This is a genomic window from Pseudomonas sp. Pseusp9, from assembly GCF_059491265.1.
In genome coordinates this window covers 1603925-1661595 of the sequence record NZ_CP168500.1, presented here as the reverse complement: position 1 = coordinate 1661595, position 57671 = coordinate 1603925, and the positions used below count along the sequence as shown (strand labels likewise).

Annotated in this window: 57 protein-coding genes (2 of these 57 running past the window's edge); 2 read left to right on the top strand and 55 right to left on the bottom strand. The window is 60.1% G+C overall.

Annotated elements, in window-relative coordinates; all coding sequences use genetic code 11:
* The 9 genes from ccmI to ccmA all read right to left on the bottom strand — a co-directional run.
* Positions 1-99: the 5' end (the start) of a c-type cytochrome biogenesis protein CcmI gene (ccmI, locus tag ACEN8E_RS07515; RefSeq protein WP_495592060.1), read on the bottom strand. It extends 1104 nt beyond the left edge of the window; only the first 99 of its 1203 coding nucleotides appear in the window; it begins with the start codon at positions 97-99; the stop codon falls past the left edge of the window.
* A complete protein-coding gene (locus ACEN8E_RS07510) occupies positions 92-565 on the bottom strand; it encodes a cytochrome c-type biogenesis protein (protein WP_495592059.1) in 474 nt (157 codons plus the stop codon). The genes ccmI and ACEN8E_RS07510 overlap by 8 nt, the downstream gene beginning before the upstream one ends.
* Complete coding sequence (locus tag ACEN8E_RS07505) at positions 562-1098, bottom strand: DsbE family thiol:disulfide interchange protein (protein WP_495592058.1); 537 nt, start codon at positions 1096-1098, stop codon at positions 562-564. Before ACEN8E_RS07505 ends, ACEN8E_RS07510 begins: the two co-directional genes overlap by 4 nt.
* Positions 1095-3083 (bottom strand): heme lyase CcmF/NrfE family subunit, encoded by a 1989-nt coding sequence (locus ACEN8E_RS07500; RefSeq protein ID WP_495592057.1) that lies wholly within the window; start codon positions 3081-3083, stop codon positions 1095-1097. The genes ACEN8E_RS07505 and ACEN8E_RS07500 overlap by 4 nt, the downstream gene beginning before the upstream one ends.
* Before the next feature lie 3 nt (positions 3084-3086).
* On the bottom strand, positions 3087-3542 hold the full coding sequence (gene ccmE / locus ACEN8E_RS07495; RefSeq protein ID WP_495592056.1) for a cytochrome c maturation protein CcmE: 456 nt from the start codon (positions 3540-3542) through the stop codon (positions 3087-3089).
* The gene (gene ccmD / locus ACEN8E_RS07490) at positions 3539-3715 is read right to left on the bottom strand and encodes a heme exporter protein CcmD (protein ID WP_007980758.1); all 177 of its coding nucleotides are present in this window, start codon (positions 3713-3715) and stop codon (positions 3539-3541) included. Before ccmD ends, ccmE begins: the two co-directional genes overlap by 4 nt.
* Positions 3712-4467, bottom strand: a complete 756-nt coding sequence (locus ACEN8E_RS07485; RefSeq protein WP_495592055.1) for a heme ABC transporter permease — start codon at positions 4465-4467, stop codon at positions 3712-3714. Before ACEN8E_RS07485 ends, ccmD begins: the two co-directional genes overlap by 4 nt.
* A gap of 73 nt (positions 4468-4540) precedes the next feature.
* Positions 4541-5209 (bottom strand): heme exporter protein CcmB, encoded by a 669-nt coding sequence (gene ccmB, locus ACEN8E_RS07480; RefSeq protein ID WP_459729559.1) that lies wholly within the window; start codon positions 5207-5209, stop codon positions 4541-4543.
* Positions 5206-5841, bottom strand: coding sequence for a cytochrome c biogenesis heme-transporting ATPase CcmA (ccmA, locus tag ACEN8E_RS07475; protein WP_495592054.1), 636 nt, complete (start codon positions 5839-5841; stop codon positions 5206-5208). The genes ccmB and ccmA overlap by 4 nt, the downstream gene beginning before the upstream one ends.
* A gap of 199 nt (positions 5842-6040) precedes the next feature.
* Here ccmA and fliK point away from each other — a divergent pair, with 199 nt between their 5' ends.
* Positions 6041-7615, top strand: a complete 1575-nt coding sequence (fliK, locus tag ACEN8E_RS07470; RefSeq protein WP_495592053.1) for a flagellar hook-length control protein FliK — start codon at positions 6041-6043, stop codon at positions 7613-7615.
* Positions 7612-7935, top strand: a complete 324-nt coding sequence (locus ACEN8E_RS07465; protein ID WP_495592052.1) for an EscU/YscU/HrcU family type III secretion system export apparatus switch protein — start codon at positions 7612-7614, stop codon at positions 7933-7935. Before fliK ends, ACEN8E_RS07465 begins: the two co-directional genes overlap by 4 nt.
* 421 nt (positions 7936-8356) lie before the next feature.
* Here ACEN8E_RS07465 and ACEN8E_RS07460 read toward each other — a convergent pair whose 3' ends face one another.
* The 46 genes from ACEN8E_RS07460 to ACEN8E_RS07235 form a co-directional block, all read right to left on the bottom strand.
* Complete coding sequence (locus ACEN8E_RS07460) at positions 8357-8752, bottom strand: DUF2802 domain-containing protein (protein WP_495592051.1); 396 nt, start codon at positions 8750-8752, stop codon at positions 8357-8359.
* Positions 8753-9238, bottom strand: a complete 486-nt coding sequence (locus tag ACEN8E_RS07455; RefSeq protein WP_007980742.1) for a chemotaxis protein CheW — start codon at positions 9236-9238, stop codon at positions 8753-8755. It lies immediately after the preceding gene.
* A gap of 73 nt (positions 9239-9311) precedes the next feature.
* Positions 9312-10271: a CheW domain-containing protein gene (locus tag ACEN8E_RS07450; protein WP_495592050.1), complete on the bottom strand. Its 960-nt coding sequence runs from the start codon at positions 10269-10271 to the stop codon at positions 9312-9314.
* Between the two features lie 30 nt (positions 10272-10301).
* Positions 10302-11090 (bottom strand): ParA family protein, encoded by a 789-nt coding sequence (locus ACEN8E_RS07445; RefSeq protein ID WP_008020302.1) that lies wholly within the window; start codon positions 11088-11090, stop codon positions 10302-10304.
* 43 nt (positions 11091-11133) lie between these two features.
* Entirely contained in the window at positions 11134-12024 is an 891-nt protein-coding gene (motD, locus tag ACEN8E_RS07440; RefSeq protein ID WP_495592049.1) for a flagellar motor protein MotD, read from the bottom strand.
* 15 nt (positions 12025-12039) lie between these two features.
* Positions 12040-12780: a flagellar motor protein gene (locus tag ACEN8E_RS07435; RefSeq protein WP_495592048.1), complete on the bottom strand. Its 741-nt coding sequence runs from the start codon at positions 12778-12780 to the stop codon at positions 12040-12042.
* Positions 12780-13910 carry a protein-glutamate methylesterase/protein-glutamine glutaminase gene (locus ACEN8E_RS07430; RefSeq protein WP_495592047.1) on the bottom strand — a complete coding sequence of 377 codons (1131 nt, stop codon included), beginning with the start codon at positions 13908-13910 and terminating at the stop codon, positions 12780-12782. The genes ACEN8E_RS07435 and ACEN8E_RS07430 overlap by 1 nt, the downstream gene beginning before the upstream one ends.
* A 48-nt stretch (positions 13911-13958) precedes the next feature.
* Positions 13959-16220: a chemotaxis protein CheA gene (locus ACEN8E_RS07425; protein WP_495592046.1), complete on the bottom strand. Its 2262-nt coding sequence runs from the start codon at positions 16218-16220 to the stop codon at positions 13959-13961.
* A 51-nt stretch (positions 16221-16271) separates the two neighbouring features.
* Positions 16272-17060 (bottom strand): protein phosphatase CheZ, encoded by a 789-nt coding sequence (locus ACEN8E_RS07420; RefSeq protein ID WP_495592045.1) that lies wholly within the window; start codon positions 17058-17060, stop codon positions 16272-16274.
* 21 nt (positions 17061-17081) lie between these two features.
* Entirely contained in the window at positions 17082-17453 is a 372-nt protein-coding gene (locus ACEN8E_RS07415; RefSeq protein ID WP_003183998.1) for a chemotaxis response regulator CheY, read from the bottom strand.
* Positions 17454-17620: 167 nt separating this feature from the next.
* Entirely contained in the window at positions 17621-18361 is a 741-nt protein-coding gene (gene fliA / locus ACEN8E_RS07410) for an RNA polymerase sigma factor FliA (RefSeq protein ID WP_046046372.1), read from the bottom strand.
* The gene (gene fleN / locus ACEN8E_RS07405) at positions 18358-19188 is read right to left on the bottom strand and encodes a flagellar synthesis regulator FleN (RefSeq protein ID WP_008001746.1); all 831 of its coding nucleotides are present in this window, start codon (positions 19186-19188) and stop codon (positions 18358-18360) included. The genes fliA and fleN overlap by 4 nt, the downstream gene beginning before the upstream one ends.
* A 116-nt stretch (positions 19189-19304) precedes the next feature.
* A complete protein-coding gene (gene flhF / locus ACEN8E_RS07400) occupies positions 19305-20639 on the bottom strand; it encodes a flagellar biosynthesis GTPase FlhF (RefSeq protein ID WP_495592044.1) in 1335 nt (444 codons plus the stop codon).
* Positions 20640-20650: 11 nt separating this feature from the next.
* A complete protein-coding gene (flhA, locus tag ACEN8E_RS07395) occupies positions 20651-22780 on the bottom strand; it encodes a flagellar biosynthesis protein FlhA (protein ID WP_495592043.1) in 2130 nt (709 codons plus the stop codon).
* A gap of 237 nt (positions 22781-23017) precedes the next feature.
* A complete protein-coding gene (gene flhB / locus ACEN8E_RS07390; RefSeq protein WP_495592042.1) occupies positions 23018-24157 on the bottom strand; it encodes a flagellar biosynthesis protein FlhB in 1140 nt (379 codons plus the stop codon).
* A gap of 3 nt (positions 24158-24160) precedes the next feature.
* Positions 24161-24946, bottom strand: a complete 786-nt coding sequence (fliR, locus tag ACEN8E_RS07385; protein WP_495592041.1) for a flagellar biosynthetic protein FliR — start codon at positions 24944-24946, stop codon at positions 24161-24163.
* 3 nt (positions 24947-24949) lie between these two features.
* Positions 24950-25219: a flagellar biosynthesis protein FliQ gene (gene fliQ / locus ACEN8E_RS07380; RefSeq protein WP_103402486.1), complete on the bottom strand. Its 270-nt coding sequence runs from the start codon at positions 25217-25219 to the stop codon at positions 24950-24952.
* Entirely contained in the window at positions 25216-25974 is a 759-nt protein-coding gene (gene fliP / locus ACEN8E_RS07375) for a flagellar type III secretion system pore protein FliP (protein WP_495592040.1), read from the bottom strand. The genes fliQ and fliP overlap by 4 nt, the downstream gene beginning before the upstream one ends.
* Positions 25974-26387 (bottom strand): flagellar biosynthetic protein FliO, encoded by a 414-nt coding sequence (gene fliO / locus ACEN8E_RS07370; RefSeq protein ID WP_495593286.1) that lies wholly within the window; start codon positions 26385-26387, stop codon positions 25974-25976. Before fliO ends, fliP begins: the two co-directional genes overlap by 1 nt.
* 30 nt (positions 26388-26417) lie before the next feature.
* Complete coding sequence (fliN, locus tag ACEN8E_RS07365) at positions 26418-26864, bottom strand: flagellar motor switch protein FliN (protein ID WP_495592039.1); 447 nt, start codon at positions 26862-26864, stop codon at positions 26418-26420.
* A 66-nt stretch (positions 26865-26930) separates the two neighbouring features.
* A complete protein-coding gene (fliM, locus tag ACEN8E_RS07360) occupies positions 26931-27899 on the bottom strand; it encodes a flagellar motor switch protein FliM (protein WP_495592038.1) in 969 nt (322 codons plus the stop codon).
* A gap of 9 nt (positions 27900-27908) precedes the next feature.
* The gene (gene fliL / locus ACEN8E_RS07355; protein WP_495592037.1) at positions 27909-28412 is read right to left on the bottom strand and encodes a flagellar basal body-associated protein FliL; all 504 of its coding nucleotides are present in this window, start codon (positions 28410-28412) and stop codon (positions 27909-27911) included.
* A 233-nt stretch (positions 28413-28645) separates the two neighbouring features.
* Positions 28646-29962, bottom strand: coding sequence for a flagellar hook-length control protein FliK (locus ACEN8E_RS07350; RefSeq protein WP_495592036.1), 1317 nt, complete (start codon positions 29960-29962; stop codon positions 28646-28648).
* A gap of 100 nt (positions 29963-30062) precedes the next feature.
* Positions 30063-30413, bottom strand: coding sequence for an Hpt domain-containing protein (locus ACEN8E_RS07345; RefSeq protein WP_495592035.1), 351 nt, complete (start codon positions 30411-30413; stop codon positions 30063-30065).
* A gap of 30 nt (positions 30414-30443) precedes the next feature.
* On the bottom strand, positions 30444-32150 hold the full coding sequence (locus ACEN8E_RS07340) for an ATP-binding SpoIIE family protein phosphatase (protein WP_495592034.1): 1707 nt from the start codon (positions 32148-32150) through the stop codon (positions 30444-30446).
* Between the two features lie 5 nt (positions 32151-32155).
* Positions 32156-32455, bottom strand: coding sequence for an STAS domain-containing protein (locus tag ACEN8E_RS07335; RefSeq protein ID WP_495592033.1), 300 nt, complete (start codon positions 32453-32455; stop codon positions 32156-32158).
* Positions 32456-32636: 181 nt separating this feature from the next.
* Positions 32637-33086 (bottom strand): flagellar export protein FliJ, encoded by a 450-nt coding sequence (gene fliJ, locus ACEN8E_RS07330; RefSeq protein WP_495592032.1) that lies wholly within the window; start codon positions 33084-33086, stop codon positions 32637-32639.
* A 6-nt stretch (positions 33087-33092) separates the two neighbouring features.
* Positions 33093-34451: a flagellar protein export ATPase FliI gene (gene fliI / locus ACEN8E_RS07325; protein WP_495592031.1), complete on the bottom strand. Its 1359-nt coding sequence runs from the start codon at positions 34449-34451 to the stop codon at positions 33093-33095.
* Positions 34441-35226, bottom strand: a complete 786-nt coding sequence (gene fliH / locus ACEN8E_RS07320; protein ID WP_495592030.1) for a flagellar assembly protein FliH — start codon at positions 35224-35226, stop codon at positions 34441-34443. Before fliH ends, fliI begins: the two co-directional genes overlap by 11 nt.
* A gap of 4 nt (positions 35227-35230) precedes the next feature.
* Positions 35231-36250 (bottom strand): flagellar motor switch protein FliG, encoded by a 1020-nt coding sequence (gene fliG / locus ACEN8E_RS07315; protein ID WP_180202851.1) that lies wholly within the window; start codon positions 36248-36250, stop codon positions 35231-35233.
* Complete coding sequence (fliF, locus tag ACEN8E_RS07310) at positions 36243-38030, bottom strand: flagellar basal-body MS-ring/collar protein FliF (protein WP_495592029.1); 1788 nt, start codon at positions 38028-38030, stop codon at positions 36243-36245. Before fliF ends, fliG begins: the two co-directional genes overlap by 8 nt.
* 16 nt (positions 38031-38046) lie before the next feature.
* Positions 38047-38373 (bottom strand): flagellar hook-basal body complex protein FliE, encoded by a 327-nt coding sequence (fliE, locus tag ACEN8E_RS07305; RefSeq protein ID WP_008021337.1) that lies wholly within the window; start codon positions 38371-38373, stop codon positions 38047-38049.
* A gap of 234 nt (positions 38374-38607) precedes the next feature.
* Positions 38608-39993, bottom strand: coding sequence for a sigma-54-dependent transcriptional regulator (locus ACEN8E_RS07300; protein WP_495592028.1), 1386 nt, complete (start codon positions 39991-39993; stop codon positions 38608-38610).
* 5 nt (positions 39994-39998) lie between these two features.
* Positions 39999-41192, bottom strand: coding sequence for a sensor histidine kinase (locus ACEN8E_RS07295; RefSeq protein WP_495593285.1), 1194 nt, complete (start codon positions 41190-41192; stop codon positions 39999-40001).
* Between the two features lie 128 nt (positions 41193-41320).
* Positions 41321-42796: a sigma-54 dependent transcriptional regulator gene (locus ACEN8E_RS07290; RefSeq protein ID WP_495592027.1), complete on the bottom strand. Its 1476-nt coding sequence runs from the start codon at positions 42794-42796 to the stop codon at positions 41321-41323.
* 172 nt (positions 42797-42968) lie between these two features.
* A complete protein-coding gene (gene fliT, locus ACEN8E_RS07285) occupies positions 42969-43265 on the bottom strand; it encodes a flagellar protein FliT (RefSeq protein WP_495592026.1) in 297 nt (98 codons plus the stop codon).
* Between the two features lie 24 nt (positions 43266-43289).
* Entirely contained in the window at positions 43290-43679 is a 390-nt protein-coding gene (gene fliS, locus ACEN8E_RS07280) for a flagellar export chaperone FliS (protein WP_495592025.1), read from the bottom strand.
* A 153-nt stretch (positions 43680-43832) separates the two neighbouring features.
* Positions 43833-45221, bottom strand: a complete 1389-nt coding sequence (gene fliD / locus ACEN8E_RS07275; RefSeq protein WP_495592024.1) for a flagellar filament capping protein FliD — start codon at positions 45219-45221, stop codon at positions 43833-43835.
* A gap of 81 nt (positions 45222-45302) precedes the next feature.
* A complete protein-coding gene (locus ACEN8E_RS07270; RefSeq protein WP_495592023.1) occupies positions 45303-45650 on the bottom strand; it encodes a flagellar protein FlaG in 348 nt (115 codons plus the stop codon).
* Between the two features lie 74 nt (positions 45651-45724).
* On the bottom strand, positions 45725-47149 hold the full coding sequence (locus ACEN8E_RS07265) for a flagellin N-terminal helical domain-containing protein (RefSeq protein ID WP_495592022.1): 1425 nt from the start codon (positions 47147-47149) through the stop codon (positions 45725-45727).
* Between the two features lie 250 nt (positions 47150-47399).
* Complete coding sequence (locus ACEN8E_RS07260) at positions 47400-48329, bottom strand: ketoacyl-ACP synthase III (RefSeq protein ID WP_495592021.1); 930 nt, start codon at positions 48327-48329, stop codon at positions 47400-47402.
* Positions 48330-48572: 243 nt separating this feature from the next.
* Complete coding sequence (locus ACEN8E_RS07255; RefSeq protein ID WP_495592020.1) at positions 48573-52907, bottom strand: glycosyltransferase; 4335 nt, start codon at positions 52905-52907, stop codon at positions 48573-48575.
* Between the two features lie 2 nt (positions 52908-52909).
* Positions 52910-53701 carry a methyltransferase domain-containing protein gene (locus ACEN8E_RS07250; protein ID WP_495592019.1) on the bottom strand — a complete coding sequence of 264 codons (792 nt, stop codon included), beginning with the start codon at positions 53699-53701 and terminating at the stop codon, positions 52910-52912.
* On the bottom strand, positions 53698-54843 hold the full coding sequence (locus ACEN8E_RS07245; RefSeq protein ID WP_495592018.1) for a hypothetical protein: 1146 nt from the start codon (positions 54841-54843) through the stop codon (positions 53698-53700). Before ACEN8E_RS07245 ends, ACEN8E_RS07250 begins: the two co-directional genes overlap by 4 nt.
* Positions 54840-55964, bottom strand: a complete 1125-nt coding sequence (locus tag ACEN8E_RS07240; RefSeq protein ID WP_495592017.1) for a DegT/DnrJ/EryC1/StrS family aminotransferase — start codon at positions 55962-55964, stop codon at positions 54840-54842. The genes ACEN8E_RS07245 and ACEN8E_RS07240 overlap by 4 nt, the downstream gene beginning before the upstream one ends.
* Positions 55965-56144: 180 nt before the next feature.
* Positions 56145-57671, bottom strand: partial view of a flagellar hook-associated protein 3 gene (locus ACEN8E_RS07235; RefSeq protein ID WP_495592016.1) — the 3' portion only. Its footprint extends 57 nt past the window's final position; only the last 1527 of its 1584 coding nucleotides appear in the window; the start codon falls outside the window, past its right edge; it ends in the stop codon at positions 56145-56147.

The following is a 57671-nucleotide window of genomic DNA, read 5'->3' as shown; positions in this document are numbered from 1 at the left end:
CTCTTCACGCTGGGCGCGACGGCTGCGCAGCACCGGGATCAACAGAAAACTCAGGGCAACCAGAAGCAGCAGACCTGCAGCGAGCCAGAAATCAATCATTCTTGGTGTTATCCAACAGGTGGTCGAGGCGCGAGCGCTCCTCGGCAGAAAGCGAGTCCGGAGTGTCGGCACGTTGCACGCGACGACGGCGCACGATCACCGCGATGATCACGACACCGCCGAGCAACAAGCCGGCGGGGCCGAACCAGAGCAAGGCGGTCTTGGCATTGAGGGCCGGTTTGTAGCGGACGAAATCACCGTAGCGGTCGACCATGAAGTCGATGATCTGCTGGTTGTCCTTGCCCTCGCCGAGCATGCGAAAAATTTCTTTGCGCAGGTCGGCGGCAATTGGTGCGTTGGAATCGGCGATGTCCTGATTCTGGCACTTGGGGCAACGCAGCTCTTTGGTCAGCTCGCGAAAACGCTCACGATCACCTTCCTTGGCAAACTCGTAGGTGTCGATGGCCGCGTGGGCCACGCCCGCCATACTCAAGCCCAGAACAGCCGCAGCGATCCAGCGCCTCATGGCTTCACCTCGTCGACCAGCGCCTGATACTTGGCCGCCAGTTTTTCGCGCCAGACCTGCTCGTCGATCACACCGACGAACTTGTCACGGATAACCCCTTTGGCGTCGATGAAGAAGGTTTCCGGCGCGCCGTAGACACCGAGGTTCAGACCCAGCGAGCCTTGGTCGTCACGGATATCCAGCGCATACGGGTTATGAAAATCCGTCAACCACTTCAAGGCATCGGCGTTGGTGTCCTTGTAGTTGATGCCATAGATCACCACGCCCTGTTGAGCCAGTTTGTTCAACACCGGGTGCTCGACCCGGCAGGAAATGCACCAGGTGCCCCAGACATTGACCAACGCCGGTTTACCCAGAATGTCAGCCTTGGTGAGGGTCTTGTCGCCCTGCACCGCCGGCAGGGAAAACTCCGGGAACGGCTTGTCGATCATCGCCGAGGGCAGCTCGGCCGGGTCGAGGTACAACCCGCGGTAAAGAAACACGGCAACCACCAGAAAAATCGCCAGTGGCAACAACATCAACCAACGCTTCATGCAGTGGCTCCCGACATGCCCAGTGCTTCGCGCACGCGGCTTTTTACCTTGACCCGATAACGCCGATCCAGCGCCGCCAGCAACCCGCCTGCACCTGTCAGCAAACCACCGAACCAGATCCAGCGCACGAACGGTTTGACGTGCACGCGCACCGCCCAGGCACCGTTATCCAGCGGTTCACCGAGGGCGACGTAGAGGTCGCGGGTGAACCCGGCGTCGATCCCGGCTTCGGTCATCACCGAGTTCTGCACGGTGTACAGGCGTTTTTCCGGATGCAGCACGCTGACTTCCTTGCCGTCGCGGATCACCCGGATGGTGCCCTTGTCGGAAGTGAAGTTCGGACCTTCGAAGTGTTTGGCACCTTCGAAGATGAAGTGATACCCCGCCAGGTCCATGGACTCGCCAGGCGCCAGGCGCAGGTCACGCTCGGCACTGTTCTGGCTCGACAGCACGACTCCCAGCGCACACACGGCGATGCCCAGGTGCGCGATCTGCATGCCCCAGTAGCTGCGGGTCAGGGTAGGCAGGCCCTTGATCAGGCCCTTGTGTCGGGTCTTGTCGAAGATGTCACGCACACCGGCCAGCAGCACCCAGGCGGCAAGCATGAAGGTGGCGAGCACTGCCCAGTTGAAATCGCCGTATGCGACGCCAGCCACCACGGCCATGGCGGCACTGCCCAGCAAGACCGGCGTCAGCATGCTCGCCAGCCATTTCACCGGGGTGTCTTTCCAGCGCACGATCACACCGACCGCCATCACCACCATCAGCAATGCCATCAGCGGAATGAACAGCGCGTTGAAATACGGCGGGCCGACCGACAGCTTGGCGCCGGTCATGGCGTCCAGAATCAGCGGGTACAAGGTGCCGAGCAGAATCATCGACGCCGCCACCACCAGCACCAGGTTGTTGCCCAGCAACAGCGTCTCCCGGGACCAGAGGTTGAAGCCCACCTGGCTCTTGACCACCGGCGCGCGCAGGGCGAACAGCGTCAACGAACCACCGACCACGAACAGCAGGAAAATCAGGATGAACACCCCGCGCTCCGGATCGGACGCAAAGGCGTGCACCGACGTCAGCACGCCGGAACGCACAAGGAAAGTCCCCAACAGGCTCAGCGAGAACGCAGCGATGGCCAGCAACACGGTCCAGCTCTTGAACACGCCACGTTTTTCCGTAACCGCCAACGAGTGAATCAGTGCGGTGCCCACCAGCCATGGCATGAACGAGGCGTTTTCCACCGGGTCCCAGAACCACCAGCCGCCCCAGCCGAGCTCGTAGTACGCCCACCACGAACCCAAGGTAATGCCGATGCCGAGGAACGCCCAGGCGACGATGGTCCACGGACGCGACCAGCGCGCCCACGCGGCATCCAGGCGACCGCCCATCAGCGCGGCGATGGCGAAGGCGAAGGCCACCGAGAAGCCGACGTAGCCCATGTACAGCATCGGCGGGTGCACGATCAGGCCGATGTCTTGCAGCAACGGATTGAGGTCGGCACCGTCGCCAGGCACTTGCGGCAAGATGCGCTTGAACGGGTTGGAGGTCATGATCAGGAACAGCAGGAAACCGGTGCTGATCATGCCCATCACCGCCAGCACGCGGGCCAGCATGACCTGTGGCAACTGCCGGGAAAACACCGACACCGCGAAGGTCCAGCCGCCGAGAATCAAGGCCCACAGCAGCAAGGAACCTTCGTGGGCGCCCCACACGGCGCTGAACTTGTAGTACCACGGCAACGCGCTGTTGGAGTTGTTGGCCACATAGGCCACGGAGAAGTCATCGACCATGAAGGCGTAGGTCAGGCAACCGAAGGCAAACACCAGAAAGGTGAACTGCCCCCACGCGGCCGGCTGGGCCAGGCTCATCCACAGACGATCACCGCGCCAGGCACCGAGCAGCGGTACCACGGCCTGGGCCAGGGCGAAGCACAGGGCCAGGATCATCGCCAGATGACCCAGTTCGGGAATAAAGATGCCGGATGTCATGGATCAACCCTCCTTCGCGGGCGTTGGAGCCGATTGACCGCTGTCTTTCAACGCCTTGGTCACTTCCGGCGGCATGTACTTCTCGTCGTGCTTGGCCAGCACTTCATCGGCCACCACCACGCCATCGGCATTGAGCTTGCCCAGGGCGACGATGCCCTGCCCTTCGCGGAACAGGTCCGGAAGGATGCCGCGATAGGTGATGGTCACGGATTTGTTGAAGTCGGTGACAATGAACTTGACATCCAGAGAATCGCTGGAGCGCTCCAGCGAGCCTTTCTCGACCATGCCGCCGGCACGAATGCGCGTGTCCAGCGGGGCTTCGCCGTTGGCGATCTGGGTCGGTGTGTAAAACAGATTGATGTTCTGCTGCAGGGCGCTCAGGGCCAGGCCGACGGCAGCGCCGACCCCGACCAGGATCGCGAGAATGATGATAAGACGCTTTTTGCGCAGCGGATTCACTTGCCGTTCTCCCGGCGCAAACGACGCGCCTCTTGTTGCAGATACCGCTTGCGGGCCAGGATCGGCGCCGCCACGTTGAGGGCCAGTACCGCCAGGCAGATGCCATAGGCTGACCAGACATACAGGCCATGATGACCCATGGCGATGAAGTCGCCGAATGAAGCAAAACTCATCGAGCGACCTCCAGACTGTTTTCCACTTCGGCCTTGACCCAACTGGCCCGGGCTTCGCGCTTGAGCACTTCGAGACGCATGCGCAGCAACAACACCGCACCAAAGAAACAATAGAAGCCCAACGCCGTCAGCAGCAATGGCAGCCACATTTCGGCAGGCATCGCCGGCTTTTCGGTAAGGGTGAAGGTCGCGCCCTGGTGCAGGGTGTTCCACCACTCCACCGAGTACTTGATGATCGGGATGTTGATCACGCCGACGATCGCCAGTACCGCGCAGGCCTTGGCCGCGCTGTCACGATTACTGATCGCGTTGCCCAGCGCAATGAGACCGAAGTACAGGAACAGCAGGATCAGCATAGACGTGAGTCGAGCATCCCAGACCCACCACGAACCCCAGGTCGGCTTGCCCCAGATCGCGCCGGTGACCAGCGCCACGGCGGTCATCCACGCGCCGATGGGCGCCGCGCATTGCAGGGCGACATCGGCCAGTTTCATTTTCCACACCAGCCCGACGATGCCGCACACCGCCAGCATCACGTAGATGGACTGCGCCAGCATGGCGGCAGGAACGTGGATATAAATGATGCGGAAACTGTTGCCCTGCTGATAGTCCGGCGGCGCAAAGGCCAGGCCCCAGACCACGCCAACGCTGATCAGCAGCAACGCCGCGACGCTCAGCCAGGGCAGTATTTTGCCGCTGATGCCATAAAACCATTTGGGCGAGCCGAGCTTGTGAAACCACGTCCAGTTCATACTGTTTCCATCACGGTTGCTCTTTACTGTGAAGAGCCAGGGTCTTTACTGGTCATTTTTTAACCAGACCTCATTATTCGCCGACGCTGATCTTCAGGCCAGCAGCTATTGCAAAAGGTGTCAGGGTTATCGCCAGGGCGGTCAGGCTACCAAGCCACAACAGATAACCGGTCGCCGGCATGCCCTGCAAGGCCGCCTGCAAGGCGCCACTGCCAAGGATCAATACCGGGATGTACAACGGCAGAATCAGCAGTGCCAGCAACAGGCCACCACGTTTCAAACCTACCGTCAGTGCCGCACCCACCGCACCGAGCAGGCTCAGTACCGGTGTACCGAGCAGCAACGAAAGCAGCAACACCGGCAGACAGGCGGCAGGCAAACCGAGCATCAACGCCAGCAAGGGCGCGAGCAAAACTAGTGCCAGGCCGGAAAAAACCCAGTGTGCCAGCACTTTGGCCAAAACCAGAAGAGCCAGGGGGTGCGGCGAAAGGACCCACTGTTCAAGGGATCCGTCTTCGAAATCACTGCGGAAAAGCCCGTCCAGCGAGAGCAGGACCGATAAAAGTGCCGCGACCCAGACCAACCCCGGAGACAAGGTTTGCAACAATTGAGACTCGGGGCCGACCGCCAACGGGAACAGGGAAACGACGATGGCGAAAAACACCAGCGGATTGGCCAACTCGGCGGGACGGCGGAACAGCAGGCGGGCCTCACGGGCGACCAACAGGCCAAAAACACTCATACGGCCCAATTCCCCAGATCGATGTCGCGATAAGCGGCCGGCATCCGGCTCAGCGTGTGGTGGGTGGTCAACACCACCATACCGCCACGTTCGCAGTGGCCGGCCAGGTGTTCTTCGAGTTGCGCCACGCCTTGCTTGTCGAGGGCGGTGAACGGTTCATCGAGAATCCACAGCGGCGGGCTGTCCAGATACAAGCGCGCCAGTGCGACACGGCGCCGCTGACCAGCGGACAGGGTGTGGCAGGGAACATCTTCGAAACCGCGCAATCCGACTGCCGCCAGAGCTTGCCAGATCGCTTCATGGGTGGCTGGTTGATGCAGGGCGCAGAGCCAGCTCAGGTTTTCTTCCGGTGTCAGCAAATCCTTGATTCCCGCTGCATGACCGATCCACAGCAGGTTGCGCGCCAGCTCGGTGCGCTGCTCATCAAGGGGCTTGCCGTTGAGCAGCACTTGACCGGCGGTCGGGTGCATCAGCCCCGAGAGCAGGCGCAGCAGGCTGGTCTTGCCACTGCCATTGGGGCCGCTGATTTGCATCATTTCGCCACTGGCCAGTCTCAAATCGAGATTTTCGAAGAGCAGCCGAAGGTCTCGCTCACAGGTAAGGGCAACGGTTTGCAGGACTGGACTGGTCAAGGGTTCACGGGCCTTATACGGTTCAAGTCGGCACTGGCGCGGCCGTTAAAGAGATGCAGCATAGATGCAATGACGTCTTGTTCTAGAGAGCTGCGTCAAACATTTGCAAAATTTTCGCCATTTTTGGATACAACGGCGCGGCATTATACATGCCAGACCTTACTCTAAAGAGTGCATTTTCCTCAGGTTGTGACCGCGTATGACAGGCGAAATGAACATCCTCCCGCTACCGCAAACCGTCCCGGTGGCTTCGCGTGTGCAAGTGATCAGCGGTGAATTGCTCAAATTGCTGACACCGGTGGAGGGGCTGATCAGCGTCGGTCAAACCGCCCAGGCCGAAGTCTTGTCGCTCAAGCAGGCGGATCAGACTTTCCAGATGCTGCTCAAGGTCACCCTCGACAGCGGCCGCCAGACCACGGTCCAGACCACCGGCAATCAACCGCTGGCCGAGGGCACCACGCTGGTCGTCAGCCAACCCTCGGCCGGTAATCTGGCGGTGACGGTGCAACAGGCCATTGCCTCCGGCGTCGCCACCCTCACCCGCCTCGACACCGCGCAACTGCCCGTTGGCACCCTGCTGCAGGGCAAGGTATTGACCTCGCAAGTACTGCCGCAGGTTCCCGGTCAGCCTTTGGTGTTTCGCTCGATGGTGAGCCTGCTCAATACCGCACTGAGCGGCAGCACCCTGAGCATCGACAGTCCGCAGCCATTGCGCATCGGCACCTTGTTGAGCACGCAGGTGCAGGACGCCCAGACCGTTAAATTCGTGCCACTGAGCAATCGCCAGGAACAACTCGCGGTGACCCGGCAACTGGTCGACCAGCAAAGCCGCCAGGGCTCGCTGGACGGCTTGCTCAAGCTCCTGCAGAACCTTCCGGCCTCGGACCAGACCTCCGTTGAATTGCGCAGCGCCGCTGCCCGGCTGCTCGCCGGCCTGCCGGATGTCCAGCAATTGAGCACCCCCAAGGGCCTGGCCCAGGCCTTGGCCAGCAGCGGCGTGTTTCTCGAAAGCAAACTGCTGACCGGGCAAAACCCGACGCTCATACCGGACATGAAAGGCGACCTGCTCAAACTGGTCGCGCAATTGAGTCAGGGGTTGCCGGCCAACACCAGTCTCGGCGCGATCATCGCCGCCAATACCCTGGCACAGGCCATGCCGAATTTTGTCCGCAATGCCCTGGGCATGCTCGGTCAGGTCAGCGCCAAACCGTCGCCTACCGGTTTCCCGCTGCCCGAACGCCTGTTGCAAAGTACGGAAGGCGAAGACGATCTTGAACACTTGCTGCGTTTGGCCGCCGCTGCGGTTTCACGCCTGCAAAGCCATCAGCTGTCGAGTCTGGAACAAACCGGCGTCACCGCCGACGGACGCCTGATGAGCACCTGGCAACTGGAAATCCCGATGCGCAACATGCAGGACATTGTGCCATTGCAGGTCAAGTTCCAGCGCGAAGACGCGCCCGAAAGAGAACAGCCAAAAGAACGTCGCGAAGAACGCGAACCCAAACAACAGCTGTGGCGTGTGGAGTTGGCCTTTGCCATGGAGCCTTTGGGGCCGCTGCAAATTCAGGCACAACTGATCAAGGGCAGCCTCTCCAGCCAGCTCTGGGCAGAGCGGCCTTATACCGCCAGCCTGATCGAAAGCAACCTGAGCGGGTTGCGTGACCGCCTGCTGTCCGCCGGCCTGAACGTCGGCGACCTCGATTGCCACCTCGGCACACCACCCCAAGGCCCGCAAACCCGTCTCGAACAACGCTGGGTGGATGACACCGCATGAAAAACGCCCCACGTCAGGCCATCGCCCTCAAATACGACGGCACCCACGCCCCGACCCTCACCGCCAAGGGCGATGAAGAGCTGGCCGAAGAAATCCTGCGGATCGCCCGCGACTGCAAAGTACCGATCTACGAAAACGCCGAACTGGTGAGACTGCTGGCGCGCATGGAGTTGGGGGACAGCATTCCGCAGGCGCTCTATCTGACGATCGCCGAGATCATTGCGTTTGCGTGGAATCTGAAGGGGAAGTTTCCGGCGGGGCAGGATCCGGATGGGCTGATGGTGGAGAAGGACATCACCGAACGCGGGGATGATTACTGAGGATTCAAGGACGCCATCTCATATTCCATGTCCGGCATAAAACCATTGTAGGAGCGAGCTTGCTCGCGATGGAGGCCTGAGCGCCGCGTTTCTCCAAAAAGCCCGCATCATCGTTAACGACCATCGCGAGCGAGCTCGCTCCTACAGGTGAGCACATGCTCCGTGTCCGACTTGGAACCACTGTAGGAGCGAGCTTGCTCGCGATGGAGGCATGAGCGCGGCGTTTCTCCAGGAAGCCCGCGTCATCGTTAACGACCATCGCGAGCAGGCTCGCTCCTACAGGTGAACTCATGCTCCATATCCGACATGGAACCACTGTAGGAGCGAGCTTGCTCGCGATGGACTCAAGAGCGCCGCGTTTCTCCAGCAGGCCCGCGTCATCGTTGACGTCCATCGCGAGCTGGCTCGCTCCTACAGGCTTCTAGCCGTTCTTGTGCAACTTGCTCATCAACTCCGCCTCAGCCTGGGTCAAGCCGCAGGACTGGGTCAGTTCGTTGACGCTGGCGCCCATCCCGACCAGTCGTGCTGCCTGGGCAAACGACAGGCTGGAAGGATCACGCTGTTCCAGCCGGGCGAGTTTGTCCGGCAGTGGTGCGACTATCGCGCGTAGCTCATACAGGTCTTCACCCATGCGCACATTGCCGCTCTGGTAGTCCTCGACGCGCTTGCCCAGGTCCTTGATGCGCTGATCGCGCAGCGCATCACCTTGGGTCTGTTGCGCGGCGATCTGCTTTTGACTGCGAATGTACGCCAGGAACATTGCCAGCGTGCCTGCCCAGAACAGGAACAGGACAATGACCGCAACCTCGAGAATCAATCAGATACTCTCCAGTTCCGACCATTCTTCTTCACTCATCATCTTGTCGAGCTCGACCAGAATGAGCAGTTCGTTGTTCTTGTTGCACACGCCTTGAATGAATTTGGCGGACTCTTCGTTACCCACGTTCGGCGCGGTTTCGATTTCCGACTGACGCAGGTAAACCACTTCGGCCACGCTGTCGACCATGATCCCGACCACTTGCTTGTCGGCTTCGATGATGACGATGCGGGTGTTGTCGCTGATCTCGGCATTCATCAGGCCGAAGCGCTGACGGGTGTCGATCACGGTGACGACGTTGCCGCGCAGGTTGATGATGCCCAGCACGTAGCTCGGGGCACCCGGGACCGGGGCGATTTCGGTGTAACGCAGGACTTCCTGTACGCGCATCACGTTGATGCCGTAGGTTTCGTTGTCCAGCTTGAAGGTGACCCATTGCAGGATCGGATCTTCGGAACCTTTTGCCGCCGTCGCCTTATCATTCATACCCTGACCCCTCAAGAAACCGCCTTGGCGGTGTGTGTTCCGTGCAACGCCATCGAGTGGCGTCGCCTTTTGTTTATTTGATGTTTGTCGGTTTGTGGTTCGGCTTGCTGCCGGACATGTGCTTTGCCCCGCCACTGGCGATCAACTCGGCCAGGGAGGCAACGTCGAGCAAGGCGCACATGTGTTCGATCACCGTGCCGGCGAGCCATGGCCGCTGGCCTCGATGACTTCTCCATTTGATTTCATTCGGGTCCAGCCGCAACGAGCGGCTGACCTGATGCACGGCCAGGCCCCATTCGTAGCCCTGGACCGAAATCACGTATTGCAGGCCCTGCTTGAAGTCGTCGCGGTAACGGTCGGGCATGACCCAGCGCGCGGTATCGAGCACCTTGAGGTTGCCGGCCTGGCTCGGCAGGATGCCAAGGAACCACTCCGGCTGGCCGAACAACGGCGTCAACTCGTGACCGGCCAGGGAATAAATCGACCCCAGGCACACCAGCGGCACCGCCAGGGTCAAGCCGGCGACATCGAACAGCAGGCACTCGAACGGTTCGGCGGCCCAGGACGGACGACCATCGGTGTCCACCGGAGGCGGCGTATTGCTCGGCGGCAGATGGACTTCAACGACGGGTGGCACCAGCGCCTGAGGCGCCTCGACAACCGGAACCTCCAGCGTTTCAGGCGCTTCAATGACTGGAACCGCCAGTGTTTGCAACAGCGGCGCAAGGGTCGATACCGGTGCCAGGACGGCTTCCGGCGCTTCGACCACGGCTACGGGCGTCTTCGCCACAGGCGCGGGCGCCGGAGCGGCAACCGCTGCGGTTTTCTGTGCATCTCGGGCCTGCTCTTCGAGCACGGCCGCCTGGAACTCGTCCAGCATGCCTTGCTCTTCAACCACTCTCACCGTTTCGACAATCTCGGCAAGCACCTCGATCTCGGGCGCCAACTCCTCGGTTGCGTCCTGCAGCAAGTTGTCCAGATACGACTGCAACGCCAGTTGCGGGCGCGAGGTGGTCTTCATCGGCCGATTCATGACAGCCGCCCCGCGGGGATTGGATTCATCTCACGCCACCTGCGCAACGAGTTGCGCCGCCAGCAGATGCTTGAGCAACGCACGGTAGGCGAGAACGCCACGGCTCTTGCCGTCGAACTGCGAAGGCGTCAGCCCGGCACGGCTGGCATCGCGCAGGCGCGTGTCCACCGGGATATAGCCTTGCCAGATTTCGTCGGGAAATTTGTCGCGCAGTACGCGCAATGTTCCGAGGGACGCCTGGGTGCGCCGGTCAAACAGCGTCGGCACGATGGTAAACGGCAGCGCCTGTTTGCGAGAGCGGTTGATCATCGCCAGGGTGTTGACCATGCGCTCGAGGCCTTTGACCGCCAGGTGTTCGGTCTGCACCGGGATCACCAATTGCTGGCTTGCCGCCAAGGCATTGACCATCAGCACGCCGAGCAATGGCGGGCTGTCGATCACGGCGTAATCGAAGTCCTGCCACAGTTGCGCCAGGCTCTTGGCAATCACCAGGCCCAACCCGCTTTGCCCCGGCGACTGGCGCTCAAGCGTGGCCAGTGCGGTACTGGAGGGCAACAGCGAGATGCGTTCGTCACTGGTCGACAGCAGCAGTTGACCCGGCAGGCCTTGCGGCACGTTGCCCTTGTGCAGGAACAGGTCGTAGCTGCTGTGCTCCAGGGCGTCGGGATCGTAGCCGAAGTAGCTGGTCATGGAGCCGTGGGGGTCGAGATCGACCACGACCACGCGCTTGCCCGCCTCCGCCAGTAAACCGGCTAAAGCGATGGAGGAAGTGGTTTTACCGACACCACCCTTTTGATTGGCGACTGCCCAGACTCTCATTCGGATTGTTCCTCCCGGCCGAATGGATCGACCGAGAAATAGCTCAACGTGTTAATGCGGGTGACGGAGAATTGACGGCGCTCTCTCGTACCGGCGACTTGACCGGGGTCGGTGCAGTTTGTGTGCCAGCACGCTTCAATGCCGCATCCGGTTGCGCATGGGCGGTTCCGGTGCCGGTCAGGCTGCGGCGAACATCGAGGTTGCGCGACACCACCAGCACTACCCGGCGATTGCGTGCGCGGCCTTCAGCGGTGGCATTGTTGGCCACCGGCTGAAACTCGCCGTAGCCCACAGACGCCAGGCGACCTGGGTTGACTCCCTGCATCGCCAGCATGCGCACGATGCTCGCCGAGCGGGCCGAGGACAGCTCCCAGTTGGTCGGATACTGCGCAGTGCGGATCGGTTGATCGTCGGTAAAACCTTCGACATGAATCGGGTTGTCGAACGGCTTGAGGATCGCGGCGACCTTGTCGATGATATTGAACGCGATGTCGCTGGGCATGGCGTCGCCGCTGCCGAACAACAGGCTGGAGTTGAGCTCGATCTCGACCCACAACTCGTTGCCGCGCACCGTCATCTGGTTGGAGCTGATCAGGTCACCGAACGCCGCGCTGATGTCGTCGGCAATGCTTTTGAGTGGATCGCTGGCGCCGGCGACACCGGCATCGATCTGGTCACTGTCCTTGACCAGCGGCTTGGCCGGGGTCACGGTCTTCGGCCGCTCGTCACCGATGGGGATCGGCTTGAGCGCGTGGTCGGTGTCGGTAAAGACCCCGATCAGTGCCTCGGAAATAACCTTGTACTTGCCTTCGTTGATCGATGAGATGGAGTACATCACCACGAAAAAGGCGAACAGCAAGGTGATGAAGTCGGCATAGGAAACCAGCCAACGTTCATGGTTAACATGCTCTTCATGCTGGCGACGGCGTGCCATAGTCCTTTCCCCCCATCAATCCATGAAGCCCTGAAGCTTCAACTCAATGGAGCGAGGGTTTTCACCTTCGGCGATCGACAGGAGCCCTTCCAGCAACATCTCGCGATAGCGCGACTGGCGCAACGCGATGGATTTGAGTTTGGCGGCAATCGGCAGCAGCACCAGGTTGGCACTGGCCACGCCGTAGATGGTGGCGACGAAGGCCACGGCGATGCCGTTACCCAGTTGCGACGGATCACCCAGGTTGCCCATGACGTGAATCAGGCCCATCACCGCACCGATGATGCCGATGGTCGGCGCGTAACCGCCCATGCTTTCGAAGACCTTGGCCGCTTCGACATCGCGGCTTTCCTGGGTATAGAAGTCCACTTCCAGAATGCTGCGGATCGCTTCCGGCTCGGCGCCGTCGACCAGCAGTTGCAGGCCTTTGCGCGCGTAGTTGTCGGGCTCGGCGTCGGCGATACCTTCCAGGCCGAGCAGGCCTTCCTTGCGGGCGGTCAGGCTCCAGTTCACCACGCGGTCGATGCCACCGGCCAGGTCGACGCGAGGCGGGAACAGGATCCAGGCGAGGATCTGCAAGGCGCGCTTGAAGGCACTCATCGGCGATTGCAGCAGCGCGGCGCCAATGGTGCCACCGAGCACGATCAGCGCGGCCGGGCCATTGGCCAGGGCGCCGAGATGACCGCCTTCAAGGTAGTTGCCGCCGATGATGGCGACAAAAGCCATGATGATGCCGATCAGGCTTAGAACATCCATCAGATACAGGCCTCGACCAGATGCTTGCCAATGTCGTCGAGGCTATACACCGCGTCGGCCAGTTCAGCTTTGACGATGGCCATCGGCATGCCGTAGATCACGCAACTGGCTTCGTCCTGTGCCCAGATCGAACTGCCGCCCTGCTTGAGCAGGCGCGCGCCTTCACGGCCGTCGGCGCCCATACCGGTCAGGACCACCGCCAGAACCTTGTCGCCGTAGGACTTGGCGGCCGAACCGAACGTGATGTCCACGCATGGCTTGTAATTCAGACGTTCGTCGCCCGGGAGGATTTTCACTGCACCACGGCCGTCGATCATCATCTGCTTGCCACCCGGCGCCAGCAGCGCCAGGCCCGGACGCAGGATGTCGCCATCCTCGGCTTCCTTGACGCTGATGCGGCAAAGCTTGTCCAGGCGCTCGGCGAAGGCCTTGGTGAAGGCGGCCGGCATGTGCTGGACCAGCACGATCGGGGCCGGGAAGTTGGCCGGCAATTGGGTCAAGACCCGTTGCAGGGCTACCGGGCCGCCGGTCGACGTACCGATGGCCACCAGCTTGTAGGCTTTGCGTTTTGGCGCGGGCGAGGATGCAGTGGCCGCATGCGTACGCGCCGGGATCGGTGCCGGTGCCGGACGCACTGGCGCGCTGCTGGCAAAACTGCCCACGCTGGAAGGCGCAGGCGTCGGGGCTGGTGCAGCGACAGGCGCCGGAGCGCTGTAGGCACTGACTCGACGATTGCTGCGCGAAATGCTGAGAATCTTCTCGCACAGCAGTTGCTTGACCTTCTCGGGATTGCGCGAGATGTCTTCGAAATTCTTCGGCAGGAAGTCCACCGCGCCGGCATCCAGCGCATCGAGGGTGACCCGGGCGCCTTCATGGGTCAGCGAGGAGAACATCAGGACCGGGGTCGGGCAGCGTTGCATGATGTGCCGCACGGCGGTGATGCCGTCCATCATCGGCATCTCGTAGTCCATGGTGATCACGTCGGGCTTGAGGGCCAGCGCCTGATCAATCGCCTCTTTGCCGTTGGTCGCCGTGCCGACGACCTGGATATTGGAATCCGCTGAAAGAATTTCCGAGACGCGGCGGCGGAAAAACCCCGAATCGTCCACCACCAGGACTTTGACTGCCATAAACACTCCATTAGATGGAGCGGGGCCAGGCGCCCCGCTCCACCAGAATCAAATACGCCGTGTGGCGTAACGCTTGAGCATGCTCGGAACATCGAGAATCAGCGCGATGCGGCCGTCACCGGTAATGGTGGCGCCGGACATGCCCGCCGTTCCCTGGAGCATTTTGCCCAATGGCTTGATGACCACTTCTTCCTGGCCCACCAGTTGATCGACGACAAAGCCGATCCGCTGCGTGCCCACCGAAAGGATCACCACATGCCCCTCGCGCTGCTCTTCATGAGCGGCGGAGCTGACCAGCCAGCGCTTGAGATAGAACAACGGCAGCGCCTTGTCCCGCACGATCACCACTTCCTGGCCGTCCACGACGTTGGTGGTCGACAGGTCGAGGTGGAAGATCTCGTTGACGTTCACCAGCGGGAACGCAAACGCCTGGTTGCCGAGCATGACCATCAGCGTCGGCATGATCGCCAGGGTCAGCGGCACCTTGATGACGATCTTCGAACCCTGGCCCTTGGCCGAGTAGATGTTGATCGAACCGTTGAGCTGGGAGATCTTGGTTTTCACCACGTCCATGCCCACGCCACGACCCGATACGTCGGAGATCTCGGTCTTGGTCGAAAACCCCGGGGCGAAGATCAGGTTGTAGCACTCAGTGTCGCTCAGGCGATCGGCCGCATCCTTGTCCATCACGCCGCGTTTAACCGCAATGGAACGCAGGACGTTCGGGTCCATGCCTTTACCGTCATCGGAGATCGACAACAGGATGTGATCGCCCTCTTGCTCGGCCGCCAGGATGACCTTGCCGCCACGGGCCTTGCCCGAGGCTTCGCGCTCTTCCGGCGATTCGATGCCGTGGTCGACGGCGTTGCGCACCAAGTGGACCAACGGGTCGGCCAGGGCCTCGACGAGGTTCTTGTCGAGGTCGGTTTCTTCGCCGACCAGCTCCAGGTTGATCTCTTTCTTGAGCTGGCGAGCCAGGTCGCGAACCAGGCGCGGGAAGCGTCCGAAGACTTTCTTGATCGGTTGCATCCGCGTCTTCATGACCGCGGTTTGCAGGTCGGCCGTGACCACGTCGAGGTTCGACACGGCCTTGGACATGGCTTCGTCGCCGCTGTTGAGGCCCAGGCGGACCAGGCGGTTACGCACCAGCACCAGCTCGCCGACCATGTTCATGATCTCGTCGAGACGCGCGGTATCGACGCGTACGGTAGTCTCGGCTTCGCTCGCCGGTTTTTCCGCCGGTGGCGCGGCCGGGGCACGGGCTGCAGCCGGTGCCGCAGCGACCGGGGCCGGCGCTTCGGCTTTCGGCTCCGGTGCCTTGGCCACAGGCTTCGGTGCCGCCGCCTTGGCCACCGGCGCCGCAACGGAAGCGTTCGAACCGTTGGCCGCCGTCGCGGTACCGACTTCGCTGAACTTGCCTTTGCCGTGCAGTTCGTCGAGCAGCGCTTCGAACTCGTGATCGGTGATCAGGTCGCTACCGGCCGCCACTGCGCTTGGCGCTGCGGGTGCTGGCACCGAAGCAATGGCCGACTCCAGTGCCTCGACGGCAAAGTTACCCTTGCCGTGCAACTGATCGAGCAAGGCCTCGAATTCATCGTCGGTAATGTCGGAGCTGTCGCTGGCCGCTTTCGGGGCCTCTGGCGCGACGGGCGCCGGGACCAACGCATCGACGGCGAACTGGCCCTTGCCGTGCAGTTGATCGAGCAACGACTCGAACTCGGCATCGGTGATTTCATCGCTGGCAGCAGCATCGCCGGCCGGTGCAGAAACAGCTGCCGGCGCCTCGGCCTGAGCCTTGACGGCATTGAGCGAATCCAGCAGTTGTTCGAATTCATTGTCGGTGATATCACCGGACCCGGCCTCAGCCACAGGCGCTTCGACCACGGCGGCGACGGGTGCAGATACCGCCTCGTCAGCCGATTGCGGCTCGGCCAGACGGGCCAGCGCCGCAAGCAATTCAGGTGTCGCAGCCGTGATCGGGCTGCGCTCGCGGACTTCGCTGAACATGCTGTTCACCGCGTCCAGCGCTTCGAGAACCACGTCCATCAATTCCGAATCGACGCGACGCTCACCCTTGCGCAGGATGTCGAACACGTTCTCGGCGATGTGACAGCACTCCACCAGCTCGTTGAGCTGGAGGAAGCCGGCGCCCCCTTTTACAGTGTGAAAACCGCGAAAAATTGCATTGAGCAAGTCCGCATCATCCGGACGGCTTTCCAGCTCGACCAGTTGCTCGGACAGTTGCTCTAGAATCTCGCCGGCCTCAACCAGGAAATCCTGAAGGATCTCTTCATCGGCGCCGAAGCTCATTAAGGGTGTGCTCCTAACAGACAGGTCTGAAAACCTAAAATGCCTAAAATTCTAAAACCCCAGGCTGGATAGCAAATCGTCCACATCGTCCTGACCGGACACAACGTCTTCTCTTTTATCGGCATGAATCTGCGGACCTTCACCCTGAGAGAGATGTTTTTGTGGATCTTTTTCGGCAAGCATCGCTTCACGGTCATGTTCGATGCCCGCAAAGCGGTCCACCTGACTGGCCATGAGCACGAGCTTGAGCAGGTTGCTTTCAACTTCGGTAACCAGTTGGGTCACGCGCTTGATCACTTGCCCTGTGAGGTCCTGGTAATCCTGGGCGAGCAGGATGTCGTTCAGGTTGCCCGACACCGCGCGATTGTCCGTGCCGCTGCGCGCCAGGAACCCGTCGACCCGCCGGGCCAGTTCACGAAACTCTTGCGCACCGACTTCGCGACGCATGAAGCGCCCCCAGTCCGTGCTCAAGGCCTGGGCTTCATCTGCCAGGCCATTGACCAGCGGCGTGGCACTTTCCACCAGATCCATGGTGCGGTTGGCCGCGGCCTCGGTCAGCTTGACCACATACCCCAGACGCTCGGCGGCATCGGTGATCTGCGACACTTCTTCGGCTTGCGGCATGTGCGGGTCAATCTGGAAATTGACGATCGCGCTATGCAGTTCACGAGTGAGCTTGCCCACCTCCTGATACAGGCCGCGGTCACGGGTCTGGTTGAGCTCATGGATCAATTGCACCGCGTCGCCGAACTTGCCCTTTTCAAGGCTCGCGACCAATTCGACGGCGTGTTTTTTCAGGGTCGATTCGAAATCGCCCAATGAACTTTCGTTATTGCCCATAGCTCCCCCGTGGCGCACTCATCAACCGATGCGTTCGAAAATCTTCTCGATTTTTTCTTTCAACGCCTGGGCCGTGAAGGGTTTGACCACATAGCCGTTAACGCCAGCCTGGGCCGCTTCGATGATTTGCTCGCGCTTGGCTTCGGCGGTGACCATCAGCACCGGCAGGTGCTTGAGCTTTTCATCGGCGCGCACGTGGCGCAGCAGATCGATACCGGTCATGCCAGGCATGTTCCAGTCCGTTACCAGAAAGTCGATGCTTCCGCTGTTGAGCACCGGAATGGCGGTAGTGCCATCGTCGGCCTCGACGGTGTTGGTGAACCCAAGGTCACGCAGCAGGTTCTTGATGATCCGCCGCATCGTTGAGAAGTCATCAACGATGAGGATTTTCATGTTCTTGTCCAATTCGACCTCCAAGCAGTCTTAAACGCGCCCAGCACCTGGGCGCGCCATTTCAATCAATCCGGCAAAGCACTCAATGACTGTCTGGAGCACAACAGATCGGGACCGGCGCAGTTCAACACCACACCCGCCTCGTTCGCAGTGTCCCCACACTGCCTTCAGCGCGCTCGCCACTCCCCCAAACGCCCCCGCAAACGGGCCGCGCACTGGCTGTGTAACTGGCTGACCCGCGATTCGCTGACCCCCAGGACCTCACCGATTTCCTTGAGGTTCAACTCTTCGTCGTAGTACAGCGCCAACACCAGTCGCTCACGCTCCGGCAAATTGGCAATCGCATCCGCCAGCGCAGCCTGGAAGCGTTCATCTTCCAGATCGCGTGACGGCTCGAGATGAGCGCTCGCGCCATCCTCGTGCAGCCCTTCGTGTTCGCCGTCCTGCAACAGATCGTCGAAACTGAATAACCGGCTGCCCAGGGTGTCGTTCAAAATTCCGTAGTAATCGTCGAGACTCAATTGGAGTTCGGCCGCAACTTCGTGATCTTTAGCGTCACGGCCGGTTTTCGCTTCAATCGAGCGAATCGCGTCGCTGACCATGCGCGTATTGCGGTGAACCGAACGTGGCGCCCAGTCCCCCTTGCGCACTTCATCGAGCATGGCGCCGCGGATTCGAATGCCCGCGTACGTCTCGAAACTGGCGCCTTTGCTGGCGTCGTATTTGGTCGACACTTCAAGCAGGCCGATCATCCCGGCCTGGATCAGGTCTTCGACCTGGACACTGGCCGGCAAGCGCGCCAGCAAGTGGTAGGCAATGCGTTTAACCAGCGGCGCGTAACGCTCGATCAGCTCGTACTGCGCATCACGCGCCGAACTCTTGTAGAGGTTGTAACCGCTTGCCGTCATAGCACCGGTCCTGCTGTTTGCTGCACGAGGCGCTCGACGAAAAACTCCAGGTGTCCGCGCGGGTTGGCAGGCAGCGGCCAGGTATCGACTTTCTGCGCGATGGCCTTGAACGCCAGCGAGCACTTGGAACGCGGGAAAGCTTCGTAGACGGCGCGCTGTTTCTGCACGGCCTTGCGCACGCTTTCGTCGTAGGGCACAGCGCCGACGTATTGCAGGGCGACGTCGAGGAAGCGATCCGTGACCTTGGTCAACTTGGCGAACAGGTTGCGCCCTTCCTGCGGGCTCTGGGCCATGTTGGCCAGGACGCGGAAGCGGTTCATGCCGTAGTCGCGATTAAGCAACTTGATCAACGCGTAGGCATCGGTGATCGAGGTCGGTTCGTCACACACCACCAGCAGTACTTCCTGGGCGGCGCGAACGAAACTGACTACCGAGTCACCAATGCCCGCAGCGGTGTCGATCACCAATACGTCGAGGTTGTCGCCGATATCACTGAAGGCCTGGATCAGGCCCGCGTGTTGCGCAGGGCTCAGATGCACCATGCTCTGAGTGCCGGAAGCGGCCGGAACGATACGGATGCCGCCTGGTCCCTGCAGCAGTACGTCGCGCAGTTCACAGCGGCCCTCGATCACGTCGGCCAGGGTACGTTTGGGTGTCAGGCCCAGCAGAACGTCGACGTTCGCCAGTCCCAGGTCGGCGTCCAACAGCATGACGCGCCGGCCAAGCTCAGCCAGAGCCAGGGACAAGTTCACTGACACATTAGTTTTCCCGACGCCACCTTTGCCGCCGGTCACCGCGATCACCTGTACGGGATGCATGCTGCCCATGTTATTTCTTTACCTTGTCTTGCATAGACGGAGGCCACATTACTGGCTGCGCGTTCACAATCGGAACAATGCATGGCAGACCATCGATGTAGGTACAAAAACTGTTCATTACTACCTTAGCCAACCTGCTTGGTCTGGCTGTGGTAAATATCAGCGAACATGTCAGCCATGTCTTCTTCGCTGGGTTCTTCCTGCATTTGCACACTGACGGCGCGACTGACCAACTGATGACGGCGCGGCAGATGCAAATCATCCGGGATCCGCGGGCCATCGGTGAGGTAGGCCACGGGTAACTCATGACTGATGGCCAGGCTCAACACCTCGCCCAGGCTTGCCGTCTCATCCAGTTTAGTCAGGATGCAGCCAGCGAGCCCGCAACGCTTGTAACTGTGATAAGCGGCCGTTAGAACCTGTTTCTGGCTGGTGGTTGCCAGGACCAGATAATTTTTCGAGCGGATGCCACGACTGGCCAGGCTTTCGAGCTGCATGCGCAGCGCCGGGTCGCTGGCCTGCAGGCCCGCGGTATCGATCAGTACCACGCGCTTGCGCAGCAAGGGTTCCAGCGCCTGCACCAGGGACTGGCCCGGATCGACGTGGGTCACCGACACATTGAGAATGCGCCCCAGGGTCTTGAGCTGCTCCTGGGCACCGATGCGAAAGCTGTCCATGCTCACCAGCGCAATGTTCTGCGCGCCGTACTTGAGCACGTAACGGGCAGCCAGCTTGGCCAGGGTGGTGGTCTTGCCCATGCCGGCAGGGCCGACCATGGCGATCACTCCGCCTTCCTCCAGCGGCTCGACTTCCGGGGTAACGATCATGCGCGCCAGGTGCGCCAGCAACATGCGCCAGGCCTGACGAGGCTCTTCGATTTCCGTGACCATTGCCAGCAGGTCGCGCGACAGTGGGCCAGACAGGCCGATGCGTTGCAGGCGACGCCAGAGGTTGGCCTGGTCCGGACGGCTGCCTTGCAGCTGATTCCAGGCCAGCGAGCCAAGCTGTACTTCCATGAGTTCGCGCAGGCTGTTGAGCTCGAAACGCATCGTGTCGAACGCACGCGGGTCTATGCCACCGGACGCTGGCGCAGCGGCAGGTACGGGGCGATGGGGTTCGCAGTACGTTGGCTCGATCAGTGGCTCGGCGGCGGTCAACGGCAGGCCGGCGAACAACTGACGGTTGGTGTTCTTGTCGCTCTCGCTCTCGCCCTCGCCACGCAGGCTCAATTCGGCCTGGGCGGTGACGATCCGCGACTGAGTCTTGCGCAACTCGTCTTCGAGCTCCATGTTCGGAACACGCGGCGCCAGCGCCGACAACTTGTAATCCAGCGCAGCCGTCAGCTCGACACCACCGGCGATCCGGCGGTTGCCAATAATGGCGGCATCAGCGCCCAGCTCATCGCGAACCAGCTTCATGGCCTGACGCATATCGGCGGCGAAAAAACGCTTAACTTGCATAAACCACTACCTCAGCCGTTGGGCCCTACTGTCGCAACGATGGTCACTTGCTTGTTGTCAGGAATTTCCTGGTAAGCCAACACATGCAAACCCGGGACTGCGAGCCGGCCAAATCGCGAGAGCATCGCGCGAACCGGACCGGCCACCAGCAGAATCACCGGCTGACCCTGCATCTCCTGACGCTGTGCCGCGTCGATCAACGAGCGTTGCAGCTTCTCAGCCATGCTCGGCTCCAGCAGAACGCCCTCTTCCGAGCCTTGTCCTGCCTTTTGCAGACTATTGAGCAATATCTGTTCCAACCTTGGCTCCAGCGTGATAACTGGCAGCTCCGACTCAGTGCCTACAATGCTTTGGACGATTGCACGGGATACGCCAACCCGCACGGCAGCCACCAGCGCGGCGGTATCTTGACTCTTGGCGGCATTGTTGGCGATTGCCTCGGCAATGCTGCGGATATCGCGAACAGGCACTTGTTCGGCCAACAGGGCTTGCAGCACCTTGAGCAACTGCGACAGCGAAACCACGCCCGGTACCAGCTCCTCGGCCAGTTTCGGCGAGCTTTTGGCCAGCAATTGCATGAGTTGCTGCACTTCTTCGTGACCGATCAGCTCACTGGAATGCTTGTAGAGTATCTGGTTCAAGTGGGTGGCCACTACTGTACTGGCATCGACCACCGTATAACCGAGGGATTGCGCCTGGGCGCGCTGGCTGATTTCGATCCAGACCGCCTCCAGGCCGAAAGCCGGATCTTTGGCGGTAATGCCGTTTAGCGTGCCGTAGACCTGCCCCGGGTTGATCGCCAGCTCGCGATCCGGGTAAATCTCCGCCTCGGCCAGGATCACCCCCATGAGGGTCAGGCGATAGGCACTTGGCGCCAGGTCGAGGTTGTCGCGGATATGCACCGTGGGCATCAGGAAGCCGAGGTCCTGGGACAGCTTCTTGCGCACCCCCTTGATCCGCGCCAGCAACTGGCCGCCCTGGTTGCGGTCCACCAGTGGAATCAGGCGGTAACCCACTTCCAGGCCGATCATGTCGATGGGCGTCACGTCGTCCCAGCCAAGTTCCTTGGTTTCCTGGGCGCGGGCCGGCGACGGCAGCAGTTCCTGCTGGCGCTTGACCTCTTGCAGGGCCTGAACCCTGGCGCCGTCCTGCTTCTTCCAGAACAGGTAAGCGCCGCCGGCCGCCAGGGCCGCCATGCTCAGGAACGAGAAGTGCGGCATGCCGGGCACCAGCCCCATGACCGCCATCAGGCCTGCCGCCACCGCCAGCGCCTTGGGCGAGGCGAACATCTGGCGATTGATTTGCTTGCCCATGTCTTCCGAACCGGAAGCACGGGTCACCATGATCGCTGCCGCTGTCGATAACAACAGTGATGGCAATTGCGCCACCAAACCGTCACCGATGGTCAACAGCGCATACACCTTGCCGGCGTCGGCAAAGTTCATGTTGTGCTGGAAGATGCCGACCGCCATACCGCCGATCAGGTTGATGAACAGGATCAACAGGCCGGCAATGGCATCACCACGGACGAATTTGCTGGCGCCGTCCATGGAGCCGTAGAACTCGGCTTCCTGGGCCACTTCCGAGCGGCGGGCCTTGGCCTGGGCCTGATCGATCAGGCCGGCGTTGAGGTCGGCGTCGATCGCCATTTGCTTGCCGGGCATCGCGTCGAGGGTGAAACGCGCGCTCACCTCGGAAATCCGCCCCGCGCCCTTGGTCACCACGACGAAGTTGATGATCATCAGAATCGCGAAGACCACGATACCGACCACGTAGTTACCGCCGATCACCACCTCACCGAACGCCTGGATCACCTTGCCGGCCGCCGCATGACCGTCCTGGCCGTGGAGCATCACCACCCGCGTGGAGGCCACGTTCAATGCCAGGCGCAACAGCGTCGCCACCAGCAGGATGGTCGGGAACACCGCGAAATCCAGCGGGCGCAAGGCGTAGACGCACACCAGCAGAACGACGATGGACAGCGCAATGTTGAAGGTGAAGAACACGTCCAGCAGGAACGGCGGCACCGGCAGCATCATCATCGCCAGCATGACCAGCAGCAACAGCGGCACGCCCAGATTGCCTCGACTGAGGTCGGCAATGTTGCTGCGGGCACTGTTGATTAACTGAGAGCGATCCACCGGTTTTCCCCGTTCCTTTAAAGCAAACTTTTGACGCCTGAAGCGAGCGCAGCGGGGCTACTGCAAGAAGCTTTCCAACTTTTGCGCAGGGTTGAAACAGAGGGGCTTGTCAGGAAGTTTTGTGTTGCCCTGCCGGGCCTCATCGCGAGCAGGCTCGCTCCTACAATGATCGGGTTGGACCGACCCACTGTAGGAGCGAGCCTGCTCGCGATGAGGCCGGCATTGACAGCGAAGGACTCAGGAATCGCGGCGCAAATCCGGTGGTATCGGCAGATCATCCTTGAGCGGATCCGGCCGTTTGCCCTTGCCCGCCCGGTACTGTCGAATCTGATAGACGTAAGCCAGCACCTGCGCAACCGCCAGATAGAGCCCGCCGGGAATTTCCTGCTCAAGCTCGGTGGAGTAGTAGATCGACCGCGCCAACGCCGGGGACTCCAGCAGCAGGATCTCGTTGGCCGCCGCGATTTCACGGATCTTCAAGGCCAGGAAGTCGGTTCCTTTGGCCAGCAATACCGGCGCATTACCTTTTTCCGGATCGTACTTGAGCGCAACGGCGTAGTGCGTCGGGTTGGTGATGACCACGTCGGCCTCGGGAATGGCAGCCATCATCCGCCGCTGGGACATCTCGCGCTGCAGCTGTCGAATTCGCTGCTTGACCTCCGGTCGCCCTTCCTGATCCTTATGCTCGTCGCGCACTTCCTGCTTGGTCATCTTCAGTTTCTTGATGCTTTCCCACAGCTGTATCGGCACGTCCACGGCAGCGATGATGATCAATCCGCAAGCCATCCATAACGTGCTCCGGCCGACCACTTGCAGGCTGTGAGCGATCGCCCGGTCCAGCGGCTCGTGGGCGATGCGCAACAGGTCGTCGATGTCCGCCGACAACACCAGCAGGGCCACGAACAGTATGATGAAAAACTTCGCCAGAGCCTTGAGCAGTTCGGCCACGGCTTTGGCCGAGAACATGCGCTTGAGCCCGGTACCGGGGTTCATCCGGCTGAACTTGGGCGCCATGGTGCCGGCAGAAAACAGCCAGCCGCCAAGGGAAATCGGGCCGATCAAAGCGGCCAGCAGCAAGGTGATCATCACCGGTTGAATCGCCAGCAAGGCTATCTGTCCCGAGTGCAGCAAGTAGATGCCCATCGAGCGTTGATCCAGCACCACCTCTCGCGACAGGGAAAAGTTCAGGCGCATCAGGTCCATCATTTCCTGGGCCAGCGCCCCACCAAACACCAGCAATGCGCCAGCCCCGGCGAGCGTGATTGCCAGGGTATTGAGCTCCTTGGAACGGGCAATCTCACCCTTCTCCCGGGCGTCCTTTTTCTTTTTCTCCGTGGGGTCTTCGGTTTTGTCCTGACCGCTTTCGCTCTCAGCCATGACTCAGCGCGCCTGTGCCAGTTCGCGTAAAAACTGCAAGGCCTCGGTGGCCAGCGGTTGATACTGATTGAGAATGTCCGCCAGCCCGACCCAGACGATAAACAAGCCGAGCACCAGGGTCAGCGGGAAGCCGATGGAGAAAATGTTCAGCTGCGGCGCCGCCCGGGTCATCACGCCAAACGCGATGTTGACCACCAGCAGCGCGGTGATCGCCGGCAGCACCAACAGCAGCGCCGCGCCGAGCACCCAGCCCAGCTTGCCGGCCAGCTCCCAGTAATGATTGACCAACAGGCCGCTGCCGACCGGTAGCGTGGTGAAGCTCTCGGTCAGCACCTCGAACACCACCAGATGGCCGTTCATTGCCAGGAACATCAGCGTCACCAGCATGGTGAAGAACTGCCCGATCACCGCCACTGACACACCGTTGGTAGGGTCGACCATCGAGGCAAAGCCCATACCCATCTGGATCGCGACAATCTGCCCCGCCACCACGAACGCCTGAAAGAATAACTGCAAGGAGAAACCGAGAATTGCGCCAACGAGGATCTGCTCGGCAATCAGCAGCAGGCCGCTTAAATCCAGCGCACTCACGGGCGGCATCGGCGGCAGGTTGGGTGCGATGACCACGGTGATGGCGAGGGCGAAATACAGGCGGATACGCTTGGGTACCAGGGAGGTGCCGAACACCGGCATGACCATCAGCAAGGCACCGACGCGAAACAGCGGCAACATGAACGTCGCCACCCAGGTGCTGATCTGGGTATCCGTCAACTGCAGCAGCGATGACATGGCTTAGCCGATGACCTGCGGAATGCTGCCGTACAACTGCTGGATGTATTCCATGAAGGTCTGCACCAGCCACGGACCGGCGACGATCAGCGTCACCAGCATCACCAGCAGGCGCGGCAAAAAGCTCAATGTCTGCTCGTTGATCTGGGTGGCGGCCTGGAACATCGCCACCAACAGCCCCACCAGCAGGCTCGGAATCACCAGCACGGCGACCATCATGGTGGTCAACCACAGGGCTTCGCGGAAAATGTCTACGGCGACTTCAGGCGTCATGGCGATACACCACCGAAACTGCTGGCCAGGGTGCCGATGATCAACGCCCAGCCATCGACCAGCACGAACAGCATGATTTTGAACGGCAGGGAAATGATCAGCGGCGACAGCATCATCATACCCATGGCCATGAGCACACTGGCCACGACCAGGTCGATGATCAGGAATGGAATGAAGATCATGAAGCCGATCTGGAACGCGGTTTTCAGCTCCGAGGTCACGAAGGCCGGCACCAGGATGGTCAGCGGTGCCTGATCCGGCGTCGCGATGTCAGTGCGCTTGGACAGGCGCATGAACAGTTCCAGATCGCTGGTGCGGGTCTGGGCCAGCATGAAATCCTTGATCGGCACCTGCGCCTTGGCGACCGCATCCTGGGCCGTCAGTTTTTCCGCCAGATACGGCTGCAAGGCGTCCTGATTCACCCGGTCGAACACCGGCGCCATGATGAACAGGGTCAGGAACAGCGCCATGCCGGTGAGGATCTGGTTCGACGGTGTCTGCTGCAGGCCCAGGGCCTGGCGCAGGATCGAGAAGACAATGATGATCCGGGTGAAACTGGTCATCAGCATGACAAACGCCGGGATAAAGCTCAGCGCGGTCATGATCAGCAGGATTTGCAGGCTGACCGAGTATTCCTGCGCACCCTGTGCATTGGTGCCCAGGGTGATGGCCGGGATCGACAGCGGGTCGGCGGCGAATGCCAGCGGCGCGACCAGCATCAGGGCCAGCGTCAAGACGATGCGTAGCGCACCCATTACTTCTTATCCTTCTGATCTTTACCCAGCATCTCCAACAGGCGCTGGGCAAATTCCGGCGTCGACTTCTCGGTGCTCGGCACTTGTACCGGCTCCTTGAGGACGTGCAGCGCAGTGATGCTTCCCGGGCTCAGGCCCAACAGAATCTGCTCGTTGCCGACCTGCACCAGCATCAGCCGGTCGCGAGGCCCCAATGCGCGGGAGCCGACAATCTCGATCACCTGCCCCTTGCCGACCGGGCCGGCTTGCTGGACCCGACGCAGCAACCAGGCGAGGAGGAAGATCAGCCCCAACACCAGCAGCAGGCCAAACACCAGTTGCGTCAGTTGGCCGGCCACACCACTGCTCACCGCTGGCGCAGCAGCCGTGGTCGCCGTTGCGACCGGTTCGGCCGCGAACACGCTGAGCGGCATCGCCAGCACAAACCCGAAAAACTTTTTCACTCAGCGCAGCTTCTTGATGCGTTCGCTTGGGCTGATCACGTCCGTCAGGCGGATGCCGAACTTCTCGTTGACCACCACCACTTCGCCGTGGGCGATGAGCGTGCCATTGACCAGCACGTCCAACGGCTCGCCGGCCAGGCGATCAAGCTCGATCACCGAACCCTGGTTCAGTTGCAGCAGGTTGCGGATGTTGATGTCGGTGCTGCCCACTTCCATGGAAATCGACACCGGGATATCGAGGATCACGTCCAGGTTCGGGCCTTCGAGGCTCACCGGACCGTTGTTTTTCGGCACACTGCCGAACTCTTCCATTGGCAGGCGGTTGGACGCGGAACTGCCGGAATCGGCGGCCAGCAAGGCGTCGATTTCGGCCTGCCCGGCATCACCGGTTTCTTCCAGGGCCGCAGCCCACTCATCGGCCAGAGCCTGGTCGTCTTGGGTGTTCATATTGTCAGTGTCCTCGGCGAGCAAAATTTCAGAATTCGGTAATTCGCGAATGGCTACGAGTGCCGGTCAACGGCGCTCGATCGGCTCGATCACTTGCAACGCCAGGTTGCCTTTGTGCGAGCCCATCTTGACCTTGAAGGCCGGCACGCCGTTAGCCCGCATGATCATCTCTTCCGGCATCTCGACCGGGATCACATCCCCCGGTTGCATGTGCAGGATGTCGCGCAGGCGCAACTGACGACGAGCTACCGTCGCGCCGATCGGCACGTCGACGTCCAGCACGTCCTGGCGCAGGGCGTTGACCCAGCGCTCGTCCTGGTCGTCGAGATCCGACTGGAAGCCGGCGTCGAGCATTTCGCGCACTGGCTCGATCATCGAGTACGGCATGGTCACGTGCAGGTCGCCGCCACCGCCATCGAGTTCGATGTGGAAGGTCGACACCACGATGGCTTCGCTGGGGCCGACGATGTTGGCCATGGCCGGGTTCACTTCCGAGTTGATGTACTCGAAGTTGACTTCCATGATCGCCTGCCAGGCTTCCTTCAAATCGACGAAGGCCTGCTCCAGCACCATGCGCACCACGCGCAGCTCGGTCGGCGTGAATTCACGGCCTTCGATCTTGGCGTGCCGACCGTCACCACCGAAGAAGTTGTCCACCAGCTTGAACACCAGTTTGGCGTCGAGGATGAACAGCGCGGTGCCGCGCAGGGGTTTGATCTTGACCAGGTTGAGACTGGTCGGCACGTACAGCGAGTGCACGTATTCGCCGAACTTCATCACCTGCACGCCGCCGACCGCCACGTCTGCCGAGCGACGCAGCATGTTGAACATGCTGATGCGGGTATAGCGGGCGAAACGCTCGTTGATCATTTCCAGGGTCGGCATGCGTCCACGGACGATGCGATCCTGGCTGGTCAGGTCATAGCTTTTGACGGCGCCGGGTTCGGCAGCGTTTTCGGTCTGTACCAGACCATCGTCGACGCCATGCAGCAGCGCGTCGATCTCATCCTGGGACAGCAGGTCCTGCACGGCCATTTCGTGTTCCTACTGCAGTACGAAATTAGTGAAAAGCAACTGTTCGATCACCACTTTGCCGAGCTCTTTCTGCGCCACTTCCTGCACGCTGGCAGTGGCTTTCTGCCGCAGCATTTCCTGGCCGACCGGCGACGCCAGGGTCGCAAAGTCCTGCCCGGAGAACAGCATGACCAGGTTATTGCGGATCACCGGCATGTGAACCTTGAGCGCATCCAGATCCGCCTGGTTGCGTGCGAGCATGGTGATGCTCACTTGCATGTAGCGCTGGCGACCGTTCTGGTTGAAGTTGGCCACGAAGGCCGGCGCCATCGACTCGAAAATCGCTGGCTGCTTGCCGACGGGACCGGCTTGCGCCACGGCGGCGGCAGGCTTGCTCTGAGCGCTGTGCATGAAGTACCAGGTCGCCCCCACGGACACACCGATCGCCAGCAGCAGGGCCACCACGATCACGATAATCAGCTTGAGTTTGCCTTTGGTTGCGGGGTCTTTTACTACAGCGTCGCTCTTCGCCATGCCAATAATCCGTCACTATTCGGGTTTTCACAGTCGCACGGCAAGGCAAGAGCAAGTGTTATGCCAGAACGGTTGGGAGGGATGGACGGATCAACTCAGGTCGGAAGATCACCACCAAGCCACTGTGGGAGCGAGCCTGCTCGCGAAAGCGGTGTGACAGTCAACAAAGATATTGAATGTTATGCCGTCTTCGCGAGCAGGCTCGCTCCCACAGAGGAATAGGTGTTCGTTCGTCAGGCGTAGTAATCGACTGCGCTGGAGCCGATCACGCTGGTGGTGTTGGCGGCCACTTCAGCGACGCCCTGGGACATGTCGTCATCCATTGAATCGAGGCGGCCACCGCTCGCATGGCTGCGACCACTTTGCGCCTGCTGGTTTTGACCCTGGTTTTGCGAACCCCGGGACTGGTCCGAAACATTGACATCCACCTGCCCCATGCCCTGCTGCGCAAACATGTCGCGCAAGCGATGGGCCTGGCCGTCCAGCGCCTCACGGACTCCCGGATGCGCACTCATGAACGTGACCTGGGTCTGCTGGTCGGGAACCATGTTCACCCGAATGTCCAGGCGCCCCAGCTCCGCGGGCTGTAACTGGATGTCCGCTGCCTTGAGATTGGCGCTGGACAGGTACATGACCCGGTTCACCACCTCTTCGGTCCACCCGCTCTGATGCATGGCGATCGGCTGGTTCACCGGCAAGGCATTGGCGGTCTTCGGCGTGGCCGCCTGGGTCAGCGCTGCCAGGCGGTTGGCGAAATCATCGACACGGGTGTCGCCGCTGGCGGACTTGAGGTCCTTCAGACCGTCATCGATCAAGCCGCTGAAAGCCTTGTCGTCCCCTTGACCGGTGCTGCTCTTGTCGCCCTGAACGTCCAGCATGGTCGCCATGCCGGCGGCAAAGTCTTGCGCTGACGTCAGCTCGCCGTCGGCCCGGGCTTGCGCTTGTGTCGGTGCAGACTTGGGCCGCGCCTGACTGGAGGCCGATACGTGACCGCTCTGCTCCATCGCCAGGCGCACCGCCGGCAATGCGTCGAGGGGATCGGCTTCGGGATCGAAATCGCCGTCAGTACCGGTCGGCGTCGCAGCGTTTGCAGCCGTGATCGCCACAGCAACCGGCGCTTCAACCACTGGTTGCGCCGCCTCGGCCACGGCAGGCGTTGTCGGCGCAGTCACCACTGGCTGTATGGCTTGCTGCAATGAAGGATCAAGTGCCGGATCAACCGGCACCGGGTCGGCATCCGACGGATCATCGCCGGCCAGCTTGTCGGCAGGCAAGGATTTGCCGCCATCGGCAATCACCGGCTCTTCGGCGGCAGACTTGTCGTCGTCAGCGTCCTGTTTTCCGGCGACATCGGAGGTTTTGTCACGACTCGCCCCGGACGAGGCATCCGCTACCGCATCGGGTTTGCCCTGCGCCTGATTGGCATAGACATGAGCGAAGCTTGCAGCCTTGTCCCCGGGCTCAGCGGCCAGCGCCGGAGGATTGGCGCAGGCGGCTTGAGTCTTGGCCTGCCTGGAGGCCTGAAGCAGAATATCGGGGGTAACGGGCATGAAACGGTCTCCGCTGCACAGGGCTCGTAAGTACAGTTGGATGAGTTGACTGCAAAGGTCGAGCCAGTTTGACTCGAAGGAGAGCAGATGCAGCGCATGCTCAGATTTTTGCCGGGCAACGCTGTCGTTCAGCTTCGTACAGAGGCCGGATAGCGGCGAACTCGCAGTCGATTTCGCGGACCAGTTCCTGAACGCCAGTGCATGGCGAACTACTGGCCTGCCGCTCGAGTTGATGGCAGAGCTCGGTCAGCCTGACTGCGCCCATATTGCTGCTGCTGCCTTTGAAGCTATGGGCGGTTTCAACGAGCAGTGCGGCACTGTCAGCGGCCCTCAAGACTTTCAGGCGCTCTTCGGAGTCCGCAAGAAAGATATCCAGCAGGTCCGGATAGCCATCTTCCATCACTTCGCGCAACACACTCAGCACGCTGCGATCCACATGTGTCTCGTCCACTTGCTCACTCCTTGATCAAGAATGCGCGGATTATGCCAGAGCCTCCCAGACAAACTCCACGCGTGCACTTCGACCACCGTCGGTCCAGCGGGCATTACGCCCCAACTGGCGAATCAGACTGACCCCACGCCCCGACAGGCGGATTTCATCCAGAGGCCTTTGCATCACCCGTTCGACATCGAAACCCTTGCCGCTGTCTTCGATGTGAATGGTCAGGCAACCGCCGTCATCTGTTGGCGCCACCTGCAAATGTAGCCGCACATAGCCTTCCTGAAGCTGGTCCAGGCGCGTATTGCGCTCTTGATAATATCGCGCAAAACCCGAGGCATTGCGCTTGAGGCTCGAATCCAGCCCCAGCACGCCATGCTCCAGCGCATTGGAGTAGAGCTCCGCCAGCACACTGTAGAGCGCACCGCTCTGAGCCCGAAGGCCATGCACCTCCAACAGCAACTGCAACAGATAGGGCAACGGATTGAAACGCTTGAGCGTGGCGGCGCGAAATTCGAAGCTCACCGACCAGTCCAGCGGACAGGACTGGCCGCTGTCGGAGTAGATCAACGCTGGCGCAGAGATCTGCGCCGGCTCCAGCAGGCTGATTTCGACCATGCTGACATCGTCGCGGGTTTCTCCGCCGAAATCGCGAAGCGCCTGTTCGATTTCTTCGAACAGCGCGTCTGGCTGACGGTTGGCGGCAAATACCTGCTGCAATCGCTGCTCGCCAAACAACCGATCATTGGCGTCGCAGGTATCGATCACCCCATCGGACAGGAGAAACACCCGATCCCCGAGCGCCATGGGAAACACCTCGGTGCGCTCATCGAAGGATTCCGGGCTCAGCACACCCAAAGGCAGGTGCCGTGCCGGAAGAGGCGTTCGCTCGCCACTGGCAATGCAATGCAGGGAACCGTCCGGCATTCCACCGTTCCAGACTTCCACCGAACGGCGCTGAAAACTCAGGCACAGCAACGTGGCACAGCAGAACATGTCCACCGGCAGGATGCGCTTGAGCTTGGCATTCATCTCACGCAGGGTTTCCGCCAGACCATAACCCTTGGCCGTCATCCCGTAAAACACTTCGGCCAGGGGCATGGCGCCCACTGCCGCCGGCAGACCGTGGCCAGTGAAGTCGCCCAGCAGTACGTGCATGTCTCCGGCCGGCGTGAACGCGGCCAGCAACAGGTCGCCGTTGAATAGCGCATAGGGCGATTGCAGATAACGGATGTTCGCAGCGGCATTCAGGCAACCGGAGTGCGCCACCTTGTCGAAAACGGCCTTGGCCACTCGTTGCTCGTTGAGCAGATAGTCGTGGTGCCGGGCGATCTGGTCGCGCTGTTGCAGCACCGTGTCCTGCAACCGGCGCAAGCGATCCATCGCCTTGATCTTGGCCGCGAGAATCACCTGGTTGTACGGCTTCGCCAGAAAGTCGTCACCGCCGACCTCCAGACAACGGGCCAGCGCTTCGCTTTCGGACAAGGACGTGAGGAAGATGATCGGCACCAGGGTTTCCCCGGCCAGAACCTTGATTTGCCGGGCTGCCTCGAAGCCGTCCATCACCGGCATCATCGCATCCATCAACACCAGATGCGGTGATTGCTGGCGAAACGTCTCGACCGCTTCGGCACCGTTGGCTGCCGTCAGCACTTCGTGCCCCTGGCGGCGCAGGATGCTCGACAACAGCAGACGATCGGCGGCGCTGTCCTCGGCAATCAGGATCGTCAGCGGCTCCAGTGACTGCATGGCAATCAACTGATGTCGAACAGCTTGTCGAAGTTGGAGATGGCAAGGATCTTGCGCACGTCGATACTGCTGTTGACGACGCGGATATCGGAGCTTTCGCCACCGGCGTGATCACGCAGCAGAAGCAGCATGCCCAGGGCCGAGCTGTCGAGGTAAGTGGCGTCTTTCAGGTCGACCACAACTGCCGATAGCTGTTTATCTTCGTAGGACTGACGAAATTCCTGATGCTTGGCGAAATCGAATCGTCCCTTGACCGATATCGTCAGTTTTTGCCCATCCGGAGAGACTTCTGTAACGACTGACATTTCATGGCTTCCTTGTCATTGGTAAACCCGCTTGCACAAGGTTTAGCATTTGGTAGAGGTTGGAGCAAGGTGAGGGGTTGCGTGGCTGTCGGATCATTATTGCGCGCGATGGTTGTCAATATTATCGCTTTACACCTGACAACCCCGTGCGCTCTCAGGTTTATCGCGAGCGAGCTCGCTCCTACAGGTGGTCCTGCCGTGGCAGGCGCTGGGACAACTCATCCAGCAATTTCTGCTCGCGCCGGTCTTCAAGCGCCCGTGCCTCATCGACATAGCGCTGAACCAGCTTGCGCAAACCTTCGACCCGGGCAAATGCCTGCTGCCAGGTTTCCCGGGCCTTGTTGAGGTTGTTCTGATGCCAGGCCAGGCTTTGCCGCTGCTGGTCGATGGCCGTGCCCAGCTGCGCAAGAAAGCCCTGATAGCCCAGCAACCACTGGCCCGAGACGCCGCCACTGCCGCGTACGATCCATTGTTCCTGATAGTCGAGGCGGAAGGCTTCAAGGTCGGCGAGCTTGCTTTGCGCCAGGCGAACCTGCCCCTGAAAGTGCCCCAGGCGCTGGGCCGCGGTTTTCTCGGCCTTTTCAGCCATTTCCACCACCGGGGCCAGCCGCCCTGCCCGACTCAGGGCCATGACCGCTTAACCGCCTGCCGCGGGCGCGAAGATCGAGGCGAGATACGCTTCGCTTTCGCCCAGGCTGATGCTGTCGTTGAGACCCTGACGCAGGTATTTGACCAATTGCGGTTGCAGGGAGATCGCCAGGTCGGTCTCCCGATCTCCGCCGGCGACATAGGCACCGACGCTGATCAGATCCCGGCTCTGCTGATAGCGCGACCACAACTGTTTGAAATACTGCGCCCGGGTCATGTGTTCCGGCGACACCACCGCCGGCATTACCCGGCTGATGGATGCCTCGATATCAATGGCCGGGTAATGCCCTTCCTCGGCCAGGCGCCGGGACAGCACGATGTGCCCGTCGAGCACGCCCCGGGCCGAGTCGGCAATCGGGTCCTGCTGATCGTCGCCTTCGGATAGCACGGTGTAGAACGCAGTGATCGAACCACCGCCCTTCTCCGCGTTACCCGCCCGCTCCACCAGTTTCGGCAACTTGGCGAATACCGACGGCGGATAGCCCTTGGTCGCCGGCGGCTCGCCAATGGCCAGGGCGATTTCCCGCTGGGCCTGAGCGAATCGGGTCAGGGAATCCATCAGCAACAGAACGTTCTTGCCCTTGTCGCGGAAATACTCGGCGATACGTGTGCAGTACATGGCAGCGCGCAGGCGCATCAGCGGCGCATCGTCCGCCGGGGACGCCACGACCACTGAACGCTTGAGCCCTTCTTCACCGAGGATGTGCTCGATGAATTCTTTAACCTCACGACCCCGCTCACCGATCAGCCCGACGACGATAATGTCAGCCTCGGTAAAGCGCGTCATCATCCCCAGCAACACCGATTTGCCGACACCGGTACCGGCAAACAGGCCAAGCCGCTGGCCACGACCGACGGTCAACATGCCGTTGATGCAACGGATGCCCACGTCCAGCGGTTCGCTGATCGGCTCGCGCTTGAGCGGGTTGATGGTCGGGCCATCCATGGGTACCCAGTCTTCGGCCTTCATCCCGCCCTTGCCGTCCAGGGCACGACCGGCACCGTCGAGCACCCGTCCGAGCATGCTCATGCCCATGGGCAGGCGACCGTTATCAGCCAGGGGCACCACTCGGGCACCGGGCGCAATGCCGGCGACACTGCCGACTGGCATCAGGAAAACTTTGCTGCCGGAGAAGCCCATCACTTCAGCTTCGACCTGCACCGGGTGATAGCTGTCGTCGTTGATGACCATGCAGCGGCTGCCCATGGCAGCGCGCAGGCCCTCGGCTTCGAGGGTCAGGCCGACCATGCGCAGCAGGCGGCCTTCGAGAATCGGTGCGCCTTCCAATTGCGTGGCCTCGGCATAACTGCCCAGGCGTCTGGCAAAACTGGTGCGTTCAAGGCGCATCGGCAATGTCCGACGCAGGTTTGCTTCCGATCGACAGTTCCAGGCTGACGTCCGGCGCCGCCGGGTGCAATGCCTGTTCATGCAACTGATCGAACAGTTTGTCCATCACTCGCGCGATACGGGTTTCCACCGTGGCATCGATGCGGCTGTGCTCGGTCTCGACCCGGCAACCGCCAGGCAACAACGATTCGTCTTCGACGATGCGCCAGGTTTCTTCATGGCGTTCGCGCAGGGCTTTGACCTGTTCGAAATCCTGCGGATTGATGTACAGCCGCACATTGCCCACGCCCAACGGCAGGAGCTTGAGAGCATCGCGCATCACGTGTTCGATCTGTGACGAGTCGATGGCCAGTTCGCGCTGGATCACCTGTTTGGTGATGTGTTGCACGAGGTCCACCAGGGACTTTTCGATCTGGGTGTCCTGTTCGGCGATGGGCTCGAACAGATGGCTCATCAATTTCTCCAGCGCCGCGATCCTGGCCGTCAGGGCCACTTCGGCTTCCTGGCGGACCTTGAGCGTGGTGCTGTGGAATCCTTCTTTCTCACCCACCGCGAAGCCTTCGTTGTAGGCTTCCTGGCGAATGCTTTCGAGCTCTTCGAGGGTCAATGGCTGGACTTCCTCCAGCGGCACTTCCTCCATTTCCGGCGGCTCGGGCTCCGGCTCCGGTTCCGGCTCGGGTTCCGGCGGGTCGAAACTGGGCAGCGCCCAGGTATCGAAGCCACTGACATCCCTGGCCCGGATCAGGTCAGTGGGTGCATCATCGTTCTTGACCATGGTGTTAGATCATTTCCTCGCCGCCCTTGCCGCCGAGAACGATCTCTCCGGCTTCGGCCATACGGCGGGCGATGGTGAGGATCTCCTTCTGCGCGGTTTCCACGTCGCTGACGCGCACCGGCCCCTTGGCTTCCAGGTCGTCGCGCAACAGTTCCGCCGCACGCTTGGACATGTTCTTGAAGATCTTTTCCTTGACGCTCTCGTCCGACCCCTTCAGGGCCAGCACCAGCACATCGGAGGACACTTCGCGCAGCAGTGCCTGGATCCCGCGGTCGTCGACATCGGCCAGGTTGTTGAAGACGAACATGAGGTCTTCGATCTGCCCGGACAGGTCTTCGTCGACTTCGCGGATCGAATCCATGAGTTGGCCTTCGATCGAGCTGTCGAGGAAGTTCATGATGTCCGCCGCTCGCTTGATGCCACCCAGGTTGGTTCGCGAGGCATTCGAGTTGCCGGAGAACTGCTTCTCGAGAATCTGGTTGAGTTCTTTCAGGGCCGCTGGCTGTACGGTGTTCAGCGAGGACACCCGCAGGATGATGTCCAGGCGCACCTTGTGGTCGAAGTTGCCGAGCACTTCACCGGCCTGGTCCGGATCGAGATACGCCACCACGATCGCCTGGATCTGCGGGTGCTCATAACGGATCACGTCGGCGACGGCGCGCGGCTCCATCCACTTCAGGCTGTCGAGGCCGCTGGTGTTGCCACCGAGCAGGATGCGGTCGATCAGGCCGTTGGCCTTGTCTTCGCCCAGGGCCTGGGTGAGCATTTTGCGCACATAGTCGTCGGAGCCGACGCCCAGGCTGGTCTGGTCGCCGACGATGTCGACGAACTCGCTCATCACCTGCTCGACCTGCTCGCGGTGCACATTACCCATCTGGGCCATGGCCACACCCACGCGCTGAACCTCTTTGGGGCCCATGTGGCGCAGCACCTGGGCCGCGTCGGTGGAGCCCAGGGACAGCAACAGGATGGCGGCCTTGTCGACCTTGGACAGTTTGGCGGCAATGGCTCGGTTATCACTCATCTGCGTTAATCCACTCTTTCACGACCTGAGCCACCCGACCCGGATCTTCTGCCACCAGACTCTTGATTGCGTTCAACTGAGCGTCATAGCCTTCGCTCGGGCTCGGCAGCAGAATGCTTTGCGGGCCGCCAAGACTGATGCGGTCGTTGGCCAGTTCGCCATCCAGGCCGCCCATGCCACCCAACTCGACGTCGCTGCCGATACCAGCCAGCTGCTTGCCTGTGCCGCCACCGGTGATGTTGTTGAGCACCGGACGCAGCACACCGAACACCAGCACCAGAATGAACAGCACACCCAGCACTTGCTTGACGATGTCCCAGAACCACGGCTGGGAGTAGAACGGAATATCGGCAATCACTTCACCGCGCTCGGCGGAGAACGGCATGTTGATCACGCTGACACTGTCACCACGGCTGGCATCGAAGCCGACCGCATCCTGAACCAGGCGAGTGAAGCGCGCCAATTCATCGGCGCTCCATGGTGCACGGGTGGTTTCGCCGTTGGCCGGATTGATCTTGACCTGATCATCGACCACCACCGACACCGACAGGCGATTCAATCGGCCCTGTTGCTGCTTGGTATGGCTGATGGAACGGTCGAGTTCGAAGTTCCTGGTCGATTGCTGACGCTTGTCCGCCGGGTACGGTGCGAGCATTGGCTGACCGGTGGCCGGGTCCATGATTTGCTGGCCGTTGGCATCGATCAGCGGCTGGCCTGGCTGCACCATGCCGGCCGACGCAGTCGCACCACCGGTGGTTTGCGGCGCGGAGGCCGGCGACGGCGGCTGGTTGCTCAGGGCACCCGGCACGCCTTGCGGACCATTGCTGGCGGTACGTTGTTCGTTGACCGACTGCTCGCTACGCAACGCCGGTTGATCCGGGTTGAATTGCTCGGAAGTCGACTCGACCGCGCTGAAGTCCACATCCGCGGACACTTCGGCTTTATAGCGATCGTTGCCCAGCACCGGCTGCAGGATGTTGTGTACGCGCTGGGTGAGCATGCTTTCCATGCGACGGCTGTAGTCGAATTGCTTGCCGGCCATGGTCAGTTCGGAGTTCTCCGCCTGATCCGACAGCAGGTTGCCCTTCTGGTCGACGACGGTGATCTGCGACTTGCTGAGCTCGGGAACGCTGGTCGCCACCAGATTGATGATGGCAACGACCTGGCCTGGCTCGAGGGAACGGCCGGAATAGAGTTCGACCAGAACCGAAGCGCTGGGCTTGCGCTCGTCGCGCACGAACACCGAGCTTTTCGGGATCGCCAGATGCACGCGGGCACCCTTGACGTTGTTCAGGCTGGAAATGGTGCGGGCCAGTTCGCCTTCGAGACCGCGACGATAGCGGGTCGCTTCCATGAACTGGCTGGTGCCCAGCCCCTGATCCTTGTCGAGGATTTCAAAACCGATGTTGCCGTCGCTGGGAGTGACACCAGCGGCCGCGAGTTTGAGCCGCGCACGGGACAAGTCATCGGCCTTGACCAGCAAGGCACCGGAGTTGGGTTCGACGGTGTAGGGAATATCGGCGGAGGCCAGGGTATCCATGACCTGCTTGGCGTCCATGCCGGCAAGGCTGCCGTACAGAGGCCGGTAGTCCGGCTGCTGGGACCACAACACCACGGCAAAACCAATCGCCACGCTCGCCGCCAGGCCGACCAACAGGCCCACCTGACGCAACATGGTCATCTCGGAGAGGTTTTCCAGGAAGGACAATCCGAACAGCGGCGGCTTGCCGTCTATCGGAGTGGCCTTGGCCGGAACATTATCGGCGACTGCTTCTGCCATGACTCAATCTCGTCCTTTAAACCGGCATCTGCATGATGTCTTGGTAGGCCTGAACCAACTTGTTGCGCACCTGGGTCAATGCCTGGAATGACACACTGGCCTTCTGCGAGGAAATCATTACATCGGTCAGGTCGACGCCGCTTTTGCCGATTTCGAAAGCGCTGGCCAACTGAGTGGAAGCCTGCTGGGTGTCGTTCACTTTATTGACGGCCTGACCGAGCATGTCGGAAAAGCTGCTGCCCGCCACTTCAGGGACAGCCGTCGATTTCGGCGCAGACATGGCATCCATTTGCATGGCGCGCATATCCAGCATCAACCGATTGAATTCAATACCTTGGCTCATGGTCTCTCTCTTTGACGACCCGCAATTTTTTGACACTCACTCGGCGGGTAGTGAGGTGTTAGCAACAAGGGTGCCAGCTCCATGGCCTTGTTTCACAAAAGCCCTTCGTCAGTTCGCAATCCTCTGTAGGAGCGAGCCTGCTCGCGATGATCGTTAACGATAACGCGGGGCCGCAGGATAAACGCGGCGCTCTTGAGTCCATCGCGAGCAGGGCTCGCTCCTACACAGTAATAATCAGGTGGCGAACAGATAAGCCTCCACATCCATGCCGGCATCGCGCATCTGCGCCAGCTTGTAGCGCAGGGTTCGCGGGCTGATACCCAGGCGCTCGGCCGCCTCTTTGCGACGACCGCGCTCGGCGCGCAAGGTATCGATGATCATCTGGAATTCACGGCGACGCAGGTCATCGCCCAGCGCCCCGGCCGACTCGGCCTCGACTTCCACAGCACGTACCGTTGCCTGCGACAACGCAGGCAACGGGGCGCAAGCCACCGGCCCGGCCAGGCAGAAATCCTGCGGCTGAATCAAACCACCCTGCTGCAAAATCAGCGCACGCTGAATCGCGTTGTCCAGTTCGCGCACGTTGCCCGGCCACGGATAACCGGTCAGGCACGCCTGAGCCTCGGGCGACAATCGGGCAGGCGAATGCTTCATTTTATTGACGTGCCTGGCCAGCAGACGCTCGGCCAGCGGCAGGATGTCGGCAGTGCGCTCGCGCAACGGACGCCAGGCAAGAGGAAACACCGACAGGCGATAGTAAAGGTCCTCGCGAAAGCGCCCCGCCGCCACTTCACCCGCCAGGTCGCGGTTGGTAGTCGCGACCACACGAATATCCAGCGTGACCGGTTTGCGCGCCCCAACCCTTTCGACCTCGCGCTCTTGCAGCACGCGCAGCAATTTGGCCTGGAGCCCCAGGGGCATTTCGGAAATTTCGTCGAGCAGAATGGTGCCGCCGTCGGCCTGTTCGAACTTGCCGGCTTGCGCGGCAATGGCGCCGGTGAAGGCGCCCTTCTCGTGACCGAACAAGGTCGCTTCGAGCATGTTGTCCGGGATCGCTGCGCAGTTGATCGCAATGAACGGCTGATGTGCGCGATGAGAATGCTGATGAATGTAGCGTGCCAGCACTTCCTTGCCCGTGCCCGACTCGCCCGAGATCAGCACCGTGGAATCGCTGCGTGCGACCCGCGCTGCCAACTCGAGCAGCTGCGCACTCGCCGGTTCGAACGCTACCGGCCCTTCGCCTTCGGTCAGGCCGAGGCTGCCCAGGGCATGACGCTTCACCAGATCGAGCAACGCCTTGGGCTCGAATGGCTTGACCAGGTAGTCCGCCGCCCCCTGGCGCATCGCATCGACCGCACGCTCGACCGCGCCATGAGCCGTCATCAGCAACACCGGCAACTGCGGCTGCCGCACTCGCAGCATGCCAAGCAACTGGTGGCCGTCCATGCCCGGCATGTTGACGTCGCTGATCACCAGACTGAAGGCCTCGCCGCCGACAGCAGCCAGCGCCTCTTCGGCCGAACCCACTGCCTTGTAATCGTGCCCCGCGAGCAACAGCGTATCAGCCAGTGCCTCGCGCAACGCGCGGTCGTCCTCGACCAGTAAAACCTTGATCCCCATCTGCTTCACTCCGCCCCTTGAGCGTTGCTGAACAACGGCAGGCTCACCTGCGCGCAAGTACCGCGACCGAGCCGCGAACGAAGCTGCAATTCTCCCTGATGAGCACGCGCCACTGCCTTGACCACGGTCAGGCCAAGACCTGTGCCGGTGGCCTTGGTGGTAAAAAAGGGTTCGCCCAATCGCGCCAGAACGGCGGCATCGATACCCGAGCCACTGTCACTGACGCACAGGCGCAGGTTGTTGTCGCGGGTGTAGAGGTGAATCTTGAGGCGCAACTGACCGGCACTGGCCTGAATGGCGTTCTCGATCAGGTTGAGGATCGCCCCGACCAGCGTGTCGCGATTGCACAGCAACTCCCCCGAGTGACTGTCGCACTGCCAGCGGATCGGCAGATCCTGCACGTGGGTCAGCGCGGCCGCCTGCAACGACTGCATCAGTTGAGCAGGGGTCACGCGGTCGGTCAGCGGCAACTCGCCCCGGGCGAACACCAGCATGTCACGCACCTGGTGCTCCAGCTCGTGCAGGCGCTCCTTGAGGCGCCCGGCAAAGCGCTGCTGGGTAGCGACCGGCAGCGCCTGCTCGGTCAAATGACTGGCGTACAGCAGCGCGGCGGACAACGGCGTGCGTATCTGATGAGCCAGCGAAGCGACCATGCGTCCCAGCGACGACAGACGCTCATGACGGGCCAGTTGGTGTTGCAGATGGCGGGTTTCGGTCAGGTCATTGAGCAACACCAACTGGCCGGGCTCGGCGTCCAGCGAGCGCGTGGCGATCGACAGGCGCCGACCATCCTTGAGGGAGACTTCATGACCATCGTCTTCGCGCGGCGCAAAACAGCGAGCGATGACTTGGCGCCACAATTCACCTTCCAGCGGCAAACCCAGCAACTCGCACGCCGCCGGATTGGCCTCGCGCACGATGCCCTGGGCGTCAATGACGATGACACCACCGGGTAACAGATCAAGGAGGTTTTGCAGGCGGTTGGCCAGGCGTTCTTTTTCCGCCAGCTCCTGCATGCGCTGAGCACTGACCACCGCCAGTTCACCCTTGAGCTCGGTGACCCGGGCTTCAAGCATGCTGTAGGAATCGGTCAACTGACTGGACATCTGATTGAACAGCGCGAATGCCTGCTCAAGGCCCGGCCGACTCGTCTGCTCTACGGACGACGGTTGCCGCGAAGCATCAGGGACAGAAGACATCTGGGCGGCTTGGGGCATTGTGCTCTCTCGCTTGGCTGACCGTCAGTGAAACGGAACGTTGCGAGGGACGTAGCAATACCCGTGCCTAAAAAAAACTTCTTGTAAATGAATGGCTTGAAAAACAGGCGTCAATCCTCCGCCTGTTCGTCTCCATCACGACGGCTCATGCCGTACTTGCGCATCTTTTCCACCAGCGTGGTACGACGGATGCGAAGCCGCTCGGCCGCGCGCGCCACAATGCCATTGGCATCATCCAGCGCCTGCTGAATCAAGCCTTGTTCCAGACCACCGAGGTAGTCCTTCAGGTCCAGGCCTTCGGGAGGCAACATGGCGTTGGCCGTGAAGTCCGGCGTATGACCGTTGATGGCCACACGCTCTTCCAGATCGCTGCGCAGGCTGTCGACCATCTGCTCGTCTTCATCGTCGACGTAGCGGAACTTCTTCGGCAACTCGGCCACGCCGATCACGCCGTACGGATGCATGATCGCCATGCGCTCCACCAGGTTGGCCAGCTCGCGGACGTTGCCCGGCCAGCCATGCCGGCACAGCGACATGATCGCTGCCGAGTTGAAACGGATCGAACCGCGCTTCTCGTGCTCCATGCGCGAGATCAGCTCGTTCATCAGCAGCGGAATGTCTTCGACGCGCTCGCGCAGCGGCGCCATCTCGATCGGGAACACATTCAGGCGGTAGTACAGGTCTTCGCGGAAGGTGCCGACCTCGATCATGCTTTCGAGATTCTTGTGGGTCGCCGCAATGATGCGCACGTCGACGCTCTGGGTCTTGTTGCTGCCCACGCGCTCGAAGGTGCGCTCCTGCAACACGCGAAGCAGCTTGACCTGCATCGGCAGCGGCATGTCGCCGATTTCATCGAGGAACAGGGTGCCGCCATTGGCCAGCTCGAAACGACCGGCGCGGCTGGTGATCGCCCCCGTGAAGGCGCCCTTCTCATGGCCGAACAATTCGCTTTCGAGCAACTCGGCCGGGATCGCCCCGCAGTTGACCGGCACGAACGGCGCCTCGCGGCGCTTGGAATGGTAATGCAGGTTGCGTGCAACCACTTCCTTGCCGGTGCCGGATTCACCGAGGATCAGCACGCTGGCATCGGTATCGGCGACTTGCTGCATCATCTGACGGACGTGTTGAATCGCCCGGCTGGTGCCGACAAGACTGCGGAAAAGATTGGGTTCGCGATGCCGACCGCGCTCGCGGGCCTCGTCGTACATCTCGCGATAGACCTGGGCACGGTGCAGCGAATCGAGCAACTTGCTGTAGCTGGGCGGCATTTCGAGAGTCGAAAGCACTCGGCGACGCTGGTCTTCCGGCAGGTCAATGGAAGAATTTTCGCCCATTAACAAAACCGGAAGGAACTCATCCCAGGTCGAGAGTGTCTTAAGCAAGCCCAGAAGTGCACCAGGAGCATTGACCGTCCCGATAAGGACACAGATTACTTCACGACTTGACGACAAAGAGCCGACAGCCTGCTGCCAGTCATGGCTACCGCAGGGTAAATTTTCTTCGCCGAGAAAATTTAAAATCACCGCCAGGTCGCGGCGGCGGACGCTATCGTCATCAATCAGCAGAATTTTGGTTTCACGCCACATGCAATAGCAACTTCCCTAGTCAACTCAATGCCCAAAATGCTGGGGCAAGCTAAACGCTTGCAGGCAGGATATGCCTGAAGACGACTGAAATCTGGAACCAGCCACTAGTTAAGTCAAAAAACCGTGCACAGTCAAATTTATGGCGCACCATGTTCGGATTAACTGGCGTCAATTAACCAAACAAATGGTAAACCTTTGACGCCTTTTGTGCTTGGGTGATCTGCGACATTTCATCGACAATTGCTTGGCGCTCGCCCATGGTTGCGGTTAGCAGCTCTTTGTACACCTCCAACAACCCTTCCAGATTGCTGCGCACTGCCTCTTCATCGATCGGTGCCTCACTGAGCACTTCGTCGACGCATTCACGACACGTCGTATCCAGCTCGCCAATCGCGTCCCAGTTACGCGCCGCCAGGGCGTCGATCAGGGCTTCGCGAGTTTCTTCTATGCGCCGCAGTGCTTGACTCATGACGTCATCCTCAGACCCCCGGGTCTATTGATTGGCAATTGCATCCCAACCGCTTTTCAGGGTTTCAAGCAAACCTGAAACTTCGTCGATGATGGCGACGTTGTTATTGGTATTGGCTTCCATCAGACGATTCGTCATGTAGGCATACAAACTGTCGAGTTGCTGGACAGATGCCGGATCCTCGGCCTTTTCCGGATTCAGCCCGTCACGCAGCCCGATGATGATGTCCGCCGCCTTGCCCAACATCAAACCCTTGAGTGCGATATCGCCGCGCTCCAAAGCGCCCTTGGCTTGAGCCATACGATCCAGGCCACCCTCCATCAGCATCTGCACCAGGCGATGCGGATTGGCTTCAGAGATCTGAGCATGGGAATTGACCTTCTGGTATTGGCGAAGGGCTCTCATGGGGTTCATGTTTCTACCTCGTGACAGACAAAAACTAAAAAAGGACTGCTCTGATATTTATGTCGACTGGTCGACAAAAAACTTTAACGCAGGGCGGCAATCAATGTACAAGCCCAGACACGATCACTACAGCATGCCTGGTTTTTTTATGCCTGATCCGAATCAGTTGTTTTTCGGATTGTTCAGCGCATTGAGCGTGGTCATGATGCTGTCGCTCTGCGCCCGCAGCCTGGCCACCAAGGAGTCCATTGCGGTGTACTTGGACGTCAGACTGGTGGTTAACAGCGTCATACGCTCATCCAGCGTGGCCTGCTGCTTCGCCAGGTCGGTGAGCGTATCACTCAGCGATTTGGAGCGCTCTGCCAGCGTGCCGGTACTTGACTTGGCGTAGTCGTCGGTTGCTGCGGTCAGACGCTTGATCAGGCCGTTATCGCCAGTGAAGATACTGTTGATGTCTGCCGCGTTGGTGGCGATCGCCTTATCCCACTTCTTGTCGTCCAGGACCAGCAGGCCTGAGGTCGAATCAGTGGAAATACCAAACTGACCCAGCGACTTTAACGTACCGCCACCGGACATTGAGTTCAGCTCGTTTCGAATTGAACTCATCAAGGTACGCATCGACGCATCACCAGTCAAAGCGCCGGCGGTCGGCGTGCCATCTGGTCCGATAGTGACCTTGGTCTCGGCACTGATAGCCTTGACTAGAGCGTTATAGGTATCGATGAAACCCTTGACCCCGGATTTCATGGTGGTGTTGTTTGTATTGACGGCAATGGTGATCGGATTGAAAACGCCAGTGGTCGCATCCTTGGTGGAGACCGACTGCAACTTGATCGTCACGCCGCTGACCGCTTCCTCGATGGTATTCGATTTGGACTCCAGCGCGATCGACCCGTCAATGGTGTACTTGGCGTTCTTCGGCACCTCGACAACCGTTGCGCCGACATCGATGCCTGAGCTGCCCGATAGAATGATGTCCGAACCCACCCCCATGTTGGTGGAGGTCAGCACCAGACGCGATCCAGTAGAGTCGGTCAGGACGTTGGCACTCAAGCCAGAGGTGGAAAATTGTGAGTTAATCGAGTCACGAACCTGCTGAAGAGTCGCCCCGACAGGAACGCCCAAATCATAATTCTTACCCGACTGGGAAATGGTCAGGGTAGTCGGAGTAGTACCGTTGTTGACCACCGATGATGCACCACCGGCAAAAGTCTTGGTCTGCAGCTTCGAAGCACTGGCCAACTGGGACACCACTAGCTTGAAGCTACCGGTAGAGGCACCGTTACCCGCCGTCATGATTGCGATCTTTTCATCCGAAGATGTGCCAGTCAGCCCCGTGAAGGTTGTATTGGTGTTCATCGTGGTCAGGGCGCTACGAAAAGCACTCAGCGCCGCCTGGATCTTGCCGATCGACGACAACGTGGTGGTTGCTTTCAACGACTGGGTGTTGATCTGCGTTTGCTTCGGTACACGCTCGGCGTCCACCAGAGACTTAACAATCGCCTGAGTATCGATGTTCGAACCGATACCACTAACCGTTGAACCCGCCATCGTCTTTCTCCTTATCCAGTGGCCGCCGCTTTCTTGGCGATTAACGCCTCAAACGTGGATACCAACAAAATTCATGCCAGCTCAGACTTTGTCGTCAAATAACAAGCTGCTTGCCTGGCTCAGGCTTTGCGCCAGTTTCAGTGCAGTTTCCGAAGGGATCTGGCGAATCACGTCACCGCTCTCGGTGGCAATGACCTTGACCACGACCCGGCCGGTGGAGTCATCAATGGAAAAGTCCAGCTTGCGCTGGCTCGCTTGAACGAACTCGCGAATATCAGTCACGGCCTTTTCCAGCTCATCGTGCTTGGGCTCCGTCGCCGTCCTGGCAATAGGCTCGACCTTGGGTCGACTGACCGGATCAACCGGTACAGCTGGGCTTTGCGGTGTAGGCGCCGGATAAGACTGGTTCAACTTGACGCTCATATCCATGTCAAAACTCCTCATCACAGAAAAGACAAAAGGGCGCGTAAACGCGCCCCTCCGTCAATTACCAAGCGCTGAAATTACTGAAGCAGTTTCAGTACAGCGGATGGCAGCTGGTTAGCTTGCGACAGGATGGCAGTCGAAGCCGATTGCAGGGTTTGTTGCTTGGTCAGTTCTGCAGTTTCAGCAGCGAAGTCCACGTCCTGGATGGTGCTGCGAGCAGCAGTGGAGTTCTTCTGAATGTTCTGCAGGTTGTCGGCAGTGGTGGTCAGACGGTTTTGGGTAGCACCCAGACCCGAACGAACGCCGTCGATAGTGCCGATTGCCTTGTCGATTACAGCCAGAGCGTTCTGGGCGTTGTCGATGTTGGTCACGTCGGTCTGGGAGATGGTCTTCTTGGTGGAAGAAACAGTCGCAGTACCGAACACAGCCGATACACCAGTGGTCGCGTCGCTCAGGGAGTAGCCTTTGGCGGAGTCCAATTGAACGGCGCCGGTAACTACTTTGGCAGCACCACCCAATGCAGTCGCGGTAGCGAAGCCGCCGGAACCGTCTTTGGCGCTCAGAGAGATGTTGGCTTGAGCGTTGGCATCAGCGCCAGAGAAGGAAATATTCTCACCGGTATCGGACTTCACCGACAGGCTGGCGTTAACCGAATCGTAGTTGACGCTGATACCCAGCTTGGCCGCGTTCGACTTCAGCTGGTCAGCCAGGCTTGCCAGATCCGTCACACCAACAAAGTCAACGGTGCCGCTCGAACCTACTGCCAATTTGAAGTTCGATGGGGTAGCGCCAGTAACTCCCAGCTTGAGTTCTGTGCTTGCAGTGGCAGTCAAGCCACCGATGGAGCCGTTCAGCTTACTGGCGATGTCTTTTGCCGAAGCGCCTGCAGCGTAGGAGATGGAGGTGCTTTGGCCGTTACCGGTGACGGTCATGGCGCCTGCGGCCAAACCACTTGCGCTAGGAGCAATAGCCGAGCTCTTGATTTGCTGCGAACCGATCTGGTTGGCAGCAACGTTTTCCAAGCTCACGTTGATGGTTTCGTTGGCGTTGGCGCCTACCTGGATAGCCTTGGTACCGAACGAACCGTCCAGCAGCTTCTGGCCACCGAAAGTAGTGGTTTGCGAGATACGGGTCAGTTCCGAAGTCAGAGCCTGATATTCGTCGTTGTTCGACTTACGGTCATCGTTGCTCAGAGAGCCGGTAGCCGAGGACAGAGCCAGGGTACGCATTTTTTGCAGGATGTCGGTCGAAGCCTGCATTGCGCCTTCAGCGGTTTGAGCGATGGAGATACCGTCGTTCACGTTTTTTACCGCTTGGCCCAGGCCGTTGATCTGGCTGGTCAGGCGGTTAGCGATCTGCAGGCCGGCAGCGTCGTCTTTTGCGCTGTTGATACGCAGGCCGGAGGAAAGGCGCTGCATCGAAGTTTGCAGGGAGTTGCCAGCCTTGTTCAGGTTGCCCTGAGTAGTGATGGAGGCGATGTTGGTATTAACGGATAAAGCCATGACGAAATCCTCGTTGGATGGATACTGCGGCTTCCGGCCCTGGCAACCGCCTGGTGTGGCCTAGAGAACCTACGTAATAGTTATCGTCGCGAGGTGGCTTTGCTTGAGGGGTTTTTTTGATTTTTTTAGTGGCAGCGTGCCAGCCCTTTATATTCAAGGCTTTAGAGACAGAATGTTGGCGTCATAAAAACGAAAAACGCCCGGAAATCTGAATTTCCGGGCGTTTTTTTTGCCACTGCGATAGCGCCGATCAGCCGCGATAGAGAATCGCCGAACCCCACGAAAGGCCCACGCCAAAGCCGCTGATGGCCACGCGTGTCCATTTGGAATCGAACACATGGTTCTGCAGCAACAGCGGAATACTGGAGGAGACCGTGTTGCCGGTTTCGAGCATGTCCTTGACGAACTTCTCCGGCTCACCCTCTTCGAAGCGACGTGCCACGGCATCGACGATGGCCGCACTACCCTGGTGAATGCAGAAGGCATCGATATCCTGCGCTTGCAGATTGGACTCATCCAGCAGCTCATGCAAGTGCGCCGGGACTTTCAACAAGGCAAAGTTGAATACCTGACGACCATTCATGAAGAACACACCGTCAGTGACTTTCAGGTGCGGCGCACCGGAACCGTCAGTGCCGAACTTCGACTTGCCGAGCTGCCAGACCGCGTTTTCGCCCATCCAGGTGGCGGTAGCGGCATCACCGAACAGCATCGTGGTGTTGCGGTCTTCCGGGTCGACGATCTTCGAATAAGGATCAGCAGTGATCAGCAGGCCATTTTTCAGCCCTGCCGCTTCCATGAAACCTTTGATCGCATAGATGCCGTAGACGTAACCGGAACAGCCCAGGGAAATATCGAAAGCAGCGACATGAGTCGGCAAGCCCAGCTTGTCCTGAACGATCGCAGCGGTGTGCGGCAACCCCTCTGCATCACCGTTCTGGGTGACGACGATCAAGCAGTCAATGGATTCACGCTTGAGTTCTGGACTGGAAGCGAACAGCGCATTGGCTGCTTCGACACACAAATCGGAAGTTTCTTGATCGGCATCCATGCGCGGCAAAAACGCAGAACCGATTTTGCCAAGGATAAAGGTTTCGTCCTTGTCGAACTTTGCACCCTGGGCGTAATTATCAATCCCGGCTGCCGGCACGTAACTCGCTATATTTTTTATGCCAATCATTATGGCTTCCCAATAATAAACAGCTGAACATCGCCGCTCGCTGAATCGAGGGCGTCTACAGTCGGGGCCTGCCCCCCAGAAGGGGCCGCGTCGGGACTCAAGGAGACACCTTGATCAGCCCCGCCACCTTCACCGCCCGCAGACAGGATACAGTGAAGATGCGCGTTTTGACTGACGGGTCACTCAGAGATCAGTGGTTTATTTGATTTTGTGGTCCGGATCCCTTCCAGCGCGGCAGTTCAGTCAATCCGCCAGCCAGGCTTTGCGCCACGCCAACAGGTGTTCGTCCTTAAGCATCCATTTATCGAGTACCAAGCCGCGCAGGGCGTCTCCGGCCACGGCGCAGGCGTCGGGTTCAGAGAGATGTTCGCGAATAGCGGCAATCCAGTCTTTTGCCTTGTTCCTGACTCGGGTCACCGGCAAGTCACCGCGATAACAAAGGATGTCCGAGCAGATCACCGGGAAACCACAGGCGCCGTATTCCAATAGCCGTAAATTGCTTTTGCAGGCATTGAAAAAATTGTCCTCCAGCGGCGCCAGAGCCAGATCCAGATTCAAGCCTGCCAGCCTTGCCGGGTAATCCTCGATGCTCCCCCCCCCATGGAACTGGTGGACAAAGGGACGAAGTGCCGGTGGACACATGCCCATGAATACCCATTCCACTTCTTCTGCCAGCTCACGAACCACTTCGGCAATGACTTGCAAGTCGCCACCGTGGCTCGACCCACCTGCCCAGCCGACTCGAGGCTTGCGGCCTTGTTGGCGATGACTGGTCAGACCACTCCACCACTGGCCTGGCAGGCGGTTCTCTACCACACGAATGTCGGCATTAAAACCTTTCAGCGCATTGGCCAGCGGCTGGGTCGACACCACCAACCGGTCGCACAGACCCACGGCTTTTTTCAGGCGCTTGGCGGTGTCTTTGGGAAACAGATTGCGGCTAACGTTGCCGGTGGGCACGTCGAGAATGTAGTCATCCAGCTCGTAAACCTTGAAGGCTTTGGAGAATGCCTTGGTGTCTTGGATGATTTCCAGCTGAGGTGTGGAGAATTGCCGCTGAAAAATGATCGTGTCCGCCGCCAGCCGCTCCACCTCCACCGGCACAAGCAGGCGGTTGCTCACCGCGCCCTCGAGCAACCGTGCGGCTTTCAGGGCCGCAAAGGGCTGGCGTACCCGATAATGTCCGCTGCCAAAAGAGTCGCCGGGGTAACACAGCACATAAGGCAAGGAGCGAGTGGCGAACGGTTGCCAACCTGCCTCGCTGCGGCATTCGTAGGCGAAGCCACTGCCTTCCAGAGTCAGGTTGCGGTTGTAGGCAGGGTCGTTGGCGAGCAGCGGCAACCAACGCTGGTACATCGCCGATTGTTCGCTCTTGAAGCGCTCGCGCTTGGTTTCCTGCTTACTCTTGTCCACCTTATTCTGACTAACGCCGGCTTCGTGCATGAGCACCGAGTAAGGCGTCCAGACGATCAGGTGCCCGGCCTGGCCAACTTTCAGGCACAGGTCTACGTCGTTAAAGGAAACCCCAAGATTGGCTTCGTCCATTCCGCCCACCTGGCGGTACAACTCGGTGCGGATCATCAGACAGGCGGCGGTCACCGCGCTGTAGTTCTGGTCAACCTGCAAACGGTGAAGGTAGCCGTTGGACTGCATTGGGTCGCCGACGAATGGGTGATCCGCCACGCCGCGCAAACCGAGCACCACGCCACCATGCTGAATAGTCCCGTCGAGGAATAACAATTTGGCGCCGACGATCCCTACCTCCGGACGCTGGGCGTGATGGAGCAGTGCGCCAAGCCAGTCCCCATCAATGATCGCGGTGTCATTGTTGAGCAATACCAGGTAATCGCCCCGGGCCTGGCTGACGGCAAAATTGTTGATCGCCGAATAGTTGAAAGGATGAGCGTAACGCAGGATGCGCACCTTGGCGCTGTTCAGGCGCTCCATACCCGCGAACCATTCCCGGGCTTCGGTGGTTTCACTGTTGTTATCGACGATAATCAGTTCGAAGTTCGTGTAGCGGGTTTTCTCCATCAGGCTTTCGATGCAGCGCATCAGCATTGGCAGTTGGTCCTTGGTGGGAATCACTATGGACACCAACGGCTGCCCGCCGTGTTGGTAAACCACCCGATTGACCATCGGTAAAGGTCCTGCGCGCAACTCATGGGCAACGCCCAGGCGCCGCAAGTGCGCCTCGACTACAGCGGCGGAGTGTGCAATAACCTGAGGTTCGCCAAGCCACTGTCCGAAGTTGATTGCCTGATGCACCAGCACGTCAGCGAGATGCCCGACGGTACCCAGCCCGTGAGTTTCAATCAGCCTATAGAGCAGGTCATGGGGTGCCAGTTCGGCGAAGGCGGGATCAAAGCCATTGGCACCTAGCGCGGCCTCACGGCTGAAGGCCAGGGTTCGGCCGACATACAGATAACTGCGCAGCAGATCAAGGTTCAGGTCCGGCTTGAATATCGGATCCTGGCAGCCGCTTGCGGTCAGCGAGTCTTCATCGCTGTAGCATGCACTGATACCAGGGTTCAGGACGATGCCCTCGGCGAGCAATAGCAACGCGTGGGGGTCGAGTTGGTCGCCGCCCCGCAGCAGGTAGCACCAGTCGACCGGGATCTCCTTCAGCAGCTCATTGAGCTGGTTCGGCCAGGATTCAGCCAGTGGTAGCCAGACCAGATTGTCGGCTGGCGTCACCCCTACCGGTTCGGCATTGGACAATACAACGATAGCCGCCGCCCCGTATAGCTGGCGGTCGATGCTTTCCAGGCTGGAACGCAAAAGCGCAATGTCACCGGTGGTATCGGTCAAAACCAGCAGCACGTCCGGTTGCCGCGACCAGCTCGCCAGTCGCGCCGGCAAATCTTCAAACTCGGCGGCAGCCAGTTGTCTGGAGTCCAGCCAGCGCCGATACAGATCGATATTGCGCTGATGTTTGCCGACATTCGCCAGTACGCCAAAAAAGCGCTCCATGGCGTGTGCCAGGGTGCCGTCAAGCTGGCCGTGCTCAACTTCGAAATCTTTGCCCGTCAGGCGCATCCGTTCCAGGGGAGCCAACGCTTCGGTGCGCACAAAAAACATAGTGCCGGCAAAAAAATCCGCATTTTCGATTTGTCGTGGATCAATGCCGGCACGTTCGGCTAGGACGACCAGGTGCGTGCGGTTGCTTTCATCAAGGTTTTTGGTGACTGGCAGCCGGTACAACTCGGTGCCGAGCAGTGGGTGGTGTGCGGGGTCGGCCAGGTACTCGACGGAATGGCGGAAGCGCGCAGGGCTTAGCAGGTCATCAAAAAGGTCTTGAGCCCAGGAGTTCATCACGCCCAGGTGCACCGAGCGCTTGGTGTGCAGTTTGAGCAACGTGCGGATGTTATCGGCGCGTAAAAACGGCAGCACCCGCAGGAATGGCAAAACATCCCTCCCGTGATTCGGCACCCGATACAGCGAATACGCCAGCCCGCAGCCCGCCAACATGTCGCGCACCGTATCGTCACGGCCGGACACGCAGGTCACATATAAGTGCAGGCGTTCCTGCAGTTGAATCAAGCGATGCAAAATCTCTTGCAGCACATCGGGGTGAAACGCATGTATGACTACGCCGATTGGCGGTTCGCCGTATTCGAGAGTGGGCTGCTCCACCACCAGCACTTCGCACTCCCCGGCTAGCGGGTCTTCGCTGATTGTGTTGATGTGTAGGGTATCGGAAGCCAGGTAAGCGTCTCGCAAGCCAAACAGCCTGAAGTCCTGTCGCGCTGACAAGGGGGCGCAGCGAACCTGTAATAGCGGCTGCGGGCAGTACAGCCCCAGCGCGTGGATCTGTTTGGTGAAGTTGGCACGGCCCTGCTCGAACAGCGATTGCATGTCTGGCTGGTTCTGACGCTGCTCGACATGACGACGAAAGAGCGAAAGAGGCTCATCCAGAAAAGCCAGATGGCCCTGTTGCAGCAGATTCACAAACATTGCCAAGTCGTTGATGGCACGAATAACCACGTCGCCAAGGGCGCAGATGTGCGGCACCTTGTCTATCAACTGAGCCCGGCGAAACATCACGGTGCTAGGTTCGCCGATGAAGTTCACGGGCCAGTCGCAGAGCAGCGAAATAAGGTCGGCACCATGCACACAGACGTCTTCGCCAAATACTTTAGACGTCTCGACGATGTCTGGCAGCGGCTCACCCTGGGCATCTATCAACCGCCGTCGTGAGGTCACCAGCGAGATTTCGTCATGAGCATCCAGTACAGCGGCCATGCGCGGTACGCAATCGGCCAGTAGCAGGTCATCGTCGTTGAGGAACTTGATGTACTCGCCCCGAGCCTCTTCCAGGCAGCGATTGAGGTTGAGCATCCCGCCCAACTGCTGTTCGTTACGCAGGTAACGAACTGGCACAGCAGATTGAGCGGCAAGGCGCTCGGTGATCTGGCGAATATCATCGCCACGACAGTCATCCGTGACCACCACTTCGATGTTCGCGTAACGCTGGTTCAGCGCACTGCTCAGCGCTGCTTCGAAAAAACGCGGGTTGTAGGCCGGTATGCCAATGCTGACCAGCGGCAAGCGCTCGGCTGAGGGAGTAATTGTCATGCTCACACCAATTTGAACAGGGGGCGAAGGTAGAACTCGCTGAGGCCGCCTTCACGGCCGAGGCGATCGCAGATATCCGCTTGAGCGAGGGCGCCGGCACTATCGAACACCTCGATTTGCCGGGTCTCCGGGTCCAGCACCAGCCCGACGTGCTCGATCTGCCAGCCGGTATCCACCAGCGCCCTCTCGATGTAGGCGAGTTTTTCAGCTAGCACATTACGACCCGCCACGGGTTGCAAGGTATCACCACCCCAATTGAAACCCATCTGGTAAAGGAGGCAGTCGGCTGAAGAGCGAAGCGCCTTCAGGAAGCGTTGGATATAACCTTGCAGCGCGCGTTTGTCGGGCACCAGCGCTGTATCGAAATCGACTCCGGCGTGGTGCAGTACGTTGTACAGCAACAGCGTGTCGAAATGCCCCGGCATGGCTTGGGCGACCTGGTAGTCGAGAGCTTGCTGCACAACCTCGACGTTACTCAGGTTGAATTCCGCGGACAGGGTACGGATGAAGTTCGCGCTGCTCTCATCCAGTTCCCAGGCAACACACTGGCCACTGGGGTACGCATGGGCGAGAGTGGTGGTGAATAATCCGGTATTGGCACCGACGTCCAGCAGCCGTTGCCCGCTAAAATCGAAGTGCGCCTTGAGGTAATCAAGGCGGCCATGGTCGGCGCGCCAGCGAGGGTTCACCGGAACGTCAACGCCCAGCCGCTCGACCACAAAAGTGGGCAGTGGTTGGTAACTCGCGTGTTTGCCCGAGTGCATGTACAGCGCCAGTAATTGTTCTTTGGTCATTGGCGTTTGCCTGAACGAAGGAATTCGAAGAAGAACAGCCGCAGGCTGTCAGTGGCGAACCAGATGTCATAGCGCGGCAACCAACAGCAGGCCTTCAACAACCAGCACCGGGCGCCGGCAAAAAAACGCATGCCACCCCGTGGCTGCCCGGCAAAGCCGCCGAGCCAGAGGTATTTGTCCCGTCGCCACAGGCCGAGAAAACGCAGCGGCGTGGCCATCTGCGGCGCGGTGTCCCGGCCTTGTACCAGCCAGCTCGCACGAAAGCCATTCTCCAGGGCCAGTTGCATCGGCCCCCACATCCGCGGGTTGGCTTCGATGATGAAGTGCTGGCCAGCGCTTTCCATCACTTCAAACATGATAAAACCGCAATATTCGTGCTGTTCGAGTAACGCCCGCAGACGCTGGTCCGTGTCCGCATCGGGGCAACTCACCACTTCGGCGGCAACCATCGACTTGCCTGCCGCCTGCTGGGCAATGTTGCGCTGATATAGCACGACGACGCCCGCGTCGTTGCGGAAGTAGAGGTAGTAAAAACTTTGCCCGTCTATGTAGCGCTGAATGAGGTCGCGCGTCGCGTCGTAGCCGCGGGAATGTTCGGCGTACTCGAGTGCATTTCGCACCAACAGCGGGTAAAGGCGCTGTCCGTGGATGTTGTTTTCGATCCTGGGCTTTAGCACAAAGGGCAATTGGTTCTCGGACAATTGCTCGATCACTGCAGGTATTTCCAGGCCGGCAGTCATTGCCGCCGCGAGGAGTTTTTCCTTGTCGGAAAACAGCTGGTAAATGTCCGAACTGACGGTAATGCCCTGGATGCCTTCATGACACAACCAATCCTGCATGCCCAATAATAAGCGGTTTATCGACTCGGCACTGGGGGCTATGGTCAGCGCCCGCTGGGGGTAGCAGGCCTTGATGTCGAGCAGCAAGCGCTTGAACTCGTTTTCGTCCAGTGCATCGCAAGTGCGCTGGGCAAACAGATGGCGACGCAAGCGGGTTCGATACAGCAAATCTTCCGCGTTGCGAGTGATCAACAGAAAGTCGATGCGATCTCGTTGCAGGGAACGGCAAAAGGCGCCGACCGCGCGCTCGTTGGCACCCGTGAATATGACCACCAAAGGCTTTTCGTCAGGAATCAGGGTCATTGCGCCGCCGGCTGTTCAGCGAGCAGTTCCGCCAGGCAGTCGATGACTCTTTGGATGCTTGCATCGGGCAATGAAAGGTGGAATGGCAATCCCAGCAAGCGCTCGGCCAGCAGGTCAACTGTTGGCAACGAGCCAACCGTGCACGCCTGAAAGGCCGGGTGGCCTTGCAGCGGCGGGCAATACCAACGGCGGGTTTCGATGTCTTTGCCCAGCAGGCGCAGTTGAATATCCACACCACGAAATCCCGGAGGCAGTAGTACCAGCATCAGGCTGTACACGCCGTCCATGGGTTTGACCTGGAGTTGTAGCCCGGGGATTTTTTCCAACAGCCGCGCGGTGTAGCGTTGATGCAGGTTGCGTCGTGCTTCAGCAACGGTTGGCCAATTGTCCAGCGCGGCCAGCGCAACGGCAGCGTGATATTCGCTCATTTTTCCGTTCTCACCCGCCTCGAAAACCAGACCGCCGCTGTGAGCATCGATACCGAAATTACTCAACGCTCGCATGTTCTGGGCATAGGCGTGGTGCCGCGAAGCCACGAAACCACCCTCGCCGCCACCGAGCGCCTTGGTGGCGTGTAGACTGAAGGCGACTTTGGTAGTCAGGCCAATCTGCTGATTGCCCCAGGCACCTGCGGCGTCGACAACGACCGGGATGCCAGTTTCAGCACTGAACAGGTCCCAGCCTGCGACGTCCTGAGGGCAGCCGTAAGTGGATACCGGCATCACTGCATCGAAGGGCATTTGCGCCAGTACAGCGCGTGCGATAGCGGGCGTGAGCAACCAATTGTCGGGCTCTACGTCACTGATCAGCGGGTTGAGTCCGGCCCGGATGATCGCGGTTGCCGTGGCGACAAAGGTCAAGCCAGGCACCAGTACGCGACCATCCTTGCGCAGCTTCAAGGCTTCCAGAGCTATTTGTAGCGCACAGGTACCATTGGCCATCGATACAACGTGTACTTGCGCCGGTTCCCGGCTGAACGAGCGTGACAGGCGCCCTTCGAGTTCTCGTACCAGCGGACCGAAGTTGGTGTACCAGCAGTTTTCATCGATTTGCTGCCAGTACGGGAGGATCTGCTCGACGTCTGGCATCTCTGGAACCAACAACTTGATGATGCTATTCATGGTGCACACAATCGCCAATGTAATGTCGTTCCTACCTTCTGATGGGGGCCAAGCAGGAAGCGTACCAACGTCGAGAATGGACGCCAGCGGGAGAGTGACCTCAGTTGTTCGCCGGCGATAAACGCCAACAAAAAAGCCAGCCCCTATGACAGGGGCTGGCCGCGAGCGGTCAAGACCGTGTCAAAGCTTGTTGAACAGGCTCAACTGGGAAACTTTGGCAAATGCCAGTTGCGCCGCTTGCAGCATGGTTTGCTGCAAGGTCAAACGGGTCAGCACCTCAGCGGGATCAGCCTCCCTGATCGAAGACTGCGAAGAGGTATTGATCAGGTCGGTGCTTTGGATCGAATCACGCTGCATGTCCATCACGTTGCCCCGGGCACCGATAGCACCACGCGCCAGGTCAACCTGGTTCTTGGCATTGCCCAGATTGGCAATCGAAGAAGCGATGACGCTACCCAGCTTGCGTTGCGCCGCCGGGTCGCCTGCAGTAGGAGTCTCCAGCACTTGGCGCAACTGGCTGATCGTGTCAAGTACGTTCTGCGTCTGGTGTGTGTTGACCGAAATATCGAACTGGTCACCTACCGCCGGTACCGATGGTGTGCCACCCAGGGTAAAGCTGACGCCAGCCGCCGTTGCCACACCAGCCACCACAGTTCCGCTGGTGACCGGGGTACTGCTGCTGGTCAATGGGCGGGCGTACAGCTCGAAGGTCCCGGGAGCGGTGAACTTCAAGATCGCCCCACCCTCAGGAAAAAAGCTCTTGTAATCGGCTGCGTTGGTCACCGACGCTTGACTGATCACCACCGCCGAAGTGTTGCCAGGAGCACGCGTGCTGACGAAGCTGTCCGGCTTTGCTGCCAACTGGAAACTGTGACCCGCGATCACCGTATCCGCATTGGCGGGTGTATCACTCGCCTTGAAGGTGATGTCTAGCGCAAAGGTCACACCGCGAAAACTGATATCGGAACCGTCCTGGTTGTTCGGATCGAATTCCCCCCCGCCGCTCGCCTCGGCAGTCACGTCATTCCCCAAGGCATCCTTGATCACAAACGCAGTGCTGCTGGTGAACGAGAGCGTGTAGGGCTGCCCATCGCGGAACCCCGAATCGAACGCCGGACCGGAGTTGACCAGCCCCTGAGACACGGCCACCCGCCCGTCATCCACAGATGGCGCGGTCATGGTGCTCGAACTGCGAGCGGCGTTGATCGCCTGCTGGAAGACATCCCAGCCGGTATCGTTCAGGCCCAGCGACATCGAGTCACCGATTTTCAGCTCCAGCTGAGTCTGGTCACCCTGATAGCTGTAGGTGCCGTCACTGTTACGCACAAACGGCTGAGTGTTGTTGCTGGCGCCGGAGAAGATGTACTTGCCGTTGGCGTCCTTGCTGTTCATCAAACTCAGCAACTGTTCTTCGGACTGCTTGAGTTCTGCGGCAATGGATTTGCGGTCATCGTCGTTCAACGAACCGCCACCGGCACGCACCGCCAGCTCGCTGGCTTTTTGCAGCACGTTGTTGACGCTATCCAGCACGCTCTCTTCTTGCGCCTGAGCCGTGTTCAACGCGTTGATGTTGGTGGTGTACTGACCCAGCATGGCTTTTTGCTGCTCAAGTTGCAGAAGGCGGGCCGCACCGACCGGATCATCCGCCGCTGTCTCAAGCTTGACGCCGCTGCTGGCCTGCTCGGCGGTCTTCATCACGTTATTGAG

Bases quoted from the DNA above. Each gene is read 5' to 3' on its own strand.
- ACEN8E_RS07510 (WP_495592059.1), bottom strand. From the start codon at position 565: ATGAGGCGCTGGATCGCTGCGGCTGTTCTGGGCTTGAGTATGGCGGGC.
- ACEN8E_RS07505 (WP_495592058.1), bottom strand. From the start codon at position 1,098: ATGAAGCGTTGGTTGATGTTGTTGCCACTGGCGATTTTTCTGGTGGTT.
- ACEN8E_RS07500 (WP_495592057.1), bottom strand. From the start codon at position 3,083: ATGACATCCGGCATCTTTATTCCCGAACTGGGTCATCTGGCGATGATC.
- ccmD (WP_007980758.1), bottom strand. From the start codon at position 3,715: ATGAGTTTTGCTTCATTCGGCGACTTCATCGCCATGGGTCATCATGGC.
- ACEN8E_RS07485 (WP_495592055.1), bottom strand. From the start codon at position 4,467: ATGAACTGGACGTGGTTTCACAAGCTCGGCTCGCCCAAATGGTTTTAT.
- ccmB (WP_459729559.1), bottom strand. From the start codon at position 5,209: ATGAGTGTTTTTGGCCTGTTGGTCGCCCGTGAGGCCCGCCTGCTGTTC.
- fliK (WP_495592053.1), top strand. From the start codon at position 6,041: ATGACAGGCGAAATGAACATCCTCCCGCTACCGCAAACCGTCCCGGTG.
- ACEN8E_RS07465 (WP_495592052.1), top strand. From the start codon at position 7,612: ATGAAAAACGCCCCACGTCAGGCCATCGCCCTCAAATACGACGGCACC.
- ACEN8E_RS07455 (WP_007980742.1), bottom strand. From the start codon at position 9,238: ATGAATGATAAGGCGACGGCGGCAAAAGGTTCCGAAGATCCGATCCTG.
- ACEN8E_RS07450 (WP_495592050.1), bottom strand. From the start codon at position 10,271: ATGAATCGGCCGATGAAGACCACCTCGCGCCCGCAACTGGCGTTGCAG.
- ACEN8E_RS07445 (WP_008020302.1), bottom strand. From the start codon at position 11,090: ATGAGAGTCTGGGCAGTCGCCAATCAAAAGGGTGGTGTCGGTAAAACC.
- motD (WP_495592049.1), bottom strand. From the start codon at position 12,024: ATGGCACGCCGTCGCCAGCATGAAGAGCATGTTAACCATGAACGTTGG.
- ACEN8E_RS07435 (WP_495592048.1), bottom strand. From the start codon at position 12,780: ATGGATGTTCTAAGCCTGATCGGCATCATCATGGCTTTTGTCGCCATC.
- ACEN8E_RS07430 (WP_495592047.1), bottom strand. From the start codon at position 13,910: ATGGCAGTCAAAGTCCTGGTGGTGGACGATTCGGGGTTTTTCCGCCGC.
- ACEN8E_RS07425 (WP_495592046.1), bottom strand. From the start codon at position 16,220: ATGAGCTTCGGCGCCGATGAAGAGATCCTTCAGGATTTCCTGGTTGAG.
- ACEN8E_RS07420 (WP_495592045.1), bottom strand. From the start codon at position 17,060: ATGGGCAATAACGAAAGTTCATTGGGCGATTTCGAATCGACCCTGAAA.
- ACEN8E_RS07415 (WP_003183998.1), bottom strand. From the start codon at position 17,453: ATGAAAATCCTCATCGTTGATGACTTCTCAACGATGCGGCGGATCATC.
- fliA (WP_046046372.1), bottom strand. From the start codon at position 18,361: ATGACGGCAAGCGGTTACAACCTCTACAAGAGTTCGGCGCGTGATGCG.
- fleN (WP_008001746.1), bottom strand. From the start codon at position 19,188: ATGGGCAGCATGCATCCCGTACAGGTGATCGCGGTGACCGGCGGCAAA.
- flhF (WP_495592044.1), bottom strand. From the start codon at position 20,639: ATGCAAGTTAAGCGTTTTTTCGCCGCCGATATGCGTCAGGCCATGAAG.
- flhB (WP_495592042.1), bottom strand. From the start codon at position 24,157: ATGGCTGAGAGCGAAAGCGGTCAGGACAAAACCGAAGACCCCACGGAG.
- fliR (WP_495592041.1), bottom strand. From the start codon at position 24,946: ATGTCATCGCTGCTGCAGTTGACGGATACCCAGATCAGCACCTGGGTG.
- fliQ (WP_103402486.1), bottom strand. From the start codon at position 25,219: ATGACGCCTGAAGTCGCCGTAGACATTTTCCGCGAAGCCCTGTGGTTG.
- fliP (WP_495592040.1), bottom strand. From the start codon at position 25,974: ATGGGTGCGCTACGCATCGTCTTGACGCTGGCCCTGATGCTGGTCGCG.
- fliO (WP_495593286.1), bottom strand. From the start codon at position 26,387: ATGCCGCTCAGCGTGTTCGCGGCCGAACCGGTCGCAACGGCGACCACG.
- fliN (WP_495592039.1), bottom strand. From the start codon at position 26,864: ATGAACACCCAAGACGACCAGGCTCTGGCCGATGAGTGGGCTGCGGCC.
- fliM (WP_495592038.1), bottom strand. From the start codon at position 27,899: ATGGCCGTGCAGGACCTGCTGTCCCAGGATGAGATCGACGCGCTGCTG.
- fliL (WP_495592037.1), bottom strand. From the start codon at position 28,412: ATGGCGAAGAGCGACGCTGTAGTAAAAGACCCCGCAACCAAAGGCAAA.
- ACEN8E_RS07350 (WP_495592036.1), bottom strand. From the start codon at position 29,962: ATGCCCGTTACCCCCGATATTCTGCTTCAGGCCTCCAGGCAGGCCAAG.
- ACEN8E_RS07340 (WP_495592034.1), bottom strand. From the start codon at position 32,150: ATGCAGTCACTGGAGCCGCTGACGATCCTGATTGCCGAGGACAGCGCC.
- ACEN8E_RS07335 (WP_495592033.1), bottom strand. From the start codon at position 32,455: ATGTCAGTCGTTACAGAAGTCTCTCCGGATGGGCAAAAACTGACGATA.
- fliJ (WP_495592032.1), bottom strand. From the start codon at position 33,086: ATGGCCCTGAGTCGGGCAGGGCGGCTGGCCCCGGTGGTGGAAATGGCT.
- fliI (WP_495592031.1), bottom strand. From the start codon at position 34,451: ATGCGCCTTGAACGCACCAGTTTTGCCAGACGCCTGGGCAGTTATGCC.
- fliH (WP_495592030.1), bottom strand. From the start codon at position 35,226: ATGGTCAAGAACGATGATGCACCCACTGACCTGATCCGGGCCAGGGAT.
- fliG (WP_180202851.1), bottom strand. From the start codon at position 36,250: ATGAGTGATAACCGAGCCATTGCCGCCAAACTGTCCAAGGTCGACAAG.
- fliF (WP_495592029.1), bottom strand. From the start codon at position 38,030: ATGGCAGAAGCAGTCGCCGATAATGTTCCGGCCAAGGCCACTCCGATA.
- fliE (WP_008021337.1), bottom strand. From the start codon at position 38,373: ATGAGCCAAGGTATTGAATTCAATCGGTTGATGCTGGATATGCGCGCC.
- ACEN8E_RS07300 (WP_495592028.1), bottom strand. From the start codon at position 39,993: ATGGGGATCAAGGTTTTACTGGTCGAGGACGACCGCGCGTTGCGCGAG.
- ACEN8E_RS07295 (WP_495593285.1), bottom strand. From the start codon at position 41,192: ATGTCTTCTGTCCCTGATGCTTCGCGGCAACCGTCGTCCGTAGAGCAG.
- ACEN8E_RS07290 (WP_495592027.1), bottom strand. From the start codon at position 42,796: ATGTGGCGTGAAACCAAAATTCTGCTGATTGATGACGATAGCGTCCGC.
- fliT (WP_495592026.1), bottom strand. From the start codon at position 43,265: ATGAGTCAAGCACTGCGGCGCATAGAAGAAACTCGCGAAGCCCTGATC.
- fliS (WP_495592025.1), bottom strand. From the start codon at position 43,679: ATGAACCCCATGAGAGCCCTTCGCCAATACCAGAAGGTCAATTCCCAT.
- fliD (WP_495592024.1), bottom strand. From the start codon at position 45,221: ATGGCGGGTTCAACGGTTAGTGGTATCGGTTCGAACATCGATACTCAG.
- ACEN8E_RS07270 (WP_495592023.1), bottom strand. From the start codon at position 45,650: ATGGATATGAGCGTCAAGTTGAACCAGTCTTATCCGGCGCCTACACCG.
- ACEN8E_RS07265 (WP_495592022.1), bottom strand. From the start codon at position 47,149: ATGGCTTTATCCGTTAATACCAACATCGCCTCCATCACTACTCAGGGC.
- ACEN8E_RS07260 (WP_495592021.1), bottom strand. From the start codon at position 48,329: ATGATTGGCATAAAAAATATAGCGAGTTACGTGCCGGCAGCCGGGATT.
- ACEN8E_RS07255 (WP_495592020.1), bottom strand. From the start codon at position 52,907: ATGACAATTACTCCCTCAGCCGAGCGCTTGCCGCTGGTCAGCATTGGC.
- ACEN8E_RS07250 (WP_495592019.1), bottom strand. From the start codon at position 53,701: ATGACCAAAGAACAATTACTGGCGCTGTACATGCACTCGGGCAAACAC.
- ACEN8E_RS07245 (WP_495592018.1), bottom strand. From the start codon at position 54,843: ATGACCCTGATTCCTGACGAAAAGCCTTTGGTGGTCATATTCACGGGT.
- ACEN8E_RS07240 (WP_495592017.1), bottom strand. From the start codon at position 55,964: ATGAATAGCATCATCAAGTTGTTGGTTCCAGAGATGCCAGACGTCGAG.